Source organism: Micromonospora aridisoli (assembly GCF_056150025.1).
Genome location: NZ_JAXCFK010000007.1, coordinates 284,186 through 341,856 on the forward strand (window position 1 = coordinate 284,186; position 57,671 = coordinate 341,856).

The 57,671-nt window shown below is 69.4% G+C and carries 42 protein-coding genes and 3 pseudogenes (2 of these 45 running past the window's edge); 15 read left to right on the plus strand and 30 right to left on the minus strand.

Translation table 11 applies throughout. The annotated features are described in order from the left end of the window. The 14 genes from SM447_RS17410 to SM447_RS17475 form a co-directional block, all read right to left on the minus strand. Positions 1 to 141 carry the 5' portion of an acyl carrier protein gene (locus SM447_RS17410; RefSeq protein WP_474573859.1) on the minus strand. The gene continues 138 nt to the left of window position 1, outside the view, so the window shows 141 of its 279 coding nt (coding positions 1-141); its start codon is at positions 139 to 141; its stop codon lies off the left edge, out of view. Continuing rightward, positions 138 to 413 carry a lipoyl domain-containing protein gene (locus tag SM447_RS17415; protein WP_474573860.1) on the minus strand — a complete coding sequence of 92 codons (276 nt, stop codon included), beginning with the start codon at positions 411 to 413 and terminating at the stop codon, positions 138 to 140. The genes SM447_RS17410 and SM447_RS17415 overlap by 4 nt, the downstream gene beginning before the upstream one ends. Then, entirely contained in the window at positions 410 to 1,390 is a 981-nt protein-coding gene (locus SM447_RS17420; RefSeq protein WP_474573861.1) for an alpha-ketoacid dehydrogenase subunit beta, read from the minus strand. Before SM447_RS17420 ends, SM447_RS17415 begins: the two co-directional genes overlap by 4 nt. After that, positions 1,387 to 2,283 carry a thiamine pyrophosphate-dependent dehydrogenase E1 component subunit alpha gene (locus SM447_RS17425; protein ID WP_474573862.1) on the minus strand — a complete coding sequence of 299 codons (897 nt, stop codon included), beginning with the start codon at positions 2,281 to 2,283 and terminating at the stop codon, positions 1,387 to 1,389. The genes SM447_RS17420 and SM447_RS17425 overlap by 4 nt, the downstream gene beginning before the upstream one ends. Further along, positions 2,283 to 3,773, minus strand: coding sequence for an MFS transporter (locus tag SM447_RS17430; protein WP_474573863.1), 1,491 nt, complete (start codon positions 3,771 to 3,773; stop codon positions 2,283 to 2,285). The genes SM447_RS17425 and SM447_RS17430 overlap by 1 nt, the downstream gene beginning before the upstream one ends. Then, complete coding sequence (gene fabG / locus SM447_RS17435; RefSeq protein WP_474573864.1) at positions 3,770 to 4,507, minus strand: 3-oxoacyl-ACP reductase FabG; 738 nt, start codon at positions 4,505 to 4,507, stop codon at positions 3,770 to 3,772. Before fabG ends, SM447_RS17430 begins: the two co-directional genes overlap by 4 nt. Beyond that, positions 4,500 to 5,300: a thioesterase II family protein gene (locus tag SM447_RS17440; protein WP_474573865.1), complete on the minus strand. Its 801-nt coding sequence runs from the start codon at positions 5,298 to 5,300 to the stop codon at positions 4,500 to 4,502. Before SM447_RS17440 ends, fabG begins: the two co-directional genes overlap by 8 nt. Further along, complete coding sequence (locus SM447_RS17445) at positions 5,297 to 11,299, minus strand: amino acid adenylation domain-containing protein (protein ID WP_474573866.1); 6,003 nt, start codon at positions 11,297 to 11,299, stop codon at positions 5,297 to 5,299. The genes SM447_RS17440 and SM447_RS17445 overlap by 4 nt, the downstream gene beginning before the upstream one ends. Further along, positions 11,296 to 14,571, minus strand: coding sequence for a non-ribosomal peptide synthetase (locus SM447_RS17450; protein ID WP_474573867.1), 3,276 nt, complete (start codon positions 14,569 to 14,571; stop codon positions 11,296 to 11,298). The genes SM447_RS17445 and SM447_RS17450 overlap by 4 nt, the downstream gene beginning before the upstream one ends. Position 14,572: 1 nt before the next feature. Next, entirely contained in the window at positions 14,573 to 19,981 is a 5,409-nt protein-coding gene (locus SM447_RS17455) for an SDR family NAD(P)-dependent oxidoreductase (RefSeq protein ID WP_474573868.1), read from the minus strand. A gap of 2 nt (positions 19,982 to 19,983) precedes the next feature. Next, complete coding sequence (locus tag SM447_RS17460) at positions 19,984 to 23,331, minus strand: non-ribosomal peptide synthetase (RefSeq protein ID WP_474573869.1); 3,348 nt, start codon at positions 23,329 to 23,331, stop codon at positions 19,984 to 19,986. After that, on the minus strand, positions 23,318 to 26,491 hold the full coding sequence (locus SM447_RS17465) for a type I polyketide synthase (protein WP_474573870.1): 3,174 nt from the start codon (positions 26,489 to 26,491) through the stop codon (positions 23,318 to 23,320). Before SM447_RS17465 ends, SM447_RS17460 begins: the two co-directional genes overlap by 14 nt. Continuing rightward, a complete protein-coding gene (locus SM447_RS17470; RefSeq protein ID WP_474573871.1) occupies positions 26,488 to 26,787 on the minus strand; it encodes an acyl carrier protein in 300 nt (99 codons plus the stop codon). The genes SM447_RS17465 and SM447_RS17470 overlap by 4 nt, the downstream gene beginning before the upstream one ends. Before the next feature lie 707 nt (positions 26,788 to 27,494). Next, on the minus strand, positions 27,495 to 27,881 hold the full coding sequence (locus SM447_RS17475; RefSeq protein WP_474573872.1) for a hypothetical protein: 387 nt from the start codon (positions 27,879 to 27,881) through the stop codon (positions 27,495 to 27,497). A 332-nt stretch (positions 27,882 to 28,213) separates the two neighbouring features. Between SM447_RS17475 and SM447_RS17480 the strand changes: the two genes are divergently transcribed. Further along, positions 28,214 to 29,224, plus strand: a complete 1,011-nt coding sequence (locus SM447_RS17480; RefSeq protein WP_474573873.1) for an Acg family FMN-binding oxidoreductase — start codon at positions 28,214 to 28,216, stop codon at positions 29,222 to 29,224. An 84-nt stretch (positions 29,225 to 29,308) separates the two neighbouring features. Beyond that, positions 29,309 to 29,410: pseudogene (locus SM447_RS17485) on the plus strand (RidA family protein); the annotation flags it as partial. A 66-nt stretch (positions 29,411 to 29,476) separates the two neighbouring features. On the opposite strand, the pseudogene SM447_RS17490 reads toward SM447_RS17485, so the two are convergent. The 7 genes and pseudogenes from SM447_RS17490 to SM447_RS17520 form a co-directional block, all read right to left on the minus strand. After that, positions 29,477 to 29,928: pseudogene (locus SM447_RS17490) on the minus strand (transposase); the annotation flags it as partial. Between the two features lie 49 nt (positions 29,929 to 29,977). Continuing rightward, entirely contained in the window at positions 29,978 to 30,286 is a 309-nt protein-coding gene (locus SM447_RS17495) for a hypothetical protein (RefSeq protein ID WP_474573874.1), read from the minus strand. 295 nt (positions 30,287 to 30,581) lie between these two features. Then, positions 30,582 to 31,028: pseudogene (locus SM447_RS17500) on the minus strand (polymorphic toxin-type HINT domain-containing protein); the annotation flags it as partial. After that, on the minus strand, positions 30,992 to 31,516 hold the full coding sequence (locus SM447_RS17505) for an IS5 family transposase (RefSeq protein WP_474573875.1): 525 nt from the start codon (positions 31,514 to 31,516) through the stop codon (positions 30,992 to 30,994). The pseudogene SM447_RS17500 and the gene SM447_RS17505, both read right to left, overlap by 37 nt. A gap of 311 nt (positions 31,517 to 31,827) precedes the next feature. Next, positions 31,828 to 32,628 (minus strand): alpha/beta fold hydrolase, encoded by an 801-nt coding sequence (locus tag SM447_RS17510; RefSeq protein ID WP_474573876.1) that lies wholly within the window; start codon positions 32,626 to 32,628, stop codon positions 31,828 to 31,830. Between the two features lie 65 nt (positions 32,629 to 32,693). Beyond that, a complete protein-coding gene (locus SM447_RS17515) occupies positions 32,694 to 33,263 on the minus strand; it encodes a DJ-1/PfpI family protein (protein WP_474573877.1) in 570 nt (189 codons plus the stop codon). Between the two features lie 88 nt (positions 33,264 to 33,351). After that, entirely contained in the window at positions 33,352 to 34,089 is a 738-nt protein-coding gene (locus SM447_RS17520) for a GntR family transcriptional regulator (RefSeq protein ID WP_474573878.1), read from the minus strand. A gap of 344 nt (positions 34,090 to 34,433) precedes the next feature. On the opposite strand from SM447_RS17520, the gene SM447_RS17525 reads away from it, so the two are divergent. The 7 genes from SM447_RS17525 (at position 34,434) to SM447_RS17555 (ending at position 42,928) form a co-directional block, all read left to right on the plus strand. Further along, a complete protein-coding gene (locus SM447_RS17525; protein ID WP_474573879.1) occupies positions 34,434 to 35,840 on the plus strand; it encodes a sugar ABC transporter substrate-binding protein in 1,407 nt (468 codons plus the stop codon). A gap of 38 nt (positions 35,841 to 35,878) precedes the next feature. Then, positions 35,879 to 36,787 carry a carbohydrate ABC transporter permease gene (locus SM447_RS17530; protein WP_474573880.1) on the plus strand — a complete coding sequence of 303 codons (909 nt, stop codon included), beginning with the start codon at positions 35,879 to 35,881 and terminating at the stop codon, positions 36,785 to 36,787. After that, on the plus strand, positions 36,787 to 37,701 hold the full coding sequence (locus SM447_RS17535) for a carbohydrate ABC transporter permease (protein WP_474573881.1): 915 nt from the start codon (positions 36,787 to 36,789) through the stop codon (positions 37,699 to 37,701). Before SM447_RS17530 ends, SM447_RS17535 begins: the two co-directional genes overlap by 1 nt. Continuing rightward, on the plus strand, positions 37,701 to 38,768 hold the full coding sequence (locus tag SM447_RS17540) for an ABC transporter ATP-binding protein (protein ID WP_474573882.1): 1,068 nt from the start codon (positions 37,701 to 37,703) through the stop codon (positions 38,766 to 38,768). Before SM447_RS17535 ends, SM447_RS17540 begins: the two co-directional genes overlap by 1 nt. Continuing rightward, the gene (locus SM447_RS17545; protein WP_474573883.1) at positions 38,768 to 39,844 is read left to right on the plus strand and encodes an ABC transporter ATP-binding protein; all 1,077 of its coding nucleotides are present in this window, start codon (positions 38,768 to 38,770) and stop codon (positions 39,842 to 39,844) included. Before SM447_RS17540 ends, SM447_RS17545 begins: the two co-directional genes overlap by 1 nt. Before the next feature lie 270 nt (positions 39,845 to 40,114). Then, positions 40,115 to 41,575, plus strand: a complete 1,461-nt coding sequence (locus tag SM447_RS17550; protein WP_474573884.1) for an NAD-dependent succinate-semialdehyde dehydrogenase — start codon at positions 40,115 to 40,117, stop codon at positions 41,573 to 41,575. A gap of 135 nt (positions 41,576 to 41,710) precedes the next feature. Further along, entirely contained in the window at positions 41,711 to 42,928 is a 1,218-nt protein-coding gene (locus SM447_RS17555) for an iron-containing alcohol dehydrogenase (RefSeq protein ID WP_474573885.1), read from the plus strand. Positions 42,929 to 43,113: 185 nt separating this feature from the next. On the opposite strand, the gene SM447_RS17560 is transcribed toward SM447_RS17555, so the two are convergent. Then, positions 43,114 to 44,199, minus strand: a complete 1,086-nt coding sequence (locus tag SM447_RS17560) for an extracellular catalytic domain type 1 short-chain-length polyhydroxyalkanoate depolymerase (RefSeq protein ID WP_474573886.1) — start codon at positions 44,197 to 44,199, stop codon at positions 43,114 to 43,116. A gap of 790 nt (positions 44,200 to 44,989) precedes the next feature. Here SM447_RS17560 and SM447_RS17565 point away from each other — a divergent pair. Further along, on the plus strand, positions 44,990 to 47,761 hold the full coding sequence (locus SM447_RS17565; RefSeq protein ID WP_474573887.1) for an ATP-binding protein: 2,772 nt from the start codon (positions 44,990 to 44,992) through the stop codon (positions 47,759 to 47,761). Positions 47,762 to 48,051: 290 nt separating this feature from the next. Next, a complete protein-coding gene (locus tag SM447_RS17570) occupies positions 48,052 to 48,480 on the plus strand; it encodes an SRPBCC family protein (protein ID WP_474573888.1) in 429 nt (142 codons plus the stop codon). 423 nt (positions 48,481 to 48,903) lie between these two features. Here the strand turns inward: SM447_RS17570 and SM447_RS17575 are convergent, their stop codons facing one another. The 8 genes from SM447_RS17575 to SM447_RS17610 form a co-directional block, all read right to left on the minus strand. Further along, the gene (locus tag SM447_RS17575) at positions 48,904 to 49,293 is read right to left on the minus strand and encodes a nuclear transport factor 2 family protein (protein WP_474573889.1); all 390 of its coding nucleotides are present in this window, start codon (positions 49,291 to 49,293) and stop codon (positions 48,904 to 48,906) included. Between the two features lie 2 nt (positions 49,294 to 49,295). Then, positions 49,296 to 49,496 (minus strand): MoaF-related domain-containing protein, encoded by a 201-nt coding sequence (locus SM447_RS17580; RefSeq protein ID WP_474573890.1) that lies wholly within the window; start codon positions 49,494 to 49,496, stop codon positions 49,296 to 49,298. 27 nt (positions 49,497 to 49,523) lie between these two features. Further along, positions 49,524 to 49,832 carry a GNAT family N-acetyltransferase gene (locus tag SM447_RS17585; RefSeq protein ID WP_474573891.1) on the minus strand — a complete coding sequence of 103 codons (309 nt, stop codon included), beginning with the start codon at positions 49,830 to 49,832 and terminating at the stop codon, positions 49,524 to 49,526. Between the two features lie 78 nt (positions 49,833 to 49,910). Next, complete coding sequence (locus SM447_RS17590; RefSeq protein ID WP_474573892.1) at positions 49,911 to 50,852, minus strand: DUF5996 family protein; 942 nt, start codon at positions 50,850 to 50,852, stop codon at positions 49,911 to 49,913. Positions 50,853 to 50,969: 117 nt separating this feature from the next. Further along, entirely contained in the window at positions 50,970 to 51,695 is a 726-nt protein-coding gene (locus tag SM447_RS17595) for a flavodoxin family protein (protein ID WP_474573893.1), read from the minus strand. Positions 51,696 to 51,840: 145 nt separating this feature from the next. Continuing rightward, a complete protein-coding gene (locus SM447_RS17600) occupies positions 51,841 to 53,124 on the minus strand; it encodes a glutaminase (protein WP_474573894.1) in 1,284 nt (427 codons plus the stop codon). Between the two features lie 869 nt (positions 53,125 to 53,993). Beyond that, entirely contained in the window at positions 53,994 to 54,575 is a 582-nt protein-coding gene (locus SM447_RS17605; RefSeq protein WP_474573895.1) for a TetR/AcrR family transcriptional regulator, read from the minus strand. Positions 54,576 to 54,779: 204 nt separating this feature from the next. Beyond that, positions 54,780 to 55,565, minus strand: coding sequence for an FGGY-family carbohydrate kinase (locus tag SM447_RS17610; protein WP_474573896.1), 786 nt, complete (start codon positions 55,563 to 55,565; stop codon positions 54,780 to 54,782). Here SM447_RS17610 and SM447_RS17615 point away from each other — a divergent pair. The 4 genes from SM447_RS17615 to SM447_RS17630 all read left to right on the plus strand — a co-directional run. Beyond that, a complete protein-coding gene (locus SM447_RS17615; protein ID WP_474573897.1) occupies positions 55,558 to 55,971 on the plus strand; it encodes a DUF6069 family protein in 414 nt (137 codons plus the stop codon). The genes SM447_RS17610 and SM447_RS17615 overlap by 8 nt on opposite strands. Before the next feature lie 111 nt (positions 55,972 to 56,082). After that, entirely contained in the window at positions 56,083 to 56,364 is a 282-nt protein-coding gene (locus SM447_RS17620; RefSeq protein ID WP_474573898.1) for a YciI family protein, read from the plus strand. Between the two features lie 20 nt (positions 56,365 to 56,384). Beyond that, positions 56,385 to 57,584 (plus strand): RNA polymerase sigma factor, encoded by a 1,200-nt coding sequence (locus SM447_RS17625; protein WP_474573899.1) that lies wholly within the window; start codon positions 56,385 to 56,387, stop codon positions 57,582 to 57,584. Next, positions 57,581 to 57,671: the 5' portion of a dihydrofolate reductase family protein gene (locus tag SM447_RS17630; RefSeq protein ID WP_474573900.1), read on the plus strand. The gene runs 488 nt beyond the window's last position; the window shows 91 of its 579 coding nt (coding positions 1-91); it begins with the start codon at positions 57,581 to 57,583; its stop codon lies off the right edge, out of view. The genes SM447_RS17625 and SM447_RS17630 overlap by 4 nt, the downstream gene beginning before the upstream one ends.

Here is a 57,671-nt window from a genome sequence, read left to right on the forward strand (position 1 = left end):
GTCGAGGCTGTCGAACGGGAGCTGGGCGATGGGCTCGTCCAGGACCGATTCGTCGGCGTGCTCGTCGTACGTGGACAGCTGTTCCGTGACGACGTCGATCACGACCTGGTGGACCTGTTCGGGGGTGACCGCGTTTCTCATGACTTCCCGCTCTCGTCGGTGGTTTCGGTTGGTTGCAGCAGGTAGAGCGGATCGCCGACATTGAGCATCGCGCCGGGCTCCGCGAGCAGTGACTGGATGACTCCCGCACGTTCGGCGACGACCTCCTGGGTGGCCTTGGCCGTCTCGACCTCGACCACCGCGTCGCCGCGGCGGACCTCCTGTCCGGGCTCGACCGTCCACTGGATCAGCAGCACCTCTTCGAGCCCCTGCCCGAAGGGGGGCACACAGATCTCGACCGCTCCGCCACTCATGACGCGACCTCCAGCAGGGCCTGGACGATGTCCTTGCGCTGCACGACGTACTGGTACTCGTCGTTGGCGGGTGGCATCGGCACGTGCGGTGCGCCCATCCGCCGTACCGCGGATCTCAGCGAGCCGAACGCGTGTTCGGCCACGGTCGCCGCCACCTCGGCACCCACGCCGTGGGTGAGGCACGACTCCTGGACGACGAGCAACCGACCGGTTCGCCGCACGGACTCCAGTACGCCGTCGTGGTCGATCGGGGAGATCCAGCGCAGGTCCAGGACCTCGACGTCGACCTCCCCCGCGACCTCCTCGGCGGCGGCGAGCGCCGCCAGGGTCATCGCGCCGTAGGTGGCCAGGGTCACGTCCGTTCCGGGCCGCACGATCCGCACCGCCATCGGGTGCCTCGGTGCCACGGCGGCAGGAGCCGGCGGTACGCGCTTCCAGTACAGCTGGATGGGCTCGTACACCAGGACCGGCCCGGGTGTGGCGAGCGCCGCCTCGAGCACCGCACGATGGTCCTCGCCGGTGCTCGGGCAGGCCACCCGGAGCCCGGGAACCGTGGCGAAGATGCTCTCGTTGGACTCCGAGTGGTGTTCCACGCCCCGGGTTCCGCCACCCGACGGGATCCGGATCACCAGGTGTAGGTCGTCGGTGCCGCCCCATCTGCCGTGCAGACGGGCCGCCTGGGTGACGATCTGGTTCGCGGCCGGGAAGCAGAAGCCGTCGAACTGGATCTCGCAGATGGGCAGCAGGCCGCTCAGGGACATGCCGATGGCCTGTCCGACGATGCTGGACTCGGCCAGCGTCGTGTCCCGTACCCGCTCCGGGCCGAACCTGGCCTGCAGGCCACGGGTCACCCGGAAGACTCCCCCGAGACGGCCGATGTCCTCACCGAGCAGGACGACGCGGTCGTCGGCCTCCATGAGCCGCGCCAGCGAGGCGTTGATGCTGGTCGCCAGGCCCGGGCTGAGCGTTTGGGTCATCGTGCGTACTCCTTCAGCAGGTCTGCGCGCAGGTCACGGATCCTTCGCTCCAGGTCGGCGAGCCAGTCCGGGTCGACGGTCCCGTCCTCCAGCAGGCGCCGGCGGTAGGCGGCCACGGGATCCCGGCTGACCGCCGCCGCGATGTCCGCCTCGTCGCGGTAGACCTCCTGCGAGTCCGAGCTGGTGTGGCTGAGGATCCGGTCGACGGAGAACTCGATCAGACGGGGACCGGGCTGAGCAGCCAGCAGCCTCAGTTCGGTGGTGACGGCGTCGAACACGACCTCGGGATCTCGGCCATCCACCTGCCGGGAGGCGAGGCCGAACCCGGCCGCCCGCTGGGCGATGCTCGTACGCATCTGTTCGGACGCGGGTTTGGAGATCGCCCAGCCGTTGTTCACGTTCAGGAACAGGACGCTGGCCTGCTCGACCGCCGCGAGGTTGAACGCCTCGGAGACGTCGCCCTCACTGCTCGCGCCGTCGCCGAAGAAGACCGCGACCGGCTCCTCACGTCCCTGAATCCGGGTGCCGAGCGTGTAGCCCACCGCGGGCAGCAGCTGGCTTCCGAGCACGAGGGTGAACGGGAACATCCGCAGCGGTCTCGGCTGCCAGCCGCAGAACGAACGTCCGGACCACCCCGAGACGACCTGCTCCGGTGTCGCCCCTCGGGTCAGAGCCACCGCCACCTCCCGGTAGGACGGCACGACGAGCACCCCGTCGAGGGCGTACGCCGCGCCGACCTGCAGGGCCTCCTGGCCGCTGCACGGCGCCCAGAGGTCGATGAGCCCCTGCTTTCGCAGCAGCAGCGCCTCCTCGTCGACCGCCCGGGCCACGAGCATCTGCTCGAGGATCAGCCTCCGCATGTCCGAGGTGAGCTCGGTCGTCGCCTGCGTCATCAGGGTTCCTCCCTAGTCCGGTATGTCGGGTGCGCGGCCACGGCGAGACCGTCCGAGTCAGGCGACCGGCTCGGCGGAGTGGGACCGGCGGGTTCGGTGGGTCGGATGAACACCACGGCGGCGACCGCCGCCAGGACGAGAAGCCCGATGGTGAGTCCCAGGGCGCCGACGAGGCCGGCGATCGTGGTCTCGGACGCCCCGGCACCGGGATGCTCAACCGCCCGGGAGGCCGCGCCCACCGCCGCCGCGCCGTTCAGCACGATGGTGCCGATCGCGGCGCTCACCTGCTGAACCGCCGCGTAGATCGCCGACGCGGCGGCCGCCTGGTGCGGGACGACCCCGTAGGTCGAGATGTTCGTGCACGGGACGAGGACCGTGCCCAGTCCGAGGCCGAGGAGGATCTCGGCCGGCAGCAGAACCGTCAGGTAGGAGCTGGCGGGGCTGAGCCGCTGCATGATCATGACTGCCACGACCGCGAGGGCGAGTCCGGCCAGGATGAGCAGTCTGGGACGGGTGTTGGCGAATCGGCCGGACAGCACCGTCGCCCCCAGGGCCATGCTCGCGACCAGGGGGAGGAACGCGAGTCCCGTCTGCACCGGGGAGTACCCCTTGACCTCCTGGAGGTAGAAGGTCGCGAGGATGAACAGGCCGAACAGCCCCATCAGCACGCACGTCGTGACGAGGTAGGCGCCGATCCGGTTCGGCTGCGCCAGCACCGCCGGCGGCAACAGCGGGGCGCTCGCCCGGCGCTCCACGACGGCCAGGGCCCCGATCGACACCACGCCGGCCGCCAGCAGGGCGACGACCGTCGCGTCGAGCCCGCCGGACTGCGACCGGGCCACGGCAAGGGCGAGGGCGGCCAGGCCGGTGAGCAGCAGCGCGCCGCCCACGAGATCAGTGCGGGACACCCGCACCGGGTGAGTCTCCCGGGGCAGCATCGCCGCGCCGCCCATCGCCGCGACCGCCACGAAGGGAAGAGCGAACCAGAACGCCCAGCGCCAGGTGAGGATCTGGGTGAGCAGTCCCCCGACCACGAGGCCCAGGGCCAGGCCGCTGGCGGCCACCGAGCTGTAGACGGCCATCGCCCTGGCCCGGTCACGCCCCCGGGGGAACGTCGCGGAGACGATGGCGAGCGCCGAAGGCGCCAGTACCGCTCCCGACAGCCCCTGCCACACGCGTCCGACCAGCAGGAGCACCGGCTCCTGGGCACAACCGGCGACGATCGAGGCGAGACCGAACGAGATCAGCCCGGCGACGAAGGTCCTTCGATGCCCGACGGTGTCGGCCAGCCGGCCCCCGGACAGGAGGGCCCCCGCGAACGCCAGTGAGTAGGCCGCGATGACCCAGTGCCGGCCGGCATCCGACAGCCCGACGGCCGCCTGGATCGAGGGCAGTGCGACGTTGGCCACGGTCACGTCGATCGCCACGACGAACTGTCCCAGGGTGGCGAACGCGAGAATGGCCCAACGGCGACGGCCGGGTTGATTCACCACAGGCCGCCGTCGACGGTCAGCACCTGTCCGGTGATGTATGACGCCCGTGGCGAGGCCAGGTAGGCGACCGCGTCCGCCACTTCCTCGGGACGGCCGAAGCGCCGCACCGCGACTCGACGTTTCGCCTCGGTACGCAACGCCTCGGGCAGCTCGGCAACCTGCTCCGTCTCGACGAAACCGGGGGCCACCACGTTGGCGCGGATGCCGAACCTGCCGAGTTCCTGCGCCATCGACAGGGTGAATCCCACGATTCCCGCCTTGGCGGCCGAATAGTTGCTCTGGCCGGGGTTGCCCCGGAGACCGGAGACCGACGACACGGTGACCACGACGCCACGCCGCCGCCCGACCATCTCCTCGACGACTCCTCGGCAGACGTGGTAGACGCCGTCGAGGTCGACGCGCATCACCCGCTCCCAGTCCTCGTCCCGCATCGTCAGCAACGGGGTGTCGCGGACGACCGCGGCCGAGGCGACCAGGCACGTCACCGGACCCAGGGCGTCCCTCGCGCCGTCGAGGAACGTCTCGACCTGCGTCCGGTCGGCGACGTCGGTCCGTCGGGAGTAGACGTCGCGCCCGAGGGCCCGAACCTCGTCCTCCACGTCCCGGGCCGCCTCCGACCGCGAGGCGAAGCAGAAGCCCACGTCGTACCCCTGGCGGGCGAGTTCGAGCACGACCGCCCGTCCGATCCCCCTGCTCCCACCGGTCACGATGGCCACGCCCGGCTCAGTCACGCCGGTACCCCCCGTCTCGTCTGCGCGTACTGGTGTCTGCGGCTGCCCTGGTACCGGCCGGTCCGACGGCGAGCGCCGATGGCGGGCGGAGCAGGTCCTGGCGGAGCTGACGAGCCACGATGTCCAGGACGGCCCGCCGGTGCTCGACGACGTAGAAGTGCCCGCCGGGAAAGATCGTCTGGCTGACCACGCCCGCGGTGGTCGCGTCCCATCGGGACAGCGTCGGGACCGGAACCACGTGGTCGTCCGCCCCGCCCAGGACCGTCACCGGAACGTCGAGGAGCACGGCCGGCTTCAGCGGCAGTTGGCCGAGGATCTCGACACCGGCGCGGAACGCGTCCAGGGTCTTCCCGAGAAGTTCCGGATCACGCAGCAGTGCCGCAGGCGTCGCGCCGATGCGGCGCATCTCGGCCAGGACCGCCTCGTCGTCCCACTCCGTCACCGATTCCGGCCGCCGCCACGTACCCGGTGGTCCGGCCGCCGAGACGATCAGCCGCACCGGCTGCGGTTCCCCGCGCCGGGCCAGTTCCCGGACGACCTCGAAGGCGAGGGCTCCGCCCAGACTGTGGCCGAGCAGCGCGAAGGAATCCGATGCGCGTCGGCGGCAGGACAGGATGACGTCCTCCACCAGCGCGTCGAGCTTCCACAGCAGCGGTTCGTGTCGCCGCGTACCGTGTCCGGGGTAGTCCACGGCGCGGACCGCGATGCCGGGCGGAGCATCGGTCGTCCACGATCTGAACAGCGCGGCGCTGCCGCCCGCGTGGGGCAGGCAGAACAGCTCGACCGCCGTCATCGCTGCTCCCGGGACGGTCGGGCCAGGACGGCGTCACGCAGGGACGCGATGCTCGTTTCGGGATCAGCCACCGCCATCGACACCAACCGGGGGAAGGCGTCGGCCATCGCTCCCATCACGTCCCTGCCGACGACCTCGGGCGAGAAGAGCCAGATTCCGTTGAGGACACCGTCGCGTTCGTGCATGGCAAGGTAGAGGTCCAGGTTGAACGGCTGCATCGCCGTGATCACCTCGGGGATGATCGCCTCGTCGTTGTCCGTGCCGACGTCGGTGAGCGGGCTGGACACCAGCGGCCCCAGATCGAGCGCGAAGGGCTCGTAGTTGACCAGGTTGAACATGGTCCGCATCGGGTCGAGCTGCTGCTGACCGCCGAAGAGCAGCCGCAGCGGTGCCTCCTGGTGGGCCTGCCCCTGCAGGAACGAGTCCCGGACCAGGCCCGCCACCTCGGCGAAGGTGTGTGTCCAGTCGAGGCGGACCCGCACCACGATCTCGTTGATGAAGTACCCGACCATCGCCTGCGTCTCCGGTCGGTCCCTGCCGGCCAGCGGCACCGTCACGCTGAGGTCGGCCGAGCCCGAGTAGCAGGCGTGCAGGGTGTCGAACGCCGCCAGGAGGAACATGAAGGGGGTGACCCCGAGCCGCCTGGACACCTCGTGCACGTCCCGGGTGACCGCCTCGGAAAGGGCGAAGCCCCGGGTGAACCCGTCGACCGGATGATCGAGTTGATGTTCCGGCGCGGTGAAGGTCGGCGGTCCGGGAAGGTCACGCAGCGCCTCGCGCCAGTAGCTGACCTGCTCGTCGAGCTCGCCCGCGGCCAGCCGGTCCTGTTGCCATACCGCGAAGTCCAGGTACGACGTCGGCAGCGGTTCCAGCCGGGGGTCCTGCCCGGCGATGGCCTTCTGGTACGACTCGGCCAGGTCACGCTGGAGCTGGGCGTAGCCCCAGGGGTCGATCACAATGTGGTGGAGCACCATGACCAGGACGTGGCGTCCGTCCCCCAGGTTCACGAGGGCGGAACGCGCCGGACGCCCGTCGGCCATCGCGAATCCGACCCGCTGCTCCTCGGCGATGACACCGGCGACGACGGTCCAAGCGGACTCGGCGGCGGCGTCGACCACGCGCAGCGGCCAGTCCGGCTCATCGACCACCGACTGCCGCCACTCACCGTCGACCTCCAGGATCCGGGTGCGCAGCACCTCGTGCCGGCGCACCACCTCCACCAGCGCGCGACGCAGCGCCGTCACGTCCACGGTGGCCTCGGCAGCTCCGGGCGCAGGCGCCAGGACCGTGGCCACCACCACGTTGTGGTGCGGGTTGTCCAGACCGGCGGGCTGAAGCACGTTGTTGAGCTGGGGGAAGGAGAGCGGCATCGGCCTGCGGCGGGGCACCCGGGTGATGCGTCCACCCGGGCGTCCGGGGGTGACCCGGATGTCGCCCATGCCGCTCTCCGCCACCTCCGCGAGGCGGACCAGCGCCTCCCGCCAGGCCCGGGCCACGGCGTCCACCGTCTCGTCCGGCACCGCACCTGCGGGCCAGGTCCATTCGGCCAGCAGCCGGGGATCGGCGTCCCCCTCGATCCGGGTGTTGAGGTTGAGTGCCCGCGTCAGTCTGGGCGCGAGACCGTGGGCGGGATCGCGAAGGGCCGCCGCCCGAGCGGTGTCGACCTGCCAGTCGCCCTGGCCGGCGCCCTGGCCGACCCGTCCGAGGTGGTTGTAGACGATCTGCGGGTCCGGTGCCCGCAGCACCTGCTGTCCACCGGGGTGGAGATAGCGCAGCACGCCGTAGGTCCAGCCGACGTCCGCCACGGCGCGGGCGGCCTGCACCGTGTCCCGCACGGCGTCGGCCAGCGTGGCCGCCGAACGGGCCGCCGCGGCGCGCACGGGCACGCGGATCGGATGGACCTCGGTCAGCCACCCGACCGTCCGGACGGTGTCCACCGCCGCGACGTCGCGGCCGTGGCCTTCGACCTCGACGAGTACCTCCGCGTCGTCGCAGCCCGGGTCGAGCACCTCGGACAGCGCGATTCCCATCGCGGTCAGGCACAACTCGTCGACACCGACGCCGAACTCCACGACGGCGGTGTCGAGCAGCCGCGCGCTCAGCCGCGGGTCGACCTCCTGGACGAGCTCACGGGTGCGGGCACCGACGTCGGGTACGGGGAGGACGGCCGTCGTTCCGGCCCCGATCCCGCCCCAGAACTCGGTACGGTGGCGGACCTCGTCGCTACCGGTCAGGTCCGCGACGGCCCGTGCCCAGGAGTGCATGGACACGGGTACCGCCGGTAGCTCGGCGGTGCCGCCCTCGGCGATCTGCTGCCACGCTCGGCGCAGGTCGCCGAGGACGATCCCCCACGACACGGCGTCGACGACGACGTGGTGGATGACCACGGCGAGCAGCGGACGCTCGTCGGATCCCCGGTCCAGCAGGACCGCGGCGACGTTACGCCCCGCCCGGGGGTCGAGACCGCCGCTGGCCGCTCCGACGTGCGTGGCGAGCAACCGGTCGAGGGCCTCGTCGCTGACACCGTCGGCGTCGACGAGGACCAGCTCGACGGAGGGCGGTGCGTCGGGGACGATCAGCCGCCACTGCTCACGGTCGGTCTCCAGCCGCGCCGCCAGGATCCGGTGATGCGCGACAACCGCGTCCAGCGCCCGCTGAAGGTCCGCCGGCCGGGGCGTCGCGGGAAGTCGGAGCAGCACCCGGTGCGTGTAGCCGGCCAACCGGGTGCCCGCCGAACGCATCCGCGCCAGCATGGGCCAGGTCGGCACGACTCCGGTTCCCGGATCGTGGACGATGCTCGCCCGGGCGCCTGATCGAGGGCTGGCAGCGGCGAGCGCGGCGACGCTCTGGTGCAGGAAGACGTCGCGGGTCGTCAGCTCGAAACCCGCTTCGCGGGCTGCGGACACCAGATGAATAGCCTTGATCGAATCGCCGCCGAGGTCGAAGAAGGTGGCATGCGCGTCATGGACCGGCCGGCCGAGGACGGCCTGGAACACCTCGGCCATGGCCAGCTCGTCCGGTGCGTCGGGGGCGACCGCCGAGGCGTCGTCGACGGCGGCCTGGACCGGCCAGGGCAGGGCGGCCCGGTCGACCTTGCCGGTGCTCTGGAGTGGCAGCGCGTCGAGCACGACGACATCGGTGGGCATCATGTGATCCGGCAGCCGTTGGGACACCGCGTCCAGGACCTCCCGCCGCGTGACCGCCGCGGCCCCCGGCTCGCCGGTGACGTAGGCGACCAGCCGACCGTCGCCACGGGCGCACACGCAGCAGGCGGTCACCCGGGGGGCGGCGAGCACCGCCATCTCGACCTCGGCCGGCTCGATCCGGTAGCCGCGGATCTTCACCTGGTGGTCGATCCGACCGACGAACCGGATCCGTCCGTCCATGTCCCACCAGACCCGGTCACCCGTGCGGTACATGACCGCGCCCGGCGGGCCGAACGGGTCCGGCACGAAACGCTCGGCGGTCAGGTCCGGCCGATTGACGTAGCCCTCGCACAACTGCGCGCCCGCCAGGTGCAGCTCGCCGATCACTCCGGGCGGGACGAGCCGACCTGCGGCGTCGAGCACGCGCGCACGCATTCCCGGCACGGGCCTGCCGAGGGCGAGGGTGCCGCGCGCGACGTCCGCCTCGCCCACCGCGCCGGTGAGCGCCCCGATCGTCGTCTCCGTCGGCCCGTAGTGGTTGACCAGCCGACGGCCGCGCCGCTCGGTGCAGAGTCTGGCCAGGTCGTCGACCGCGATGCTCTCACCGCCGAGGACGAGTCCGCGGCGCGGCCACACCGTCGCCGCGCCGGTCGCCGAGACGATCGCCATCAGGTGTGACGGGACGAGCTTCGCGTGGTCGACGGCCCGTAGCGTGGCCGCCACCGTGGCCGGATCGGTCGCGTCCGTTCGTCCCAGGATGCGCAGGGTGCCGGCGGTGGTCAGCGAGGTGACGAGCGTCGTCAACGCGAAGTCGGTGTGGGCCTGCTGGAGCAGCGCGTAGCTCTCCCCCGGGCACCCCCACCCGAGCCTGGGCGGCACGTTACGGACGTAGTGCAGGAGGGCCCGCTGGGAAACCGCGACCCCCTTGGGACGCCCGGTGGTGCCCGAGGTGAAGATGACGTAGGCGAGCCGGCCGGTGCCGGTGTCGACGGCCGGCGGCTGCGCGGCGACCTCCCCGGCCGCGTCGGCGGCCAGGAGGACGAACCCGCCGGGTTGACGCTCCCCGACGACGACGGACGCGCCGCAGTCGCGGAGCATGAAGTCGATCCGCTCGTCCGGCCAGCCGGGATCGAGGGGAAGGTAGGCCGCCCCCAGCCGCCAGCACGCGAGCATCGTCGTGAGGAAGCGCTCGTCGGTCTCGTACGCCAGACCCACCACGTCGGCGGAGGTCACCCCGGCGGCGGCGAGCCGCGCCGCCAGCCGATCGGCGTACCCGAGGAGCTGCGCGTAGGTCGTGTCGCCGCTGCGGGTCGCGACGGCGACGGCATCCGGATGTTCCTCCGCCACCCGGGCGACAAGCTGGTAGACGTTGGTCGCCTCCGGCACCAGCGGATCGCCGCCGTCACCCCAGCCGAGGACGCGTCGCCGCCACGCCAGGTCGAGCACGTCGATGCCGCTCAGCGGCCGATCGGGTTCGGTGACGGCGATCCTCAGGACCCGGTTGAGCTGTTCCGCGAAGAACGCGCCGCGGGCCTCGTCGAACAGGTCAGCGCTGTACACGAGCCGACCCCAGAGATCATCGCCCTCCTCGATGAGATCCAACTGGATGTCGAACTTCGCCGTCAGCGCCTCGACGCCGAGCGGACGGATGCGCAGGTCACCGTGGTCCCATCGGGGCAGCGGGGCGTTCTGGAAGGAGAACATCGCCTGGAACACGGGGTTGCGCGCGAGGCTCCGGCCGGGTGCGAGGCTCTGCACGACCTTCTCGAACGGCGTCCGCTCGTGCGCGAACGCCTCCAGGGCCGTGGCCGAGGTACGCGTCACGAGTTCGCGGAAGGTGGGATCGTCGGCGGCGTCCAGGCGCAGGGCGACGGTGTTGACGAAGCACCCGATCAACCCCTCGAGTTCGGGCAGCGGGCGACCCGCGACGGGAGTACCGATCACCACCTCTTCGTGCTGACCGACCCGAACGAGGAACGCCGCGAACGCGGCGGCCAGCACCATGAACCGGGTGCAGCCCAGCTCCTTGGCCAACGTCGTGACAGCGCCGGCCACCGCGGCCGGGACCAGGATCGGTACGGACCGTCCCCGGTACGACTTCTCCGCCGGTCGGGGCCGATCGCCCACCAGCCCGGTCTCCGGGTCGGCGCCCGCGAGCCGGCCCGTCCAGTAGGCGATGTCGGTGGCCTCGTGGTCACCCTCCCGGGCCGCCTGCCAGACCGCGAAGTCCGGGTAGTCGATGGAGAGCGGGGCGAGCGCGGCCGATCCCCGGACGAGCCCGTGGTAGATCTGCATCACCTCGCGCATCAGCACGCCGATCGACCACATGTCCGACACGATGTGGTGCATCCCGAAGATCACGGCGTGGTCGTCGGTCCCGAAACGCAGCACGTGGACGCGGAGCAGCGGACCCTGCGCCAGGTCGAAGGGCTCCAGCGCCATGTCGTCCTGGTGGGAGCGGACCGCCTCGGTGGGGTCGCCCGCGCTCTCCGACACCGTCACGCGTGGGCTCAGGCCGTCCAGAACCACCTGTCGGGGCCCGTCCCCGAGATCACGGAACACCGTCCGCAGCGACTCGTGGCGCCGCGACATCGCGTCACACGCCCGCGTGAAGAGATCCACGTCGAGTGGACCGTCGATCCGCAGCCCGCCGAGGATCACGTACGGCGAGACATCGCCCACGATCTGGTCGAGGATCCACATCTGCCGTTGCTGCGGGGTGAGGGGCACCGGACTCGCCGGCTCGGCGCGCCGTTCGACGGTCAGCCGCGGCCCTCGGTTGACGCCCTCGGCCCGCAGCCGGCTGTCGAGGAGCGCGAGTCGCTCCGGGCTGAGGTTGAGACGAGGACTCATCGTTTCGCCTCGCTGCGCAGCTCGGCGACGACCTCGTCATCGGCGAGGGTCGACATCTCCAGGATCAGCTCCGCCGTACGCTCGACCGCGTCCGGGCTGTCGGCGAGTTCACCGACCGCGGCCGCGAGACCCGCCACCGTCGGATCCCGGAAGATCCGCTGGAGGGGAACATTCACGCCGAACGCGGTGCGGACCCTGACCAGCACCCGCGTGCTGAGCAGCGAGTGCCCGCCGAGCGCGAAGAAGTCGTCACCGAGGCCGACCCGGTCGACCTGCAGGACCTCTTCCCAGATGGCGGCGACGACCTTCTCGGTCGCGGTGCGCGGCGCGACGTACTCACGCTCGATCACCCCCGGCCGGGGAAGAGCCGACCGGTTGACCTTCCCGTTGGCGGTGAGCGGCAGACGTTCCTGCGGCACGATCACCGGCGGGATCATGTATTCGGGCAGCCGGTCGGCGAGACGCCGCTGCAGGGCGGCGCGATCCAATGGCCCGGCACCGTCGACGAGACGCACGTATCCGACCAGCCGCTGGTCGCCGGGGGTGTCCTCGCGTACCACCGCCACCGCTTCGGCGATCGCCTCGTCCGCCATGAGGGCCGCTTCGACCTCGCCGAGTTCGACCCGGTAGCCCCGGAGCTTCACCTGATGGTCGAGCCGCCCGAGGAACTCTAGATCGCCGTTGCCGTCCCGGCGTACCAGGTCACCGGTGCGATACCACGGTCCCTCCCCGTCGGGGCGGGTGACGAACCGCTCGGCGGTCAGCTCGGGGCGCTGCCAGTAGCCGAGGCTCACCCCGCTGCCGCCGATCCACAACTCACCGGCGACGCCGATGGGCGCGGGCAGGCCGCTCGGCTCGACCACCAGGAGGTCGGTGTTGGCGATCGGCTCGCCCAGGCGGACCGGACCGTCACCCACCCGGTCCACCGAGGACCAGATCGTCGTCTCCGTCGGGCCGTACATGTTCCACGTCTCGTCGACGACCGCCGTCAGGTCCGCGGCCAGCGCCGACGGGAGCGCCTCCCCGCCGACGAACGCGCGGAACGGACCCGCCGGACGCCACCCCTGGTCGAGCAGCATCCGCCAGGTGGTGGGCGTGGCCTGCATGACGTCGGCGCCGCTGTCGTCGAGCAGCGCCGCCAGGCGTACGGCGTCGACCACCACGTCCCGGCCGGCCAGCACCACCGTGCCACCGACGCTCAACGGCAGCAGCAGTTCGAGCATGGAGATGTCGAACGAGAACGTGGTCACGGCGACCAGGACGTCGCCCGCCGTCATACCGGGCCGCTCGGCCATCGACCGGAGGAAGTTGTCGAGCGCCCGCTGGGGGACGACGACGCCCTTGGGCACACCGGTGGAACCCGACGTGTAGATGACGTAGGCGATGTCCTCGCCGGATCGTCCTTCGACCGGGCGCGGCGCGGGGCCGCCGGTCGACGTTCCGGGCCCCGGGAGGTCCAGCATCTCGACCGCCGAGGCGCCCACCAGTTCGCCGGTCTCCTCGGCGGCGATGGCCAGGTTCAGCCCGGAGTCCTCGATCATGTGCCGGATCCGCGACTCGGGGAAGGCGGGGTCGATGGGGACGTACGCGGCTCCACAGGTGAGCACCGCGAGTAGCGCGATGACGATCCGCTCGTCCCGGGGCAGACAGATGCCCACCAGACTCCCCCGGCCCACCCCGCGGGCCTGAAGTCGGACCGCCAGCGCGTCCACCTCGGCGAGCAACTCGCGGTACGTCAACCGCCCATGGCCGATCACGGCCAGGTGGTCGGGTCGCGCCGCCGCGCTCTGCCGGACGAGGTCGTCGGCCAGGCCGGAGGTGCCCCAGTCCCGGCGCGGGCCTCGTCCGAGGGCCTGGATTTCTCGCAGGTCACCGGCGTCGAGGAGGCTGACGGTGGACACCGCCCGGTCGGGATCGTCGAGCAGCCCGCGGATCAGCGTGCTGAACTCCCGCCCGAACCGCTCGACGGTCGACTGGTCGAACAGATCGGTGTTGTACTCGAACCAGCCGGTCAGCCCGTCACCCTCGAACACCTGCAGTTCCAGGTCGAATCGCGCCGTACGGCTCGGGATGTCCAGCGGCTCCAGCGACAGTCCACCCGCCGTGAACGTCGGGATGTCGATGTTCTGGTAGATGAAGGACACCTGGAACAGCGGGCTGCGCGCCGCGTCCCGTTCGGGCTGCACGGCGTCGACGATCTGCTCGAAGGAGAGTTCCTGGTGGGCGAAGGCACCCAGCGCCGTCGACCGCACCTGCTGGACGAGGCTCCGGAAGCCGCCGGCCGGGTCGATGCGGACCCGCATCGGCAACATGTTCACGAAGTAGCCGATCAGGTGCTTGATCTCGTCGCGGTCGCGGTTGGCGGTGGGCACACCGACGACCACGTCGTCGGTCCGGCTGAGCCGCGCCAGCAGCGCGGAGAAGGCGGCCAGGGTGGCCATGAACGGGGTCACCCCCGCGTCCTTGCAGAACGCGCGTAACCGGTCGAACATGGCCGGCTCAAGCTCGAACAGGACCGTGGAGCCCCGGATGCCCTGGATCGGGGGACGGGGACGGTCGGCCGGCAGGTCGATGCCGCCCGGGGCGCCGTCCAGCGCCTCCCGCCAGTAGTCGAGGTCGGACGCGGCGGCGCCCTCCGCCACGCGGCGGTGCTGCCATCGCGAGTAGTCGGAGTACTGGATCGGCAGGTGCGGCAGTTCCGCCGTCCGCCCACCGGTGATCTCCCCGTACAGCGCCGCGAGTTCGGTCAGGAACTGCGTCGTGGACCAGAGGTCGGCGGCGATGTGGTGGATGGTGACCAGCAGGATGTGGTCGTCGGCGTGCAGCCGGAGGAACCGCAGCCGCAGCAGCGGGCCGGTTCCGATGTCGAACGCCCGGTTGAACTCCCGTTGGGCGCGCTCCTGGATCGCGTCCCACGCGTCCGGGGCGGCCAGCTCGGGGTGGTCCTCGACCACGAGTTCCGGCTCCAACCAGGGATGGACGACCTGCACCGGGCTGCCGTCCTCGTCGCGGAAGGTGGTCCGCAGCGCCTCGTGGCGTTCGACGATCCGGTTGACCGCCTTCGACCACGCCTCGATGTCCAGTGGGCCGGTGATGCGGACGGCCCGGGGCAGGTTGTTCGACGTGTTTCCGGGCATGAGCTGCTCGAGGAACCACATCCGCTGCTGCGGGAACGAGGCAGGGAACTCCCGCTGCCGGCTGCGGCGCAGTCCTTCGACCAGCAGTGCCCGCTTCTCCTCGACGGTGAGCTGGTCCGGGTCAATCGCGGCCATGTCAGTGCCCTTCCGCGAGCATCGCTCGCAGCTGTCGGTCGATCTCCTCGGGCGTCATGTCGGACACGAGGTCGTCGATCTCGTCGGTGACCCGGACCAGCGGCACCTCGTCCGGCCTGGCTTCCTCGGCGGTGGAGACGAGGGCCGCGAGGTGGGCCACCGTCGGGGTCCCGTAGAAGTCCTTCAGGTCGAACGACACGCCGAGCCGGCTCCGCACCCGCGTACCGATCTGGACGGCCGCGAGGGAGTGACCGCCGAGCGCGAAGAAGTCGTCGAGCACGCCCACCCGGTCGATGCCGAGGGTCTCCTCCCAGATCGCCGCGATGTCCGCCTCGACCGGTGTACGCGGCTCGACCAGTGGCGTGTCGAGCGCGGGCCGTGGATGGCGGCTGCCCGCCTCTGCCGAGCCGTCGGCCACCCCGAACAGCGCCTCGGTGGCCCGGTCCGCCAACGCCACCATCTCCGCCACCGGGCGAGGGGTGACGAGCACGTGGCGGGGCAGGTTCGGGCAGGCGAGCACGGCGTCGAACGCGGCCGTGGCGGTCGACAGGTCCAGGCCGCGTGACAGTTCGTTGAGCACGTCCGGCTCACCGGATCCGTCCACGAGCACACGGGCGGCCTCGACGCTGACGGTGATCTGCTCCATGAGGGTGTCGACGTCCTGCACCCGCTTGACCGCGTAGTCGGTGATCTCGACGAGCAGCCTCCCCTCCTCGTCGAGGATCTCCATGTCGCAGGAGAGGGTCTCCACGGACTCCCGGTTGCGGTCCGCCGCCCACGCGTGGCACCAGATCACCGGCGTCAGGGGGTGGTGCTGGCGGACCGCGCCGTAGCTCAGCGGCAGATAGTTCGGGTCGTCGGCGTCGATCCGGAAGACACCCACCGCCATGTCGAGCAGCGCGGGATGCAGCTGGTAGGTCTGCACGTCGTCCAGGAAGCGCTCGTCGAGGGCCAGCCGTGCCAGCACGTGCCCCTCGCCCAGCTCCAGCGTGTCCAGGACCTCCCACCGGGGTCCGACCTGGAACCGCAGGGGACCGTCGGTCCAGCGCTCCGCGCGCGCCCGGTCGAGGATCTCCTGACGCGACCGGAGAGTCTCCCGGACGCGGCACTGTTCGCGTACGGCGGCAAGGTCGCGGCGGCTGTTCTGGCCGGGGCCGAGCACCCGGGCCCACCCGGTGGCATGCGCCTGCCAGACCCCGCCGCTGGTGTCTCGGCTGCGGACGGTGAACTCGATGGTGCCTTCGCCCACGTCGCGCACCGTGGTGTGGATCGTCCGTTCGGCACCGTCGGGCACCACGACCGGCTGGACGAACATGATGTCGCGCAGTTCGAGCGTGCCACCGTCCACGCGGTCGGCCAGGGCCGCTCGCACGATCTCCAGGTATGCCGTTCCCGGGACGAGCCCGTGGCCCATGAGACGGTGGTCGTCGACGACCCAGTCCTTCTCCGTACGCAGGATCGTCGTGAGGGTCTCCTCGGCCTCGGAGACCGCGACCCGGGAATCGATGAGGGGATGATCCGGCACCGCACCGGACCGGTCGACGGTACGACCGGGCATCGCCGCTGCCATCCCGACGCCTTCCCAGCGTCCCCACTGCACCGACACGACCGGGTGATCGCCCAACCCCTGCGTGGCGAGGGCGTCGAGCGCGGCGTTCGCGGCGGCGTAGTCGCCCTGCCCGAAGCCACCGGTGGTGACCGTGAGGGACGAGCACAGCATGAGGAAGTCCAGGCGATGGTCGGCGAAGGCGGCCGCCACCGCCCGCGCCCCGTCGAGCTTGGGTCGCACGACGTCGTCGACGCTGTCGACGGTCGACCGGGCCAGCACGGCGCCACCGCTGATCCCGGCGGCGTGGATCACTCCGTCGGGCAGGCGACCACGACCGGCGAGGTCGTCCACCAGGCGGGCCACCTCGGCCGGATCGGTCACGTCGCAGGCCCGGGTGACGACGTCTGCCACCGCGTCGAGGGACTTCAACTGGTCGGCGAGTTCACCGGTGGCCTCACCGCGTCGGCTGACCAGGACGAGCGTGGGCCTGGCCACTCGGGAGGCGATGTGCTGCGCCAGCGCCAGGCCGACCCCGCCCAGCCCGCCGGTGATGAGATACGTGCCGCCGTCGCGCAGGCCCGAGTGCCCGGGCGCGGTGACCGCGTCCACGTACTCGCGAACCCAGCAGTGTCGTCCGCGCACCGCGACGACACCGGTGTACGAGGTGAGCGCCGCCACCACCGCCGGGACCCAGGGGTCGTCACCGGGCACGTCGACGATCAGTTGGCGAGCGTGCGGTCGCTCGTGCACCAGCCCGCCGACGAGGCCCTGACCGATGGCGTCGGCGACGACGGTCCGCTCGTCGCCGAGCACGTCGAAGACCCCGCGGGTCAGCGCGGCGACCGTCAGCGGAGTCTCGGCGTCGAGGGCCTCCACCGCCAGGGACAGGTCGATCAGGCGTTGTGCGGCACTGTGTCGTGCCGCCGTCTCGTCGGCCGGCTCGCCGGGCACGACCACGACCACGAGTTCGTCGCCCCCACCGGCGAGCGCGTCGGAGATGTGGCGCGGCAGCGAAGCCGCGTCCAGCTCCGCCGGCCCGAGACGGCGGACCGTCCGGCCAGCCGCGTCGAGAGCCTCGGCGAGCGCACGGCCGAGCGCGGCGGAGTCGTCGAGCAACACCCAGCGCTGTTCGGGACGGGCCTGGCCGGGCGGCTCGACGGTGGCGCGACGCCAGGTCGGGACGACGACCGGACCAACCGCCGCGGCAGCGGCCGGCTTCGCCGCCTCCCGGCCTGCCGGGTCGATCCAGTAACGCTCACGGGTCAGCGAGCGGGTCGGTAGCCGCCGGGCACGCGGCCCGGGGGCCGGGGTTTCGAGACGCCGGTGGTCGCACTCGGCACCGGCCGCCCACAACGCCCCCGCCGCGGCCAGCATGGTCTCCCGGTCGCCGACGCGGTCGTGCGGGTGACGCAACGAGGAGATCACCACGTGGTCGGCGCCCAGGCCGGGGCGTAGGCGCACCAGATCGCCGAGGGTACGACCCGGCCCCACCTCGAGCAGCACCGTCCTGTCGTCGGTCAGCAGATCGGTGATCGCGTCGTGGAAGAGCACCGGTTCCCGCAGGTGTCGGCCCCAGTACCCGGGGTCCTGGGCCTGCGCCGCGGTGATCAGCCGGCCGCTGGTGTTCGAGTAGAAGGGAATCCGCGGCGGACGCAGGGCCGTCGTGGCGACGACGGCCGTCAGCGGGGCCACCGCACCGTCCATGGCCGGGCTGTGGAACCCGTGCGAGGTGTGCAGCCGGCGGTGACCGACCCCGGCGGAGGACAGATGCTTCTCCAACCGGGCGATGGACGCCACCGGTCCGGATACCGCCACCAGTTCCGGCGCGTTGACCGCTGCCACGACGCAGTCCGGCGCCGCCACGGCGAGAACCTCCGCCACGGCGGACGGGGTGAGCGTCACGGCGAGCATGGCTCCGGTCGGCATCGTCTGGACCAGCCGTCCCCGAGCCGCGACCAGGCGGACGGCGTCGGGCAGCTCCATGACGCCGGCCAGACAGGCGGCGACGTACTCGCCGATGCTGTGCCCGACCATCGCCGCCGGTTCGACCCCCGCCGACATCCAGGTGCGGGCGAGCGCATACTCGACGGCGAACAACGCCGGCTGGGTGAACTCGGTCCGGGCCAGGCGCGCGTCGGCCTCCGGTGTGCGTTCGCCGAGGACCAGGTCGGCGACATCGAGACCGGCCCGGTCCTGGAAGGCCGTGACGCACTCGTCGAAGGCACGTGCGAACGTCTGGTCAGCGGCGTAGAGCCCCGCGGCCATGCCGGGATACTGGGCACCCTGCCCCGGGAACATGAAGACCACCCGGCGTCGCGGACGGGCGTTCACCACCTGACCGGTGGCCAGGTCACGCAGCCGCCGGACCGCGTCGTCGACGCCGGTGGCGACCACGGCCGCCCGCCGGTCGAGGTCACGGCGGCGCGCCAGGGCAGCCGCGACCTGCGGCAGGTGGGGACGCCGTTCCTCCAGATGGTCGGCGAGTACGCGGGCGGTCTGCCTGACGGCCTGCGGGCTGCTGGAGGAGACCGTGAGCAGCAGCGGCGTGCCGTCATCCACGGGAGGGTGCGCCGGTTCGGGCTCCGGTGCCTCTTCGAGGACGACGTGGACGTTGGTCCCACCGATACCGAACGAGCTCACCCCGGCGAGGCGGGGTCGGTCCTGCCGGGGCCAGGGCCTCGCCTCGCCCAACACCTCGAAGGGGCTGGCGTCGAGCCCGAGCCGTGGGTTCGGCGAGGCGAAGTGGGCGGTGGGGGCGAGACACTCGTTGGCCAGTGTCAGAACGGTCTTGATGAAGCCGCAGACCCCGGCGGCGGCGTCCAGGTGGCCGACGTTGCCCTTGACGGCTCCGAGTACGCACGTCTTCTCCGCCGTGTCCCCGAACACCTGGCGCAGGGCCGCGACCTCGATCATGTCTCCCAGGTCGGTCGCGGTGCCGTGCGCCTCCAGGTACCCGATCTCCTCCGGGCCGACCCCGGCGACGGCGAGGGCCTCCCGGATCACCGAGGCCTGCCCCTCGATGCTCGGCGCGGTGTAGCCGGCCTTGTGCGCGCCGTCGTTGTTGGCGGCCGTGCCCCGGACCACGGCGAGGATCGTGTCGCCGTCCTCGATCGCGTCCTCCAGGCGTCGCAGGACCACGACGCCGACCCCGTTGCCGGGCACGGTTCCCTTGGCCTCGGCGTCGAACGGTCGGCACGTCCCGTCGGGACTGGCGATACCGCCCTCCTGGAACGGGTAGCCCTGCGCCAGCGGCGAGCCGATACTCACGCCTCCGGCCAGGGCCGCGTCGCACTCACCGGCCAGCAGGCTCTGGCAGGCCAGATGAATAGCGGTCAAGGACGTCGAGCACGCGGTCTGGACCGTGATCGCCGGTCCCGTGAGCCCCAGCTTGTAGGCGACGCGGGTGCACAGGAAGTCCTTGTCGCTGGCCTGCATCACCTGGTACGGACCGAGGGAGGACATCGCCGTCGGGTCCGGCAGCACGTTGTTCAGCAGGTACGTGTTGAGCGAGGACCCGCCGAACACACCGACGCGACCGTCGAAGGACGAGGGGACGATGCCAGCGTCGTCGAGCGCGGCGAACGAGCACTCCAGGAAGACCCGTTGCTGCGGGTCGAGGACCTCGGCCTCTCTGGGGCTGAACCCGAACAGTCCCGCGTCGAACAGATCCGCCCCGTCCAGTACGCCCTGCACCGGGACGTGACCCGGCGCGACGGCGGCGGCCTGATCGGGCTCGAACCTGGTCAGCAGGTCGCGGCCGGCGACGACGCCGCGCCAGAAGTCGTCGACGTCGTCCGCGCCGGGGAACCGACCGGCCATGCCGATGACCGCGACGTATGGAAGATCTGTGTCCTGCGGCATATTCATGAACCTTCTCGTGTGCTGGTGGCGGCGGCTCGTCGCGCCGCGGACGCGCGACGAGAGGCGAGGGACCCTTGGCGTCTCGCGGCCCGGTCCGCCGCGCGATCCGCGACCGTGGCGGGTGCGTCGGCCCCGCCGCCCGCGAGGAGGCGGGCGAGAGAGGCAACGGTCGGGTTCTGGAACAGGTCCACGAGGCCCACCTCGTGACCGAATTCGGCGGCCAGCCGATCTCGCAGCCTGGTGAGGAGCAGCGAATGACCGCCGAGGTCGAAGAAGTTGTCGTCGCGTCCCACCTCGTCGACGCCGAGAACGTCGGTCCAGAGCGTCGCGATCCGCTCCTCCAGGTCATCCGCGGGCGCCACGTAACTGCGGGTCTGTTCGCGGGCGAGGTTCGGGTCGGGCAACGCCTTCCGGTCGGCCTTGCCGCTCCGGTTGAGCGGCATCGCGTCCAGCCAGACGGTGTGCGCGGGAATCATGAAGTCGGGCAGGTGGGCGCGCAGGTGAGCGCGTACCGACTCGGTGTCCCGGTCGGCACCACCGGCGGCCACCAGGTACGCGATGAGACGTTCGTCGCCCGGCCGGACCTCCCGCAGCGCGATGACCGCCGCCGACACCGCCGGGTGCTGCACGGCCACGTACTCGATCTCACCGAGTTCGATCCGCTGGCCGCGCAGCTTCACCTGGTCGTCGAGCCGCCCCAGGTACTCGACTACACCGTCGGCGCGACGTCGGCCGAGGTCCCCGGTCCGGTAGAGCCGCGGACCGCGTGCCGGGTCGACCGTGTTCTCGATGAAGCGCTCGGCGGTCAGTTCGGGACGCCCGAGGTATCCGCGCGCCAGATTGTCGCCCCCGAGACAGATCTCCCCGCGCGCCCCCAGCGGGACGAGCCGGCCCTGTTCGTCGAGCAGGTGAACCTGGGTGTTCGCGATCGGTCTCCCGATCGGAACCACCGGGGTACGCGGTTCCCTGCGACAGTCCCACCAGGTCACGTCGATGGCGGCCTCGGTCGGCCCGTACAGGTTGTAGAGGTCGACGTCGGAGGCGTCGAGTATCCGGTCACGCAGGTCGACGCTCAGGGCCTCTCCGCTGCAGATGATCCGGCGGACCGTGGCGGGCACCTCGCCCACCGAGTCGAGGAAGGCCCGCAGCATCGACGGCACGAAGTGGACCGTCGTCACCCCGGTCCGCCGCATCTCGGACGCGAGATACTCCGGGTCGCGGTGACCGCCGGGCGCCGCCACCACGATCGCGGCACCCGTCATGAGTGGCCACAGGAACTCCCACACCGACACGTCGAAGGTGTACGGGGTCTTCTGCATGACCCGGTCCGCGGCACCGATGGGCATCGCGTGCTGCATCCACCACAGCCGGTTACGCAACCCACGGTGGGTGTTGATCACGCCTTTCGGCCGGCCCGTCGACCCGGAGGTGTAGATGACGTAGGCGGCGTCGTCCGGACCGTGGGTCACCTCCGGGCGGGTGGCCGGCATCCCGGCGAGCCGGTCGCCGAGGTTGTCCAGGGTCCAGACGGGAACGTCGAGACCGGCCAGCCGGGACGTCTCCGCCGACTGGGTGAGCAGGACGACCGGACGCGCCTCGGCCACGATCCCCGCGATGCGTGTCGGCGGAGAATCGAGGTCGAGCGGCAGATATGCGCCGCCCGCCTTGACGGCGGCCAGCACCGCGACGACGAGGTCGATGCCGCGGGGCAGGGCGAGTGCGACGATCCGGTCCCGGTCGACCCCGGCCGCGATCAACGCGTGGGCCAGTTGGTTGGCGCGCTCGTCGAGCTGCGCGTAGGTGAGTTCCTCCGTCCCGAACACGACGGCCGTCCGCCCTGGCTGGTCGGCCACGCGCTCGGCGACGCACTCGTCCACCCACCGGGCATCCTCGGTCCACGGCGCGTCGATGGAGTTGAACTCCGCCACGAGCTGACGGCGTTCCCGCGGGTCGAGCAGATCGACCTCGTCGACCGGTCGGTCGATGTCGGCCACGATCTCGGCACAGACGTTCCGGAAGTGGCGCACGAGCCGCTCCATCGTCGCCCGGTCGAAGAGATCCCGGTCGTACTCCAGCCATCCCGCGAGATCGGCGTCGTGGTGGAACGCCTGGAGTTCGAGGTCGAAGCGGGATCCCTCGCTGGGCGTCTCCAGCCGCCTGAGTCGACCTCCGAAGCCGGTGCCGGGTACCGGCTCGCGTCCATAGGTGAAGCTCGCCTGGAAGAGCGGGGTACGGCTGAGATCGCGCGGGATGTTGAGATCCGCCACCACGAGATCGAACGGCACGTCGTGGTACTCGTAGGCGCCCAGGCACGCCTGCCGCACGGCGGAGATGACGGCCCGGACGCTGTCGTCGTGGCGGATCACGGCCCGGATCGGCAACGCGTTGATGAAGTAGCCCAGCAGGCCGCCGAGCTCGGCCCGGTCGCGGCTCGAAGCCGGCGAGCCGACCACGATGTCGTCCTGTCCGCTCCAGCCACGAAGGACGATCATGAAGGCCGTCAGCAACACCATGTAGGGGGTGGCGCCCGTCTCCCGGGCCCGCCCGGCGATGCCGTCCATCAGCTGTGCCGTCAACGACACCGGGACCTGCTCGCCCCGCATGCCCTGCACCAGCGGACGAGGCCGGTCGACCGGGAGGTCGAGCGACGCGGGCGCCCCCTGGAGTTCCCGGCGCCAGTACCCGAGATCCTTGGCCCACGCGTCACCGGCCCGCTGCTGCTGCTGCCAGGCAGCGAAGTCGCCGTACTGGATCCGCGGCGCGACGACGTCGGCGGACCTGCCGTCGAGCAGCGCCAGGTAGGCCTCGGACAGGATCCCGAGCAGGATCCCGAACGCCTGCCGGTCGAAGAGCAGGTGGTGCGCGGCGGCGGCGAGCACAGACCGCTGCGGGCTGGTGTGGATGACCGCGAAGCGCAGCGGCGGCGCCGCTTGAATGTCGAAACCCTCCGCGGCCACGACCTGCCACGCCCGGGCGGCCACGGCGGAGTCGTCGGCGTCCGGCATGTCGATCTCCGAAATCGACACCTTCGCCGGCGCCGACACCACCTGGACCGGGCGGCCGTCCTGAACGGCGAATCTCGTTCGCGCCACCTCGTGGACCCGCGACACCTGCTCGAAGGCCCGTTCCAGGACGTCCACGTCCAGGCGGTGTCCCACGACCTCCACCGCCGAGACGCCGATGTAGGCGGGGTTTCCCGGCTGCAGTTGTTCGAGGAACCACATGCCCTCCTGCAGGACGGAGAGCGGGAAGCTGACGCTCTGGTCCTGCTGGGCCAGCATCTGGTCGAAGCGCGCACGTTGTTCCGGCGTCAGCCGGGCGAGGCGCTCCTGGAAGTCAGACGTCTCCATGCACGTACCCCGAGTCCTCAGCACCCATCCGGCTGAGCAGCTGCTCCGCCAGGAGCTGACGGCGGTCGACGACGGTGATCGGGGTCTGGGCCGGATCCGGCTCCCCCGTGCTCGCTTCCTCGATCTTGGCGAGGATGGCCGACGCCAGACCGCCGACCGTGGCGTCCCGCAGGAAGTCGGTCATGGTGAGGTCGACCGCCAGCGCGCCCTGGACAGCGTTGTGCAGCTCGATCGCCATCAGCGAATCAACTCCCTGTTCGGTGAGCGTGGCGTCGGGGTCTATCCCGGCGCCGGAGAAGCCCATGGCCGCGGTGAGTGCCGCGGTGAGCTGCTCCACGAGCAGGTCCTTCGCCTCCTTCGGCGAGCGGCTGGACAACTGGTCACGGGTGACCGCGAAGACCGCGGCCGCCGTCACGCCGCCGGGTACGGCTGCGGGACCGTCGTCCGGACGAGGCGCGCCGGTCCGGTCGGCCACGGCGTCGACCGCCGGAGCACGTCGGGCGGAGGAGTCGATCCCGTGCCAGCACCTGACCGGCTCGAACGGGTACGTCGGGGCGGTGACCCCATGGCGGTCGACCCCACGATGGAACTCGGACCAGTCGATGTCCACACCACGCACGTACAGACGGGACAGCGCGCTGCTGATCGCCCCCACGTCCTCCTGGCGCCGACGAAGGCTGGGCACCATGAGGACGTCGTCGCCGGCGGCGAAGTTGCCCAGCGCCATGCCGAGCAGCTCGGCGCCGGGCCCGACCTCGACGAACGTGGAGATCCCCAGGTCGGCCAGGTAGGCCACACCGTCGGCGAAGCGCACCGGCGACCGGGTGTGGTCGCACCAGTACTCCGGCTCCGGCGCCCGGTCCCACGGCAGCGGTCTGCCGGTGACGTTGGAGACCAGCGGAATCACCGGGGCGGCCATCCGCAGTCCTCGGCAGTGGTCGCGCAGCGGTCCGAGGATCGGCTCGACCAGTGGGCTGTGGCCCGACCGGTTCGCGGCGACCTGACGGACCTCGAACCCGGTCCCCCGGAGCAGGCGCGTGGCCTGCTCGATTCCCGCCGGATCCCCGGACAACGTCACCTGCGTGGGGGCGTTGACGGCCGAGATCGCGACGTCGGCGGTTTCCGGATGAGCGCGGAGGATGGCCGCCACCTCGTCCGCCCCGGCGAACACCCCGACCATCACGCCCGGCGTGTCCAGTCCGTCGAGCAGGCGTGACCGTTCCAGCACGAGCCCGAGACCCTGCTCCAGATCCAGGACACCGGCGAACGTGGCGGCGATGTACTCCCCCAGGGAATGGCCGATCAGCGCCGCCGGCTCCACACCCCAGGACCGCCAGGTGGTCGCCAGTCCGTACTCGATGGCGAACAGCCGGAGCGTCTGGTGCTCCGTCCTGGCCTCCGATTCGTCCACCACCGCGGGTCGTTCGAGCGCTTCGAGGACGGACCAACCGGCCAGTTTCCTCGCCACGGCGTCCACCTCCTCCACCGCGGCACGGAACACTCCCACCTGCCGCAGCAGGCCACGGGCAGCGCCGTCGTAGTAGGTGCCGGCGCCGCTGAAGAGAAAGGCGACCTCCGGGTCCTTCGCCGCCTGCCCGACGAGCAGGCGGCTGGACGAGTCACCCCGCACGAACTCGCCCAGCGAGCGGCGTACCTCCTGGGCGTCCCGGCCGGACACGGCCAGGCGGTGCCGGAAGTGCGTGCGCCCGACGGCGGCGGCGGCGCACTGCGCGTCGAGTGGGAGGTCGTCGCGGAGCCAGGCCTGGTGACGCCGGGCGGTCTTGGTCAGCGCACGCACCGTCTTCGCCGACAGCACCAGCGTGGCGACCGGGCGCGGAGTGGCCGGCTCACGGCGGACGCGAGGCGGCGCCGCCCGGACGACGACGTGGGCGTTGGTGCCGTTCAGGCCGAAGCTGTTCACCCCGGCCACCCGGCCGCCGGGCAGGTCCGGCCAGTCCTCGGGCCGGGTGGCGATCCGCAGTGGACTTCCCGCCAGGTTGATCCTCGGGTTCAACTCGGAGAAGTTGCGGGTCGGCGGGATGATCGCCTTCTGCACGGCGAGGATGGCCTTGATGAGGCCGGCCATGCCGGCGGCGGTCTCGAGATGCCCGATGTTCGACTTGACCGACCCCAGGAAGAGTGCCGGCCCGCCGTCGCGCGCGAACACCTCGGCAAGGGCCTGCGCCTCGATGGGGTCACCCAGCTTGGTGCCGGTTCCGTGCGCCTCGATCAGGCCGACCTCGGCGGGCTCCAGACCCGCGTCGTCGAGCGCTCGACGGATGAGGTCTCGGTGCGCGGCTCCGTTGGGGGCGGTGAGCCCGGCGCCCCTGCCGTCCTGGTTGACGGCCGAACCGGCGATGACCGCCCGGATCGGGTCGTCGTCGCGTACGGCGTCCTCCAGCCGCTTCAGCACCAGGACGCCGCAGCCCTCACCCCGGACGAAGCCGTCGGCGTCCTTGTCGAACGCCTTGATCCGCCCGTCCCCCACGAACGACTCGTTGAGCTGGGACAGGGCGATACTCGCCTCGGGGCCGAGCAGCAGGTTGACGCTGCCGCAGACCATCATGTCCGCATCGCCGGTCTGCAGGTCGCGGCAGGCCCGGTGGACCGCCACCAACGCCGAGGAACACGCGGCGTCCACGACCGTGGCGGGTCCGTGCAGATCGAGCAGGTAGGCCAACCGGCCGACCGCCATGCTGGGCAGCGTCCCCAGGGCCGAGTACGCGGAGATCCGACCGAGGTCGCTGAAGACCTGGGCGGCGTACTCGATGCCGGTCATCGCGAGCACGATCCCGGTCCGGGTGCCGGCCAGACGCGTCGGATCGACCGACGCGTCCTGAAACGCCTCCCACGCTGATTCGAGGAAGATCCTGTGCTGCGGATCCATCAGCTGGGCTTCCCGCTCCGAGATGGAGAAGAACTCGTGGTCGAAGACGTCGACGCGGTCCAGGAAGCCGCCCCAACGGCTGCTGATCCGGCCCGGGACCTGAGGCTCCGGAGAGTAGAACTCGTCGACGTCCCAGCGGTCCGGTGGAACCTCACTGATGCCGTCCCCCGCGGTCCGCAGGAACTCCCAGAACTGTTCGGGACCTCGGACGTTGCCCGGGAACCTGCAACCCACACCGACGACCGCGACATCGGTTCGCTGGTCCCCGCTCACTTCTGCCCGACGCTCTCGGACGCGCGATCCAGCTGGACACCCATCAGCTCCGCCACGTGGTCGCTGAGCGCAGCGATGGACGGGTACCGCCAACCGACGGTCGCCGACAGCTCCGCCCCCGTCGCCACTCGCAGGCGTTCCGCGAGCTCGGCGATCGCCTGCGAGGTCAGGCCGAGTTCCACGAAGGGCCGCGTCTCGTCGATCTCGGTGGCGGCGACACCGGCGATCCGTGCGACCTGCTCGACCAGAAACGCCGTCATCAGCTTCCGCCGCTGCCGACCCGGTTGCGTGCTCACCAGCCTGTCGTATAGCTCGCCGGCGGCACGGGCCGGTTCAGCGGCGTTCGGGAGTGCCGAGGAAGGGGTTCCTTTCGGGGCCTCTGCCGGCACGTCGGGGACGGGTACGCGCGAGGCGCGCGCAGCGGCATCATGCATGCGCTTTACCTATTCGCTAAGTGTTCATAAGGGTAGGGAGTGGCCGGCTACGGTCGATTCAGCCAGCGTCGGACTATGCGTTTTTCACGACTTGGGCAGCCGCTCCGATACAGGTCAATACGGACATGCTAATGGGCCATCTCCACGCGTCTCTGGTTGCGTAAAATGGCCCGTGAGCAGGGAAAACATGCAGATCGAATAAACGATCAAGGGCCTTTAGGTACGACAGGAGCGTACAAGGCCATCGAGCGAGAAATACAGGGTTGAAAGAGCGAGAGATCCTGTTACCATGGGCCCGCGCTAGATCGGTTCGGGTATATACGCGCACACCCGACCGAGTCCATGAAACCGCTTAGACCCCAGCAATGTCCGCCACCACGCCGTTCTCTGTAACGGCGCGGTTAACCCCCAGCGCGCTTTAGCGTGATTTTTTGACGGCCGGCGCAGATCCGGGGCGGCATCCTGCGATGATTAGCGCCAAAGCTCATACCGGCAGGTATGAGTTATTCATTGCCTGACCCGTTCGTGCGTTCGCGACGGACGCGTCCGGGACCACCGCTCGCGGGCTTTCACCCAGCCCAACTCGTCCTCAGCCTGCGGTGCGCCACGACGACGTAGGCCGCGGTAGGGCCGAGCACAGTGCCCGCGCCGGCCAGGCAGGCCGACAGTGTGCCAGCCATCGTCGGTCCGTCGGTCAACGCTGCGATGCCAGCCACGTAGATCGCGGCCAGCACCGCGGCAACGGCGAGCGCGACCAGCAACTTCACGTAGAGCCGTCCGCTCTTCGCGGAGATCTCGCCGACCCAGCCCGCCGGCACGACCAGCAACGGCACCACCACGGCGCCCAAGAACAACAGCGAACAGCAGAGCGCCGGAAGAGCGAATGGGCCACCCGGATCCCCACTGGTGTTCCACGCGTACACGAGCAGTCCGGCGTAGACGACGGGTGCCTGCACGACGAACACTCCCCAAGCGACACACGCACCCGCGATGTGGCGATCAACCGTTCTGTTCATGATGCCTCCCGTACGACGGCTCCAGGAGGCTACGCCACTGCGCCATGTTGCCGTGAGGCGATGAATCGGCGGTCGCCACCGGCGGGACCGCCCTCGGTTCGGTCGACCCCCGACCGCGGGGATGTGGGGACCCCACCAAGGCCGAAAGTCCCTTCCCACCGCACAACCGTTCCCCGATGCTGACGGTGAGCGGCCGTTGACGATGACGCGGACGACGGCACGCCGACAGGGGCGTTCACAGATGCGGACGCCACTCGGTGCCGGGAGGGGCCATGACGAACGGCAACAGTACGCGACAGGACACCTCCCGGCACGACTCCGTGCCCATGAGGGCGACGCTGGAGCAATGCGTGCACATGGCCACCGCCGCGCCGTCGCTGCACAACAGCCAGCCGTGGCTGTTTCGCATCGGCGACGGCACGGTGGACGTGTACGCCGACCGGCGTCGGCAACTGGACGTCCTCGATCCGAACGGCCGGGAACTGTTGATCAGCGTCGGCGCGGCCAGCTTCACGCTCGGCCTCGCGCTGCGCGGAGCCGGCTACCTGCCGGCCGTCAGCGCCTTCCCCGATGATCGGCAGCCTGACCTGGTGGCGCGGGTGACCGCCGAGCATCGCTCGGCACCCAGCACCGCCGACGAAGCGCTCATCGCGGCGATCCCCCACCGGCACACCAACCGGTATCCGTTCGCCTCGTCCGCCGTCCCCGCCGACGCACTGGAGCATCTCGTCGACGCCGCCCGCCGCGAGCGTGCCGTACTCACGGTGGCGAATCCGGCCAGCCGCAACGCGATCATCGGCCTGTCCCAGGACGCCGACCGCCGGCAACGTGCCGCCGGTGGGTACCGCGCGGAGCTCGCCCGCTGGACCACCCACCGCACCCCGCACCGTGACGGCATACCACCATCCGCGATCGGACCCTGGGATGCCCTTGAGATCATGCCGATCCGGGACTTCGGTCTGCTGCAACCCCAACTGACCAGGGCCGCCGAGGCATTCGAGCCGTATCCCACGCTCATGGTGCTGGCCACCGCAGGCGACGACCGGGCAAGCTGGCTCCGCGCCGGGCAGGCACTGCAGCGGGTCCTGCTGACCGCCACGTGGCTGAACCTGGCCACCACACCGATCAGCCAGCCGGTGGAGATCCCCGCCATCCGCAAGCTCCTGAGTGACACCACCAAGGGCATCTGGGCGCAGATCATCCTGCGCGTCGGTTACGGCCGTCCTGCTGCCGCCACGCCCCGCCGCCCACTGACCGACGTACTCCTGCCAGCCGAGGACTGACCTGCGTCGGATACGAAGGGCCGGTAACTGCCAGGGCGAGCGAGTACGCGATCGTGCTTGAGCGGCACCAGACTGACCTCAGTACTCGAAGTCACTCCGGTCCCGCCGTTCACCGGGCGGGGCGTCAGCGCTCTCGCCGGCCCCGACTACCTCGTCGAGGTCGAGGCCACCGCCGTCATGGACTGAGAGCGCGTTTCACATTGCTGTCAGTCGGGTGTGTTGAAGGTGCGGCATTGTTGGCGTGTGGCGGGTTCACCTCGTGTGAGACGGCGGAGCATGCCGCCGAGGGCGACCCATTCGGATCATAGTCTCGGACGTGCTGGGGTAGGTCTCGTAGTCGCGGGCCAGGCGGCGGTGGGCGGTGATCCAGGCCAGGGTTCGCTCCACGACCCAGCGGCGGGGGTGTACGACGAAGCCGCGCTGGTCGGCGGGTTTGCGGACGATCTCGACGGTGGTGCGCAGCAGGTCGCGGGCCCAGTCGACGAGGCGGCCGGCGAAGCCGGTGTCGGCGAAGACATGCCGGATGGGGGTCGCTGCGTAGGTGCAAGTAGGGCGCCTTTGGCGCCGTCGCGGTCCTGCCAGGACGCGGCGAGGACCCAGACGGTGACCAGGAGGCCGAGAGTGTCGGTGACGATGAACCGTTTCCGGCCATTGATCTTCTTGCCGGCATCGTAGCCGCGGGAATCGCGGGGCACGGTGTCGGCACTTTACGTTCTCGACCACCTCACACCCAGCATTCTCGAAGACGAGAGGTTAATCGCCTTCTACGAAAAGATAGCCACTCAAGCTCCTAGCCTCTCGTGCCGCATTGTATACTTTCAATGCAATAGTTCTCTCCGCCGGCGCCATCGCCTCATGCATTGCCTTTTCAATCTCCCTGATCATCCAGTCCAACTGGATGTAATTGAACATGGCGTCGGCGTAGGGATCAATTATGTCGAATACCCGGCTACCACGCGAAGCCAGCCTTCGAGCAAAACCCAGAAACGAGTTCTCAGGGTCGTCCGAGAATGTTGTTCGACGATTGTGCAGCTGGTCCTCAACATGGAATGCGAGAGCCATCCCCATACCTCAATTCGGCAGCCCAGGATGCATTGTCACAACGGCCATTCTCTTCGGTCACAACGGCATATACATTGGTTGGCAAGCCATTCTGGTCCTTGCCGATGATGCGGTTGTCAGGCAGCGAACATACTCGGTTGCAGCGACCGTTCGTTTGCTGCTGCGGCTTGAATTTCGCAGCCTCGTCTGCGAGCTCATCGCAGTCGACACCCTGGTCGAACTTTCCCTTTCCTGCGACTTTCGCATCTGGCCCATGATACTTGTCGACATGGATATAGCTTTCCGGAGCCATCCATGGATCATCGCAGTTGTGGACGAGGACCGGTGTGGTGCCGGCGAGCACATAGTAGGTGTGGATCTGGTTGACGGTGAGGTCGTGCATGACCTCCTGGCCGAGGTAGGACTTTACCGTGGCCACGGTGACCGGTGAACCGTCGCTGGTCATCATCGACTCGCCGGCACGCAACTCGGACGCGTCAACCCGGGCCGAACGGTCCCGACTCCAGAACGGGTGGTTCGCCGTGGTCTCGACCAACACCTCGCCGCCGCTCGGAGTCGCCAGCGTGAGGTCGGTCAACTCGACGTCCACGTTGATGTGGGTGGCCACGACCTCCTCGACCGTGCTCTTCCCGGTCTCGGGATCGGTCGCGACGACCCTGTCTCCCGGCTTCAGCGTCTCGATCGGCCGCACCGAACCGTCCGCCATCAACACCAACGTGCCTGGCGCGAAAGCATCATGGCCAGCGGCCGGCTGCCCTGCTCACAGGCCAGATGCAGCTTCGTGCTCAACCCGCCGTGCGAACGACCGATCGCATGATCGGCGGGCTCGATCTGCACCCCACCCGGCGGCTCAACCTGAGCCTTGCCGTCGCGGCGGGCACCCGCGGCGTGCTGATGCGCCCGCGTCACCGTGGTGTCCACCGACACGTCCCACCCGATACGCCCCGCAGCATCCTCCCGAGCCAGCACCGCGGTGAACACGGCCTGCCACACCCCGGCCCGCTGCCACCGGCGGAACAACCCATACACCGTCTGCCACGGCCCATACACCGCGGGAACATCACGCCACGGCGAACCGACCCGCATCCGCCACCGGATCCCATCGATCAACTGCCGCCTACTCCACTTCGGCGCACGCCCCAACCGACGCCGCCTGGGCAACAACGGCTCCAGCACCGCCCACTGCTCATCGGTCAGGTCGTGTCGCCTCGTCACCGCTAAGGTGGCCACGAGGTCTCCGGTACTGGGTTCTTCTTGGTCGTTGAACCACCTACCGGAGACCTCGCCCCTTATCGATCACCGACACGCCGACATCGGACCAGACGATCTCCACTTCTGAAACACGCCCTAAGCCGAGAGCACAAGAGCGGTCACATCCTGTCAGGGCAGATCGCACCTAAGTGGATATCTCACACACAGCCATCACGTAGAGCAACTGCCTAGCCTGCTAGCCGTGTCTCAGCGTCCCGGGCGATCGCGTCGTCGGTCGGCGGCGCCCCTCCACATGCCCGGCGGCCCGTACCGCCCGTACCGCCCGGAACCTATGGCGCGGCTGCCCGCATGCCGGTTGAGTCACAGCGGTCCCGGCGGAGAAAGTTCGCCAGCAGGTGCCTGAACTCGTGCGGGTGCTCGATCGCCGGCACGTGCCCGCATCGGCCGAGCACGTGCAGACGGACATCGGCCAGGTGTTCGAGTAAGGGCTGGACTGCCGTCCCGAGCGGGGTGACCCGGTCGTTGGCACCGTGCACGAGCAGCACGGGCGCGCGAACCGCTGCCAGCGTTCGTGCCGAGAGGGTGAGTTCGTCGACCCATCGTGCCCTGGGCGGAGGGAACAACGACGCGAATGCCGCCGCCCCCGCTCGCATCGCGGCGGCACGGGCGTCGACGGCCGAATCGGTCACGAGCGTCTGGTCGAGGACGAGGCGACTCAGCATGTCCCGTGCCCCGACCGGGCTGGCGGGCGCGGCCCAGATCGCGTCGAGTTCGGCGGACAGCGGTGCCCCGGGGGCGCCCATCGTCGAGACCGCCACGACACGGGTCACCTGCTGGGGGCGCGCGGCCGCCAGCGCCAGCGCCACGGCACCGCCCATGGAGTGCCCCACCACGGCGTAGTACCCGATACCGAGAGCATCCATCAGGCCCGCGGCCTGCTCCGTCCACAGCCGGAGCCCACCCCTGGCTCCCGCCGGGACAGGTGTACGGCCGAACCCCGCCTGGTCAGGCGCCACCAGGTGCCAGGACGTGCCCAGCGCCTGCGCCGTCCCTGCCCAGGCTCCGGATCCGGTAGTGCCGGGCCCGGAGCCGTGCAGCATCAGCACCGCGGGGCCGGTGCCACTCTCCAAGAAGTGGACGGGAGAGCCGTCGACTGTAACGGTCCGAAGTGCCGTCACCGGGGCACGCCAGGTGTTCAGGCCGATGCGGGGTTGACGGACTTCGAGAAGAGCTCCATCATCGCCCTGCCGAACTGCGGCATGTCGGGCCACCCCCGGCAGGAGACGAGGTTGCCGTCCACGACGTCGGGAGCGTCGATGACCGTCGCGCCCGCGTTCTCTATGTCACCGGTGATGGGTGGGAAGCACGCCGTCTTTCGACCCTTCAGCAGCCCGTACACCGCTGGTACCTGCGCGCCGTGGCACACCAGTGCGATGGGGAGGTTGCGCGCGAAGAAGTGCTCGGTGATACGCCGGACGTCGGCGTCGACCCGGATCCACTCGGGGGCCCGACCCCCGGGGATGATGAGGGCGTCGTAGCGCTCGACGTCGACCTCGGCCCAGGGCACGTCGACCGGCAGTTTCCGACCGTTCTTCTCCACGTAGGCGTCGGAGTTGGGGTCGAACTCGTGGATGACCAGTTGCACGTCGCGCCTCGTCCGTGACGAGACGTCGACGTCCCAGCCGCCCTCCTGCACGCGGTAGTAGGGATACATGGTGTCGAGTTCCTCGGCGGCGTCGCCGGTCAGGAGCAGCGCTCTGGGCACCTGCTTCTCCTCGCGTCTGGGGGCGGGTGAGGTAGATCCAATCCGATCCGATCCGATTTGGTTAGCATTCCCCGGCCCAGACCGCCCGTCAAGCCTCCGCCGCCACCGCGTCCTTGGCCTCGTCGAACAATCGCCGGAAACGCTCGCCGGACCGCAGAATGTGGCGGCGCATCGCGTACGCGGCGGCGTCGGGATCGCGCGCGGCGATCGCGGCCACAATCTCCTCGTGCTCGGCCATGGCCAGGTGGGTGACCTGGGCGTCGTGGTGCAACCGGAAGAGATGCACGTGGCTGTGCAGGCGCGCGAGCGCCTCCCGGATGACCTGGTTCTCCGCGCTCAGCGCGACGAGATCGTGAAAAGCGGCGTCGCGTAGACCGAAGGCGCCGTAGGCCGTCGGGCCGTTGCCCCCCTCCAGCTCCGCCATCTCCGCCAGCATCCCGCGCAGACCGGCAACCTGCTCCACGGAGGCGCGTTCGGCGGATCTGCGCGCCGCCGCCGGCTCGAGGAGCAGGCGAACCTCGAGCATGTCCTCAAACCGCTGACGGGTGATCTGGGGTGGAATGCGGTAGCCGGCATGGGGCACCCGCACGACCAGACCCTCGGCCTCCATGCGGTTCAGGGCGTCCCGGATCGGCGTCTGCGAGACCCCCAGTTCTCGCGCCAGGACGTCGATCGTGACGCGGGAGCCGGGCTCGATCCGCAGCGACATGAGCTGTCCGAGCAGCGTGTCGTACACCTCGTCGGCGAGCCTGCCGCCGGCTCTTCCCGGCGACGTACCGCCCGTCACGGCCCGACGGCCCCGCGCGATCGTTCCTTCGTCGTCCATCGTGACGTGAGGCCCTTCTTTGCGTCTTCCGGAACCTGTTGACATCAGTCACAACTCTGCGACATGCTGACGCCCCAGCCGGATCGTATAGGAAAAGTGGCGTACAACCGCCATCCTGCTCGGTTCACCCCCGGTCCGCGGACGGGCCGAAGGACTCCTCGACGGCGTGAAGATCCAGTAAATCGCGGCGTGCTCGTGACGCCGGCCTGCGGGGCGACACCGCGCCAACCCGGCAGCACGCCTGAACAACCCAGCAACTGGTCGGCGCAGCACATAGCGAGGTTCTAGAAGTCCCCACCCAGAAAGCAGGCGAGAAGATGCGGCATCCACAGCGAATGGGGCGAATGTCCGTTCCCGGGCGGAAGGTGCAGCTGGCAACGGCGGCCATGCTGCTGGTGGCCACGACCGTGGCGGCTTGCGGCGATGGCCAGGACGGCGGTGGGACGGCGAGCGCCCCGAAGGCGCCGGCGACCATCCCGGAGCTCACCACGGACCCGCTGACCCTCAGCTTCATCTGGTTCGACTGGCCCCCCGCCCAGGCGCTGGAAGCCTTCGCGAACGCGGAGTACAAGAAGGAGCGGCCGAACGCGACCATCAAGGTCAACACCGTGCCGAACGCGAACTGGCACGACGCGATGTTCACCCAGTTCGCCGCGCGCAAGACCGACTTCGACATCGCGATCCTGGACTCGCAACACATCGGTGAGGCCGTGACGAACGGCAACATCCTCGACATCACCGACTTCGTCAAGAACAACATCGAGGTCGAGGCGTACAACCCGTACCTCCTGGCGGCGTACGGCCAGTTCCCGCAGGCGGAGACCGGCCAGCGCGACGAGAACGCCAGCCTGTACGGACTGCCGCTGCTCGGCGACACCTGGACGATGATCTACCGCAAGGACCTGATCGGCGACCAGCCGCCGCAGACCTGGGATGAGATGATCTCAGTCGCCGAGAAGTGCCAGGCGGACAACCCGGGCGTCAGCGGGCTGGCCTTCCACCAGGCCAACGGCTCCGACGCCGCGGCCGTAACCTACAACACGGTCAACGGCGTCTACGGCGGCAACCTCTGGGACGCCAAGACGCGCAAGATCGAGGGCGTCCTCAACGACGCTGCCGGCCAGGAAGCGATGGACGTCCTGGTCAACAAGATGAAGCCGCTTACCGCCAAGGGCTCCGGCAACTGGTTCATCGACGAGGTGAACGCGGCGGTCGCCCAGGGCAAGGCATGCATCGCGTTCAACTGGATCGCCGCGAGCGGCGGCCTGCTCGATCCGAAGCAGTCGACGCTCGGCAGCACCCGGGAGCAGATTCTCGACAAGCTGGGTTTCGCCACCCTGCCGAGCCAGAAGACCAACCTGGTCCCGCTCGGCGGTATGGGGATGCACATATCGGCCTACTCCCCCACGGCGAACCAGGCTGAGGCGCTGAACTTCATGAAGTGGTTCGAGCGGGCCGACATCCAGAAGAAGTGGGCCGCGGCCGGTGGCGTGCCAGCGCGTACGGACGCCCTGGAGTCGCCGGAGTTCCTCAACGCCGGGCCGTTCAACCAGGTGTACGCCGACTCGGTGCCACGGATGCGGGACATGTGGAACGTGCCCGAGTACGCGCGTCTCGTCGACATTGAGAACACCAACGTGAACGCGGCTCTCAACGGCGCGAAGAGTCCGAAGGATGCGCTCGACGACATCGCCAAGGAGCAGCAGGCGGTGCTCGACTCCAGCAACCGCAGGGGCGGCGGCGGACTGTGAGTGACCCCGTACCTCTGACGACCGACCACCCCGGGCAGGTGGCGTCCGCGACGCCACCTGCACCGGGTCGGTCCCGCCGGCTCAGCGACCGCGGGCTCGCCGTGGCCTTCATCTCCCCCGCGCTGCTGCTGTTGCTCGCCATGTCGGTGTTCCCGTTGCTGTGGGCGTTGTACCTGTCCTTCACCGACTACTCGGCCACCCGCGGAGGGTCCCCCCGATTCGTCGGGTTCGGGAACTACACCGCCATCCTGACCTCGGCGCAGGTCCACCAGCGGGCCCTGACGACGTTGATCTACGTGGTCGGCGCGGTCACCCTGCAGACCGTGCTCGGTTTCGCCATCGCCTACCTGATCTCCCGGCGCACGCACGGGCGAGGACTGCTGACCACGCTGTTCCTGGTGCCCATGATGCTGTCGCCGGTCGTGGTCGGGTTGTTCTGGCGATTCATGCTCGACGCGCAGTTCGGCGTGATCAACAGCTTGCTCGGCTCGATCGGCCTCGGGCAGGTGGAGTGGCTCACCCGGCAGCGCACGGCATTGATTTCCCTGATCGTGGTCGACACCTGGCAGTGGACGCCGTTCATCATGCTCATCGCGCTCGCCGGCCTCACCGCGGTGCCCAAGTACCTGTACGAGGCCGCCTCGATCGACCGGGCGTCCGAGTGGTTCCGGTTCCGCACCATCACTCTTCCGCTGGTGTGGCCGCTACTCCTCATCGCCGTGTTGTTCCGGGCCATCGAGGCCTTCCGGCTGTTCGACCTGGTCTACATCCTCACCAACGGAGGCCCGGGGGTCTCCACCGAGACGCTGTCGTTCCACGTTTACAAGGTCGCGTTCCTGGGCTTCAACACCGGAACCGCCTCGGCGTACGGGGTCCTCATGGTCCTCGTCGTCATCGTCCTCACGCAGCTCTACCTGCGCTACCTGAACAAGCTCAAGGAGGGCTGATGGCCGTCTCCGTCGACGAGGCCGTGTCCGCAGGTCGTCCTGCCCGGAATCGCACGCCCCCCGCGCGCCGCCTGGGCGGCCGGGGCCGCTCCGTGCTGGAGGTCGCGCTGCTGACCGCGCTGGCCGTCGTGATGCTCTTTCCGGTGCTGTGGATGATCGAGACGTCCATCAAGGAGAACCGGGACGTCTACGCCGTTCCGGCTCAGTTCTTCGGCTTCACGGTCACCATGGACCACTTCAAGGACGTGTTCGTCGCCCCCGGCGGCGGTCGTTCGGACCTGTCCGTCGCGTTTCTCAACTCCGCCGTGGTCGCCGGGGTCTCCACGCTGCTGGCCACCGTGCTGGGGGTCCCGGCGGCCTGGGCCTACTCGCGCTTCGCGGTGAAGGCCAAGAAGGACCAGCTGTTCTTCATCCTGTCCACCCGCTTCATGCCACCCGTGGTGGTCGTGATCCCGATCTTCCTCATGTACCGCCAGGTCGGACTCATCGACAGCAAGCTCGGCCTGATCCTCATCTACACCGCGTTCAACGTCCCGTTCACGATCTGGATGATGAAGGGGTTCGTCGACGAGGTGCCCGCGGAGTACGAGGATGCCGCCATGCTCGACGGCTACACCCGGTTGCAGGCCTTCCGGCGATTCACCCTTCCCCTGCTCGTGCCCGGCATCGCCGCGACGGCGGTCTTCGCGCTCATCTTCTCGTGGAACGAGTTCGTCTTCGCCATCTTCCTCACCTCCAGCGACAACGTGCGGACCGCCCCACCCGCCATCGCCGGTCTCATCGGTGGCACCACCACGGACTGGGGTCTCGTGGCCGCCGCCTCCGTGGTGTTCGCCCTACCGGTGCTCGTCTTCGCCTACCTGGTGCGCAAGCACCTCGTCGCCGGTGTGACGCTCGGGGCGGTGCGACGCTGATGGCGGGCATCGAGGTGACCGCCCTGCACAAGCGCTACCCGGACGGCACGGTCGCGGTTGATCACGTGGACCTGTCCATCGGCGACGGCGAGCTGTTCGTGATGCTCGGCCCGTCGGGTTGCGGCAAAACGACCACGCTGCGGGCCATAGCCGGCCTGGAGAGGCAGACGACGGGCGACATCCGCATCGGCGACACACTGGTCAACGACCTGCCGCCCGCCGAACGCGACATCGCCATGGTGTTCCAGTTCTACGCCCTCTACCCGCATCTGAGAACCCGGGACAACCTGGCGTTCCCCCTGCGGGCCGAGGGACTACCCAAGGCGGAGGTGCACAAGCGGGTCGACGAGGCCGCCCGGCTGATGCGGCTCGGTCCGCTGCTGGACCGACGACCGCGCCAGTTGTCCGGCGGGGAGCAGCAACGCGTCGCACTTGCTCGCGCCCTGGTGCGACGACCGCGCGCATTCCTCATGGACGAGCCACTCACGAATCTGGACGCGGAGCTGAGGGCGGACATGCGCACGGAGATCAAGCATCTGCAGGGGGAACTGGGGGCGACGATGGTCTACGTCACCCACGACCAGGTCGAGGCGATGTCGCTCGGTCACCGGATCGCCATCCTCAACAAGGGCCGTGTCGAGCAGATCGGCACGCCGCTGGAAGTCTACGACCGGCCGGCGAGTCTCTTCTGCGCCGCATTCATCGGTTCCCCGCCGATGAACCTGATCGAAGTGGAGGTGGCCGACGGGAAGCTGCGCAGTCAGGGCGGACTGGTCCTCACACCACCGCCAGGTCTGCCGCGCGACCGTCGCCTGGTCGCCGGTGTCCGGCCGGAGGCGCTGGAAGTCACCGAACCGGGGGCGGACGGTTCGGTCCCGGCCCGCGTGGTCTCGGTGGAGTGGCTGGGTGACGAGATCATCTACGTGGTTGACCACGGCGGCCGGCGCGACGTACGGGTCCGGATGCCAACGGCTGTCCGTTTCGCCGCTGACGCACCGGTCGGGCTACGGCACACCGGCAGGACCCCGGCGGTCTACGACGTGAGCACGGAAGAACGGGTGGCCTGATGGGAACCGTGGCAGTGCACGGGCTGTGCAAGTCCTTCGGCAGGGTCCAGGCCCTGGACGGAGTGACGCTGGATGTGCCGGACGGTTCGTTCTTCGTCGTACTCGGGCCCTCCGGGGCTGGCAAGACGACGACCCTGCGAGCGATCGCCGGTCTTGAAAAGCTTGACGCCGGGTCGGTGCATCTGGACGGGAGGGACGCGACCGGTGACTCCCCGGCCGCGCGCGACCTGTCCATGGTCTTCCAGAACTACGCCCTCTACCCGCGACACACGGCGTACGAGAACATCGCTTCGCCGCTGCGGGCACGCCGCTGTTCTTCCCGTGAGATCGCCGCCGCCGTCGAGCGGATGTCGAACCTGCTGCACATCGAACGGCTGCTGCAGCGTCGTCCGGCGCAGTTGTCGGGCGGTGAGATGCAGCGTGTCGCCCTGGCCCGGGCGCTGGTCCGTCACCCGCGCGCATTTCTCATGGACGAGCCGCTGACGAACCTCGACCTCAAGCTCCGCGTCGAGATGCGCACCGAGCTCACCCGCATTCACCGCAGCCTCGGAGCAACCTTCGTCTACGTGACCAACGACCAGGTCGAGGCCCTGTCCATGGCCGACCAGGTCGCGGTTCTCAAGGAGGGGAAGGTGCAACAGGTCGGGACGCCGACCGAGGTGTACGAGCGCCCCGCCAACCAGTGGGTCGCCGGATTCGTCGGGAGTCCGCCCATCAGCCTGCTCGCCTGCCGCGCCGAGGGAGATCGTCTGGTCGGTGCGGAAGGCTGGACGCTGCCGCGGCCCCGCTGGACCACGGCTGAGGACGGTCAGGCGCTGCTGCTGGGCCTGCGCGCAGAGGACCTGTCCGTCGAGCAGCGTGGGAACGCGTCGTTGTCGGGGGAACTCTACGGGCTTGAGCCGCTCGGTGACCGAACGGTGGTCGACGTCCGAGTGGGGACGACGATCCTCAAGGTCAAGGCACGACCCACCGTCACCGGTACGCCGGGCGAGCGGCTGCTTGTCACGGTCGACCTGGACCGTGCGCACCTGTTCGATGCGGGCACCGGGCTGTCGCTGGCCGAGGCTGGGCGGTAACCACGCCAGGCGGCGACGGCACCATGCGCCCGCGCGCGGCAATCGAAACTCGGCGGACCGTCACCACTGAGCACGCCCTGACGACGCTGAGCCGGCCGTGGCCGAGGGGCAATTCGGTGGCGCGGGGTGTCGCCCGGCAGACCGGGGCCACTGCCACATTCGACCCGCTCGGCGCCCTCGCCCCCCACGAGGGCGGGTGACCCGCCCGGCTATGCGCACAGCGCGATCGCATAGACACGCCAGACCAAGAAGATCGCAGGAGGCGACGCAATGAGTGACCCGATGAACGTCCTGGCCCCCGAGCACCGGCGGCTCCGGATCGGCGACTCCTGGCGCGACGCCGCAAGCGCAGCCACCTTCGCCGTCGAGGACCCAGCCACCGAAAAGACCATCGCCGAGGTGGCGGACGCCGGCGTCGTCGACGGGCTCGCCGCTCTGGACGCGGCGAGCAGGGCAATGGCGCAGTGGGCGGCGACCCCGCCGCGGAAGCGGTCAGAGTTGTTGGCCGCGACGTACCGGGCACTGACCGGCCGATCCGAGGAGATCGCCCGGCTGATAACGCTCGAGATGGGCAAGCCGCTCGCCGAGGCGCGGGCAGAGGTGGCCTACGGCGCCGAGTTCTTCCGCTGGTTCGCCGAGGAGGCGGTGCGCGTCGAGGGGCGCTACAGCACCGCTCCCGCAGGGGGATACCGCATCCTCACCGTGCCGAAGCCGGTCGGACCATGCGTCTTCGTGACGCCCTGGAACTTTCCGTTGGCCATGGGTGCCCGCAAGATCGCTCCTGCGCTGGCCGCAGGTTGCACGACGATCACCAAGCCAGCAGCCCAGACGCCACTGACCATGCTGCTCCTGGCTCGCATCATGGAGGAGGTCGGCGTTCCCCCGGGCGTCGTCAACGTGGTGACCACCAAGCGTGCCGGCGAAATGGTCTCCGCACTGCTAGCCGACAGTCGAACCCGCAAGCTTTCGTTCACCGGGTCGACCGAGGTCGGACGCGTGCTGCTACGACAGGCTGCGGACAACGTGCTGCGCACCTCCATGGAACTGGGCGGCAACGCGGCCTTGATCGTGTGTGCCGACGCTGACCTGGACGTCGCGCTCGACGGCGCCATGGTGGCCAAGATGCGCAACACCGGGCAGTCCTGCGTCGCGGCCAACCGGATCTACGTCGAGGAGCCGGTGCGCGACGAGTTCACGGCGCGCTTCGCCGAGCGGATGAGCGCGCTTTCGGTGGGCCAGGGTCTCGACGATGGCGTGGACGTCGGGGCGTTGATCGACGAGGCCTCGGTGACCACGATCCACGAGCTCGTCACCGACGCGGTCGATCGCGGCGCCCGGGTCTTGGTGGGCGGCGCCCGTCCGGATGGGCCGGGTCACTTCTACCCACCTACGGTCCTCGTCGACGTGCCCGCAGATGCGCGGATGCTGGAGACCGAAATCTTCGGCCCGGTGGCGCCGATCATCTCGTTCACGTCCGACGACGAGGTGATGGCGAAGGCCAACGACACCGAGCACGGCCTGGTCGGATACATCTTCACCCGTGACCTGCAGCGGGCGCTCCGGTTCACCGAGGGGCTGGATACGGGGATGCTCGGGATCAACCGTGGTCTGATATCGGACCCGTCAGCTCCCTTCGGAGGCGTGAAGCAGTCCGGGATCGGCAGGGAGGGGTCGCACGAGGGCATCCTTGAGTACCTCGACCTCACCTACGCAGCAATCGACCTACCGTGACAGGTCTGCTGCTCCGGGCGCCCAGCGCACGCCCGCACCACCCGGACGGCCAACCTCGCCGACGCCGTCCCGGTCTCGCAGGTGACCTTACGTCCGCCCAGCAAATCGCCGTCGAGGTTCCGGAGAGGCACCGACATGCTTGAGACCGTCCGCGGACCACGCCAGCTGATAGTGGGCGAAGGGGTCGCGCAGAACATCCCACGAGTGGTGGCCGAGAGTGGCTCGCGAGTCCTCATCGTGACCGACCAGGTGCTTCTGGGGCAGCCGGGCGTGGCCGGGATCGTGGCCGCCGTGCGGGAGAAGGTCGAGGTCGTCGAGGTGTTCTCCGACGCGACTCCAGACGTGCCACTCGGCGATGTCGCCCTGGCCGTCTCGGTCGCCGCCGAGGTGGACGCCGACGTGATCCTCGCCATCGGCGGTGGCACGGTGATCGACCTCGCCAAGATCGTCGGCGTCATCCGGCGCCACGGTGGGACGCCGCGCGACTTCTACGGCGAATCGAGGGTGCCGGGGCCGACGATTCCCCTCGTCGCGGTCCCGACGACGTCAGGCACCGGCTCCGAACTCACCCCCGTCTCGGTGTTGACCGACCCGGACCGCGAGCTGAAGGTGGGGGTTTCCAGCGTCCACATCGTGCCCGACTTCGCCATCGTCGACCCCGAACTCACCTACACCTGCCCGGCGACCGTCACCGCTCACTCCGGCATCGACGCGTTCTGTCACGCGGTGGAGAGCTACACCGCGCGACCCCGGGCCCACGGACCGCGCGACCCGGTGGAGCAGGTGTTCCTCGGCCGCAACCCGACCACCGACCACTATGCGCTCCTGGCCGCGGAGCGGATCGCCCGTAGCTTGCGTCGTGCCGTCAGGGACGGCGGCGACAAGGACGCGCGCGCGGACATGTCCTATGGGTCCATGCTCGCCGGGCTCGCCTTTTCCCACGCGGGCAACGCGGCCCCACACGCTCTCCAGTACCCCATCGGCGCAGCCACGCACACGCCGCACGGACTGGGCGTCGGACTGCTGCTGCCCTACGCGCTGGACGCGGCCAGGGACGCCATCGGCGACCGGCTGGCCATCCTCGCCGAGGTGTGCGGGCTCGACGTGACCGACGCCTCGGAGACCGAGTCCGCAGACACGTTCCTCACCTGGCTCGACGGGCTCCTTGCCGACATCGGTATCCCTCCCACCTTGGCCGACATCGGCGTGGCACGCGCCGACCTCCCGCGCTTCGCGGAGATGGCCAGTGGCATCACCCGATTGATCCGGAACCATCCAGGCCCGACCGACACCGCCAGCCTGACCGCGATCCTCGAAGCGGCCTGGACCGGCGATCGGACCCGACGGTCCTGACTCCGAGCAGAGTGGATCGCGACCGACCGCCCCTTGCGGCCATTGGCAGCCACCTCCGCGAGCCGCTCACCCTCGGGAATCGGCAACTCACTCACCACAGCGCACCGTCATCAACCTGCGACGGGTACGGCCTTCACGCTCGGTCACGCGGACTCCGAGCCTGCTTACGCCGCGCCGGCCAGGCATCACCGCCCAGTGCCCGGTGAACCTTTCGGGTGGCGTCGGGCGAAGTCCCAGACGATGGCGCTGGCGTCCGGGCCGGCGCGATCTGTGAAGAGGCCGTCACCGGCAGGGCCTGGCCAGACGTGCCCCATGTCATGGACGAGGTACGACTCGACGACAGACCTGCCGTCCGGCGTGGTGATGGTGGTGTGCGTGTACGCATGCCTGCCCGGTTCCGCGGGCACCGTCGTCGTCGCTGCGACCAGGTCCAAACTCTCGTTGAGCAGACCGTCGTCGACAAGGTCACTCACCGCGGTCCAGTGCTCGACGAGGCGAGTGGCGACGATCGGTGGGACGACGTCATCCTCCTCGCCCTGGATGACGAGCAGCGGCACCTGCCGCGCCCGGTCGCCCATCTGGGACCACGCCTGACGTGCGGTGTAGTTCGGCGGGGTGGTGCCGGGGTCGTCCGCGTCCACCTGGTTCAGCCCATACTCGCCACCGGCGACCGACGTCACGGTCGCGAAGACGTCGGGGTAGGTCGCCGCGAGGATGACGGCGGCCCCCGCCCCGGACGACGCGCCGGCGACGTGCACGTGCTCCGGGTCCGCGTTGTAATCCTCGACCACCTTCCGGGCCACGCCTGCGAGCAGCGCGGGTTCTCCGTCGTAGCGGTGCTGTTCCCGCGGGTCACTCGAGTTCCAGCAGTTGATCGCGCTGCGGAACATGCGCTGCGTCGGATAGACAACGATGAAGCCCTCACGGTCGGCCAGATCGTTGAACTGCGTCGTGAACTTCATCGAGTTCCACCCGTACCCGGACATCCCGCACCCGTGGATCGCCATGATCACCGGCAACCGGGTCGTGCCGTCGTGCTGTGGCGGCAGGTGAACCTGGTAGCGCTGGGAGCCCACATCGCTTTCGTACTTGTGATTGCGGTCCCCCTCCCCCATCCACCATGGCAGGCCAGACTGGAAGACCGCAGCACCGACACCGATCGCGGCCACGAGCACCAGCACGACGCCGGAGGCGATCCAGGGCCATCGCCGCCGACGAGGCCGGTCGGGCCGCGGCTGATCGGACTCGAGCGCCCGGTTCGGTGCCGTCATTGAGTGTTCCTTTCGCCGGTCGACGCTCACCTGCTGGTAGTGGCCACGCTGGCGGTGCTGGCGGTGCTGGCGGCAACGATCGCCGCTGCGGTGCGAGTCACCGCGGCGGCGACCGCCTCGGGTCCCCAATGGCCCCGTGCGATCTCGCTGGTCCGGGTCACCGTCGTCGACCTCCAGGGCAACGGGGGCCGCAGCGAGGGCATGGCGCCGCTGGCGAAGAGCAACCTGATCAGAGGTCGGGTGGACTGTCGCTTCAGCTTACAGTCCAGCCGGTCGGTTCCACCACATGCTCGTTCTGTTGTGCGGCATGGCCGTTCGGTTGACTCAAGGGTACTTGCCCTGACGCGCCCCATCAGCCGCGCCTCACCGCCCACGAACTCCACATCGCGCGGCTCGTCGCCACCGGGGCGACCTCCGGGGAAGTCGGCACACAGCACCCTCGGTTGTGATCATCACATTGGCCGGATTGATGTCGCGACGGACAATTCCTGCTCCTTACTTTGACTTCTTCTTCTCCAGTGTCATGAATGGCAACAATTGCGGGATGGCTGAGGCGCGCCAACAGCCTGTTGTCAGGCTGGCAGCGGTGGAGGCGCCTTCGCGTCTGTGGGAGCCCCTGATATCTTCGCCGGTCGTCACCGTGCCGCGAGCTGGATGGTCGCTGCCCGTGGCGTGTCAGGACCAGCAACGGCGTCGGCAGGCGCGCCGGGCACCCGTCCACGGTTAGGGCCCTGCTCGGGCGGCCGCGGTTCGCGTCGGTGATAATTACCTAAGTTCTAGAGTTCCTTGTATGGTGCCGACGGACTCAGGTGAGAACGAACTGTTGAACCTTCTGGGCCGGCGCGCGGAGCGCGTCGCCGTCGAACACCTACTCGCCCAGGCACAAACCGGACGCAGCGGGGCACTCGTGGTGCGCGGGGAAGCGGGCATCGGGAAGACCGCGATCCTGGAACACGCCCGCGACACCGCGGCTCCATCGGGTTTCCGGGTCGAGCAGTCGATCGGAGCGGAGTCCGAGACCCAGTTCGCGTTCGCCGGTCTGCACCAGCTGTGCGCGCCACTGCTTGACCACACGGATGCGCTACCCGAACCGCAGCAGGCCGCCCTCGGTGTGGCGCTCGGCTTGCGCGCCGGGGCGGCACCGGACCGGTTCCTGGTCGGGCTGGCCACCCTCAACCTGCTGGCCGAGGTCGCCGAGGAACAGCCGCTGCTGTGCCTCGTCGACGATGCGCAGTGGCTGGACGAGGCTTCCGCGCAGGTCCTGGCGTTCGTGGCACGCCGGGTCGCGGCCGAGCGGATCGCCTTGCTGTTCGCGCTGCGCGATGTCGGCGATGGCGCTGTCGCCACGTTCGCCGGGCTGCCGGAGCTGCGGCTGGACGGCCTCGGCGACACCGACGCGGAAGCGCTGCTGGCCTCCGCCGTCCGCGCACCGCTCGACGCCGGAGTACGCGCCCGGATCATCGCCGAGGCACGCGGCAACCCGCTGGCGCTGCTGGAACTCCCCCGCAGCACGCCGCCCACCCGGCTGGCCGGCGGGTTCGAGCTGCCCGACACCCTCAGCGTCCCGAGCCGCGTCGAGGACGAATTCCGCCGCCGCTCCGGCAATCTTCCCCCCGACACCCAGCTGCTACTGCTGGTCGCCGCCGCCGAGCCGACCGGCGACGTGGTGCTGCTGTGGCGCGCCGCCGCCGAGCTGAGAATCGCCCGCGAGGCCGCCGCACCCGCGGAAGCCGCCGGACTGCTTGAGATCGATATCCGGGTGCGGTTCTGTCATCCGTTGGCGCGTTCGGCGGTCTACCGGGCCGCCACCCCACCCGATCACCGCCGCGCCCACGGCGCCCTGGCCGCCGCCACCGACCCGCAGACCGACCCGGACCGGCGCGCCTGGCATCGCGCACAAGCGGTCCTGGGCACCGACGAGGAAGCCGCCGCGGAGCTGGAACGCTCGGCGGACCGGGCACGGGCCCGTGGCGGACTGGCCGCCGCGGCCGCGTTCCTGCAGCGCGCGGCAACCCTAACCCCCGATCCCGCCACTCGCGCCCGTCGGACGCTGGAAGCCGCCCGCGCCAAGCACGAGGCCGGCGCGTCCGAAAGCGCGCTGGAACTGCTCACGGCGGCGCCGCTCGGGCCGCTGGATCCCCTGCAACGCGCGCACCTCGACCTGTTGCGAGCCCAGATCGCCTTCCACCTGACCCGAGGCACCGAGGTGCCGGGCATGTTGATGGATGCCGCCAAGGCACTTGCCCCGTTGGACGCCGCGCTGTCCCGCGAGACCTACCTACATGCGCTGGATGCGGCGATCATCAACGGAGGGGGCGATGCGGTGCGCATCGCCGAAGCGGCCCTGGCCGCCCCCGCACCCGGGGCGCCGCCGCGACCGGTGGACCTGCTCCTCGACGGGCTCGCGACGACCTTGACGAGGGGCTATGCGGCGGGAGCGCCGGGGCTACGGCTCGCGCTGGAAGCGTTCCGCGACGGCCCGCAGGCGGAATCTGCGCAGTGCAGCCAGAGCGACCGGTGGCTGTGGCTGGCCGGTCGCAACGCCGTGGCGGTCCTCGACGACGAGCTCCTCTATGTGCTGGCCAGCCGCAACGTCCAGCTCGCTCGTGAGGCCGGCGCGCTGGCAACGCTCCCCGCCGCACTGAACTTCCTGTCCATCACGTCGGCCCTGATGGGCGATCTCGCCCACGCCGACGAGTTGGCCACCGAGGCCACGGTGATCACGCAGGCGACCGGGGGCGTGCCGCTGCACCATGCTCGCGTCATCCTCCACGGCTGGCGCGGTGACCAGGCCGAGACCACCGCGCTCAATGCCGTCATTGTCCAAGAGGACATCTACCCCGACGGCGGTACGGATGCCTCCCTGGCTCAGTACGCGATGGCGGTGCTCCACAATGGGTCGGGCAACTACTCGGCCGCGCAGGAAGCGGCGACGAGGGCGTGCAGGTCCGACGAACAGTCGATCAGCAGCGCCGGTCTACCCGAGCTCATCGAGGCTTCCGTCCGTGCCGGCGACCCGGCACGAGCGGCGCTCGCACTGGAGCAGTTCACCTCACTCGCAGATGCGTCCGGCACCTCATGGGCGCTCGGCCTGGCCGCGCGCTCACGAGCGCTGACCAGCACGGGACCCGAGGCCGAGGAGCACTACGGCGAGGCGATCGAACGGCTCGGAAAGTCCCGAATGGCCAGCGACGCGGCTCGTGCTCAGCTCGTCTATGGCGAGTGGCTGCGCCGCGAAGGCCGCCGCCAGGACGCGCGCAAGAGCCTCCGCACCGCCCACCAACTGCTGTCGGACATAGGCGTAGCAGCCTTCGCCGGACGGGCCGCCCGCGAGCTGCGCGCCACCGGTGAACACCCACGCAAACGCAGCACCCAGCCGGCCCACACCCTCACCACCCACGAGCTGCACATCGCCCGATTGGTCGCCACCGGGGCGACCTCCCGGGAGATCGCCGCACAGTTGTTCCTGAGCCCACGCACCATCGAAGCGCACCTGCGCAGCATCTTCCGCAAACTCGGCATCACCTCGCGCCGACAGCTCAAGGATCTGCCGCTTCCCTGACCAGACATGCACACGGCCGGAAGGCCCCGGGGAGCGAACGTCAGCGCGGGCGGGCCCGGCCAGCGTCGGCCGTGCTCAGACAACTTGCCAGCACGGTGCGACCGGTCGGCACCTCAGTAGCTTCCACTGACGCGAACTCTCGCCACGGGTGCGAGTCTGGCGATCCGACGACCGACGGCGATTCGGATCGCAAGACCTTATGCCGGAAATAACCTGAAACTATGCGACACGCTGTCGCACAACCGATTGGCCACCGAGTCGCCCTCAGGCCAGACCACGAGAGGACGATCATGCCTACCCTCAGTCACACGATCGACATCGCCGCGCCCGCAGATCGCGTGTGGGCGATCCTCACCGACACCGCTGCGTACCCGGAATGGAACCCATTCATCACGAACCTTGATGGCAGCCTGACCCGTGGATCTCGGCTGGCGGTGACCATCGCTCTTCCCGGGGCTAAGCCGCGCCGCTTCACTCCTACCGTCACCGCCGTCGAGCCCGAGCGGCGGCTCGCCTGGCTCGGCCGTTTGCTCATCCCAGGCATCTTCGACGGCGCGCACTCCTTCGACATCGAACCGCTCACCACCGAGTCGACCCGGTTCACCCAGTCAGAACGCTTCTCCGGACTGCTCGTGATGATGCTGCCCGGCTTGTTGCGCTCAACCGAGTCAGGCTTCGCGGCAATGAACACTGCCCTCGCCGCGCGGGCAGAGGCGTGACGGCCCGTGCGTGGTCCAGCGTCCGCGGTGACTTCCGGCAGCGGCTCGCCGACGGCGATGAGCCCATCATCTGGGGCACTTTCTGATAGCTAGTCGCGGCGTTCCTCGAAGCACGGCCCGCTGTTCACCGGCGGCAACGGAAGCCACCAGAAGAAGGCCGCCTGCCACTCGGTCCCCTGCCACAACGGGTCAGACGTCGGCAGAGCCCACGGGCCGCCTTGATCAACCTCAGGATGCTCCTGGCGGTCGGGCGATGCGGGCGCCCCGGCGCGGGGCCAGTCGCCGGCCGTTCGTCTCCGCCGCTGGACCAGTGGCTTCGTCGCCTCCTTGAGGGTCACCGCCGGGGACCACCGTCACCAGTGGACACCCTGAGACTGGATGTTGGTCCAGAGGAAGGGGGCGCTTTCTCCCACCTACGGAGTGTCAGATCATCGGGTTGCCGTTGACAGTCGCCTCGGGGGAGGTGAGGTCCTGAATGACATCCCAGTGTTCGACGATACGGCCATTATCGAGCCGGAAGATGTCAACGATGACGACCGGATTCGGTGCCCACCCATGGACGACACTGTGGGTGAAAACAAGATCACCCTGCGCGGCGATCCGCTTCGGCTCCCACGAGAAGCCCTCCAGACCCGGCACCACAGCGCGTAGCGTGTCCAGACCGTTGGCCAGCTGAGGACTGTGCTGGACGTAGGGCTCGGCCCAGTACCGGTCGAGCGCCGTGATGTCCTTCTCTGCGAAGAGTTCTCGCATGGCGGTCAGTACGATTTCGGTGTTGCGTTGAGCCTGGTCAGTCGCCGTGTTCGCGGCCATGGTCAGGCCTCCTCGATAGTCCCGACGAAGTTGTAGAGAGTGCCGCCGACGGTCACGTTGGAATACAGCGTCGCGTTGGCGAAGCCCTCGACGTGGGTGACGGTGGCACCGCTGGCCTCAGCGGCGTGTAGGCAACGCCTGGCCTCAAAGGTCACGATGATCGACTGGCCTTCGTACGCCTTCTTCGCGGTTCCGCTGCTCATACCGACTCTCCATCATTGCCGTGCCGTTCAGTCGCTGACCCTGCTGCGGGACTGGTAAACCAGGTCCTCGTACTCGGGGTGCCGGGCGATCCACCCCGCGAAGAATGGACACGTGGGCAGGACCAGCAGGTTCGCGGCGCGGGCCTCGTCGAGGGCGGCGCGGGCCAGGGCCGCCCCAACTCCCCTGCCCTCGTACTCCGGCGAGACCTCGGTGTGCACGAACGCGATGAGTTCCGTGGTGCGGATGTACTGCGCGAAGCCCGCGACCTTGGACTCTCCCTCGACCAGCGCCTCGTACCGTTTGGCTTCGGGGACGTCTTTCACATTCACTACCATGTGTCCTCCATCAGATCTCATCTCCGATACGGGTTGGCCGGCGGTAACGCGACGATCGTGCGGTCGCATTTCTGGTCTTCACCGACCAGTGGTTTGGTGCCACCGCAGCGGATCGTCCTCCAGCGCGGACCGGTCCCAGTGCCCCCGGACCGCAGCGGCTTCGTAGGTGGTCTGGAGAAACTCGGCGACCGCGCGGTCGGGGTCCGGTGCGGTGCGGGCGACCTCGTAGGGCAGCAGGAACTGCTTGAACTCGGAACTGAAGTACGCGCCTTCGGGGCGGACCTGCTGCTCGGCGAACCCGTCAGGTTCGGGATAGGCGTAGGAGTAGAAGGCGCCCTCCTCGCCGCCGCCGGGCCAGAACCCGCAGCTGGACAGTTCCCGGGAGTAGCCCTCGACCATGACCCAGTCCCCGCAGTTGGGCACGCCCCCAGGGTGCGGTGGGGCCGACCGGCCGGAGAAGCGGGTGCAAGCGAGGTCCATCCCGCCCCAGAAGAAGTGCACCGGACTGACCTTGCCCACGAAGTGCGACCGGAACTCGCCGATCACCCGGTTCGCCTGCAACAGCTGTCGCCAGAACAGGCCGGCCGCCTCACCTTCATAGGAGGCGTGGTGGTGGTCCTCGGCGAACGGGATCGCCGGGTCGACCTCGTTGGGGTGCGGCCGGATCGGTGCCTCGATCCCGAGCTCGTCGAGCATGGCCATGACCCGCGAGTAGAACTCGGCGACCGGCATCGGCCGGAGCGGGAGGCTCCGGGCGCCGCCGTTGCTGGTGCGCACGTCGAGCCGATGGCCGATGAAGTCGAACTCGATCTCGAAAGCCCCCATGCGGTGCGGGATGGCGGACGTCGTCAACCCGCGCGGGCTCAGGTACAGGGTCACCTGCCACCAGTGGTTGAGCAGCGGGGCGTGGGCCATGCGGATCTTGCCAACGATCTGGGTCCACATGTGCAGAGTGTCGCGGGTGGGGGTCCAGTCCGAGACCCGCAGGCTCGGCCAGCTCATCGTTGCCGGGCTTGTCATCGCTACTCACATCCTTCGCTGTAACGAGAGGGTGGCGGTGGCCGGGATCGCGTCCCGCAGCGGGTACCTACGCGTACCACCGGTTCGCTGATCGGCGATCTTGTCCCTTCCTGACGGTCAGCGGTACTCGGGATTGGCGGCGTCCGGATGAACTCCTGCGTCCCAGGCAGTGCGCTGGTTGCCGTAGGCCGGGAACCCGCCGGCACTACGGATCATCGACGCGAGGTGGAGCAGGTTGTAGGTCATGAACGCGGTATTGCGGTTGGTGAAGTCGTTCTCCGGCCCGCCGGAACCCTCGTCGAGGTAGGACGGCCCGGGGCCAACCTCACCGAGCCAACCCGCATCCGCCTGCGGCGGAACAGTGAAGCCGATGTGCTGCAGGCTGTAGAGGATGTTCATCGAGCAGTGCTTCAGGCCGTCTTCGTTGCCGGTTAGCAGGCAGCCACCGACCCGGCCGTAGTAGGCGTACTGGCCCCGTTCGTTGAGTACGCCGGAGTATCCGTAGAGCCGCTCGATCACCCGACGGGTCACCGAACTGTTGTCGCCGAGCCAGATCGGTCCCGCGATGACCAGGATGTCGGCTGCCAGCACCCGGGTCAGCAGCGCGGGCCATTCGTCGGTGTCCACTCCGTACTCGGTCATATCGGGTCGGACGCCGGTGGCGATGTCGTGGTCGACGGCGCGAATCTGGTCCACGCTCACCCCGTTCGCCTCCATGATCGCCACACTGCGGTCGATAAGCCCCTGGGTGTGGCTACGGCCGGGGGAACGGTTGAGAGTGCAGTTGATGTACATCGCGCGCAGCCCGGTGAAGTCGGGCTTCTCGATCGCGGTCGCGGTCATGGGGTCCTTCCTGGTGATCGGGCGTGCCGTCGGTCTGTCGGTCGGATGGGTGCACGTAACGAGTGTCGGAGGCTGCGGCCTGCGCCGGATCGGTCGGTCAGTCGGCCGGTCGTGCTCGGGGTAGCGCGCCCGATGCTGCCGGCACTCACGTGGCAGGCGATCGCGCGTGATCAATGACATCGATGACCGCGAGTCGGCCACCATCGCCGGGATCCGGGTCCGGGATCATCGTCTCCGGATCTACGAGATAGACCTCGTGACCGTCCAGCGTGAGCCGACGCGCGACCTCCAGGAGCATTCGTCGGGCCACGTCGTCGATGGAATGCACCAGAGAGACGTCGAGGACCACTCGGGGCTCCGCCGGCGCACTCTCCACGAGCTCGCGGACGATTCGCTCGGCTCCCGCGAAGCGGATCCCGCCCTGCAGCCGGAGAACCCGGGTCGCGTCCGCTCCGTCGCCTCGTACTCGGTTGGAACGCACGACCGCGCGCGCCGCGGGCGGGACCTCCATCACATGCAGCCCCATGTCGGTGGAGAACCGCTCGAACAGCGACACTCCGCGGACGCTGTTGCCGTGCCGGTCCAGTCGAGGCGAGAAGGTGGCAATGCCGAGCTGACCGGGGAGTGCACCGATCAGTCCCCCGGCCACACCGCTCTTGGCCGGAATGCCGACCTGCGTGGCCCAGTCGCCGGCGGCGTCATACATCCCGCAGGTGGCCATGACGCTCAGGACCTGGCGCACCACTGCCCCGTCCACCACCTGCTCGTTCGAGAGGGGATTGACTCCGCGGTTCGCCAACGTCGCCGCCATCATCGCCAGATCCCGGGTGGTGACGAGCACCGAGCACTGACGGATGTAGCCATCGACAACGGCCCTCGGGTCCTCGGTGAGGATGCCGTGGCTGCGGAGCATGTGCGCGATGGCGAGGTTGCGGTGCGCGCTCTCCATCTCCGATGCGCACACCGTCTCATCGACCGTCAGCTGACGGCCCGCGAACGCCGAAAGCCCATGAACGACGCGGTCCACCCGCTCGACGGGCTTCAGGTTCTCCTGTCCGGCCAGTGAGTGAGTGGTGATCGCGCCGGCGTTGATCATCGGATTCCGGGGACGTCCTGTTTCGCTTTCGAGGGAGATCTCGTTGAACGCCTCCCCAGATGGCTCGACCCCGACCTTGGCGAGCACCCGATCGAAGCCGCGATCGGAGAGCGCCATCGCGTACACAAAGGGCTTCGAGATCGACTGGATCGTGAACGCGGCATCGGCGTCTCCGGCACCGTAAACCGTACCGTCGACCGTGGCGAAGACGGCTGCGAGACGTTCAGGATCAGCTGTCGCGAGCTCGGGAATATAGCCCGCCGGCTCCCCGGAGGTGTCCGATTCGACGTCTCCGAGCACCTCGTTCAGATAGTCGGGAACGACTGACCGCATCCGTCCTCCTCAGGGCCTCGCGGGGGCTGTGCGCGGAGATCTTGCCGAAACGCGCACCGTGCCCGACGACGCCGTCCGGCGGCCCCGATGACATCGAGAGTCGAGGTCATGCCCGCTCCGTTGGTGCCGGGGAGTGCGTAGGGCTCCCGGCGCGCGACCTGGAACGAGAGTTCCTCGACGGGGTGAAACTCGCTGTAGGTAGCGCTCAGTTGGGCGACTTCGATGACTGGACTGACGGGCATCGGGATCCTTTCGTCTCGGCACAAGACTTCCGTCATTGGCGGCACCTTCGCGTCGGTACAAGCCCCTTAGCTCTCATCCTCAGCGCACTGCGCCGCAGGCGAGGTGGTCGCTGTCGCTGCGGGTAGCGGTCGGTACGCGGTTGACCAGCGATGAGAGCCGCAGGCCCGGGCCTGTCTCGACCTGCGGCATCCGTTTGATCGACCGCTTCGCGTGGAGGTCACGGCCTTGCCATGGCGGCCTGGATCAGGAACAACTGCAATCCCCATCGCCCAGGCCGGACGCGGCGGGGTACTCGTAATGCGTGGGGAAGCGGGCATCGGGAAAACCGCGATCCTGGGGTACACCCGCGACGTCGCGGCCGCTTCGGGATTCCGGGTGGGGTACTCGGTCGGAGGTGAAGCCTGAGAAGCGGCTCGCGTTCGCCGGCCTGCACCAGCTGTGCGGGCCGCTGCTGAACCACGCAGATCCGCTGCCGTGAGCCGCAGCAGGTTGCCCTGCGCGTGGCGTTCGGCTTACGCCGGCAGGCCCGCACCGGGACCGGTTCCTGGTCGGGCTGCCCACCCGAAACCGCGCCGGCACCCGCCAGCGCAGTCTGCTGTGATTCGGAGGATCCGATCGCCAGCGCGTCAGATGGGCGTGGGAAAGGTGCCGTCAGTGGCGAGCTCGAGCAGCAGGCGACGAGCGGCCGCGATGCTCGCTTCGTCCTCTTCCCCGTATATGGTGGCCACGACGACACCCTCGGCGGCTCGTCGCACGATCTGGATGCGCTCGTTGCTCAACCCATCGACGGCGAACTGCTCGCTCCACCACGCACTGTGCTCTTTCGCTACCTCAGCAACCGCAGGGATCGCGTGCAGACCGATCCAGATCGCCGCTGACGTGACGTCGTACGCAGCTCCGGCATCCGAACGTCCCGCGCAGAGCGCCCGAACGTAGGCACGGAGCATCTTGCCGGGGTGGTTCTCCGACAGGTCGAGATGGCTGAGGACCGTCTCCCGGAAACGTTCCTGAACGTCTTCCACCACAGCGATCACCAACTGGTCCCGACTGCCGAAGTGGTGAACCAAGCCGCTCTTCGACACACCGGCGACCGAGGCGACCTGATCCAGGGTGACCGCGGCGCCTCTGGCCAGAATCACCTGGGTCGCCGCATCAAGCACGGCCCGCCGCGTGCGCTCGGTGTTTCGCGTCCGTCGCTCCTCAGCCACCGGACCACCCGCCATGAATCGAGACCAATACCGACCAACTGGTCTACAGTACTGTACAAGCGTACCGTCGCTTGGTGGCTGGTGAGCCCTCCGGGTCAGTGGATGAATCCGGCCAAGGCGTCGTGGATCATGTTGGTCACCACATTTTGAAGATCTAGCAGCGGCATGACAACCTGCCCGAGTCAGGGAGTCCAACAGCGGCATCTAGACCAGACATCCATGCCGAGCATGAAAAGAGGGCTCCTGCAAGTCTCTGACCTGCGGAAACCCTCTCGCTGTCGGGACGGCCGGATTCGAACCGACGACCCCTTGACCCCCAGTAGTCCGGTGGCCCAGCGGAATGCTCACGCATTTGTCCAGGTCGTTGGAAGCATAAACCAGCCGAGTAAAGGAGTCGTCGCGCCGCTCCCCCGCCACCATCGACGTCCCCGCAGTCAGCCAGACGAGCAGGTCCCACAGCACGTCGTCACGACCGGCGTCGGCGAGGACCGCACCGTGGCCTTCGCCGCCTCCGAGAACAGGGTGTCCGCCAGACACGTCACGAACAACGGTCCGCACATCACACCTCCACCCACCGCTCGCCGACCCGCGCCACGGACCCACCACCGGGCTGGTAGCGCACGATCCGCTGAGCTTGCCGCACCAGCCGCCGCAGCGCAGCAAGGCCACCGCCGACCACGCCGGCCGCCCACGCTGCACCAGCACGTTGCCGATCGCGGTGGCCTCCACCGGCCCGACCAGCACCGGCAGGCCGCAGGCGTCGGCGGTGAGCTGACAGAGCAGAGGCCGAGCCTCGGCCCTCACCGCGATCGACACATTCGTCGTCGGATTCGTCCGCTCTGTCCGGTTGGTTGACTCGCCGTACAACGAAGCCAGATGTCTCGAAAAGATCTGGGCGGGCTTGTCGATTCGGGTCGTTCGTTTTCGTAGCTGTGGTGAGAGCCCGGCACCGAGCCGGACCATACGCCTCCCGGAGGACACGATGAGCACCACCGCGAACACTACCCGCCCCACCACCTTGACCACCGGTGCACTGATCCGGACCGGCATCACCGCCACGGTTGCCGCGAGCGCCGCCACGATGGCCGTGGCCGCCGCCGGCCACGCGGCAGGCATCAGCCTCGACGTCGGCGACGCACCGATCCCGGTCACCGGGTTCGGCGTACTGACCGCTGTCTTCTCACTCTTCGGCGTGGTCCTCGCCGCGCTGTTGTCCCGCTTCGCCCGCCGTCCGCGGCGTACCTTCGTCCGAACGACGGCGGTGCTGACCGTGCTGTCGCTGGTGCCGGACGTGATCGTCGACGCCGGCCCGGCCACCAAGGCGCTGCTGATGCTCACCCACCTGATCGCGGCCGCGATCGTGATCCCCGCTGTCGCGCGCCACCTGGCCGACTGACCTGTCACCATCCCACCATCGAACGACCGGAGGACCATCATGAGGCAGTACCTGCTTTCCGTGCATTTCGTCGAGGGTGCGCCTGAGCCGTCTGACGATGAGATGCAGACCATGTTCAGGGAGACCGATCGGATCAACACCGAGATGCAGGCCACCGGTGTCTGGGTCTTCGGCGGCGGGCTCCGGGCACCGGACAGCGCTACCGTCGTCCGGATCGAAAACGGCAGCACCACCATGAGCGACGGGCCGTTCGCCGAGACGAAGGAGCACATCGCCGGCTTCTGGGTCATCAAGTGCGCGGACCTGGACGAGGCGCTGGCCTGGGCCGAGAAGTGCGCGGCAGCCTGCGGACCGATCGAGGTTCGCCCCTTCGACGACCTGTCCCAGGCCTGAACCTCAGCCGGTCACCCAACATGGACCTGGCGAGCATCTACCGCGCAGAGTACGGCCGCTGCGTCGCCACCCTGACCCGCCTTCTCGGCGACATCCACCTCGCCGAGGAGGCGGTCCAGGACGCCTTCACCACGGCGCTGCAGAAATGGCAGATCCCACCGCCGAACCCGGGCGCCTGGATCGTGACCACCGCCCGCAACCGGGCCGTCGACCGGCTCCGCCGGGAGACGACCCGCGAGGCCCGGCACGCCGAGGCCCTGCTACTGCACCAACAGGGTGATCCCCAGGAGGTGGGACCGGTGAAGGACGACCAGCTGCGACTCATCTTCACCTGCTGCCATCCGGCGCTTGCTCCCGACGCGCGTACCGCCCTCACGCTCCGCCTCCTCGGCGGTCTCGACGTGCCAGAGATCGCCCGGGCCTATCTGCTGCAGGAGGCGACCGTCGCCCAGCGGATCGTGCGCGCCAAGAAGAAGATCCGCGACGCCGGCATCCCGTACCGGGTACCCGCCGAACATGAGCTGCCGGATCGGCTGCCGCCGGTGCTCACCGTGCTCTACCTGATGTTCAACGAGGGCTACACGTCGACCGCAGGGCCGCTGATCAGAACGGACCTGTGCACCGAGGCGATCCGGCTCGCCCGCGAGCTCGCCGCGTTGATGCCCGACGAGCCCGAGGTGCTCGGCCTGCTCGCCCTGCTGCTGCTGACCGAGGCGCGTCGCCCGGCCCGGATCGACGCGACCGGCGAACTGGTGCTGCTGGCCGACCAGGACCGGTCGCTGTGGAACCGGACCCTCATCGCCGAGGGCCACGACCTGGTCCGCCGTTGCCTGCGGCGCAACCGGCCCGGGCCGTACCAGATCCAGGCCGCGATCAGCGCGGTGCACACCGACGGCACCGCCACCGACTGGCGACAGGTCCTGGCACTGTACGACCAACTGCTCGCGCTCGCGCCGACCCCGATCGTCGCGCTCAACCGTGCGGTCGCGATAGCCGAGGTACACGGACCGGCGGCGGCCCTCGCCACGTTGGAGGACATCGACCTCCCCGGCTACCACCGGCTGCCCGCCACCCGTGCCGAACTGCTGGCCCGACTCGGCCGCGACACAGCGGCCGGAGCCGCCTACGACCAGGCCATCGCCCTCGCCACCAACGAGACCGAACGCGCCTACCTACAGACCCGCCGCACCGAACTCACCCGTACAAGGAGAACCTCATGACCGCCACCTACACCTTCGATGTCTTCTCCAGCCTCGACGGCTTCGGCACCACCAGAGGCAACTGGGGCGGCTACTGGGGCAAGCAGG

Excerpts from the sequence above, each read along its gene's own strand:
- SM447_RS17415 (WP_474573860.1), bottom strand. The coding sequence starts at position 413 with ATGAGTGGCGGAGCGGTCGAGATCTGTGTGCCCCCCTTCGGGCAGGGG.
- SM447_RS17420 (WP_474573861.1), bottom strand. The coding sequence starts at position 1,390 with ATGACCCAAACGCTCAGCCCGGGCCTGGCGACCAGCATCAACGCCTCG.
- SM447_RS17425 (WP_474573862.1), bottom strand. The coding sequence starts at position 2,283 with ATGACGCAGGCGACGACCGAGCTCACCTCGGACATGCGGAGGCTGATC.
- SM447_RS17440 (WP_474573865.1), bottom strand. The coding sequence starts at position 5,300 with ATGACGGCGGTCGAGCTGTTCTGCCTGCCCCACGCGGGCGGCAGCGCC.
- SM447_RS17445 (WP_474573866.1), bottom strand. The coding sequence starts at position 11,299 with ATGAGTCCTCGTCTCAACCTCAGCCCGGAGCGACTCGCGCTCCTCGAC.
- SM447_RS17450 (WP_474573867.1), bottom strand. The coding sequence starts at position 14,571 with ATGGCCGCGATTGACCCGGACCAGCTCACCGTCGAGGAGAAGCGGGCA.
- SM447_RS17455 (WP_474573868.1), bottom strand. The coding sequence starts at position 19,981 with ATGCCGCAGGACACAGATCTTCCATACGTCGCGGTCATCGGCATGGCC.
- SM447_RS17460 (WP_474573869.1), bottom strand. The coding sequence starts at position 23,331 with ATGGAGACGTCTGACTTCCAGGAGCGCCTCGCCCGGCTGACGCCGGAA.
- SM447_RS17480 (WP_474573873.1), top strand. The coding sequence starts at position 28,214 with ATGACGAACGGCAACAGTACGCGACAGGACACCTCCCGGCACGACTCC.
- SM447_RS17495 (WP_474573874.1), bottom strand. The coding sequence starts at position 30,286 with ATGGCTCTCGCATTCCATGTTGAGGACCAGCTGCACAATCGTCGAACA.
- SM447_RS17520 (WP_474573878.1), bottom strand. The coding sequence starts at position 34,089 with ATGGACGACGAAGGAACGATCGCGCGGGGCCGTCGGGCCGTGACGGGC.
- SM447_RS17525 (WP_474573879.1), top strand. The coding sequence starts at position 34,434 with ATGTCCGTTCCCGGGCGGAAGGTGCAGCTGGCAACGGCGGCCATGCTG.
- SM447_RS17535 (WP_474573881.1), top strand. The coding sequence starts at position 36,787 with ATGGCCGTCTCCGTCGACGAGGCCGTGTCCGCAGGTCGTCCTGCCCGG.
- SM447_RS17540 (WP_474573882.1), top strand. The coding sequence starts at position 37,701 with ATGGCGGGCATCGAGGTGACCGCCCTGCACAAGCGCTACCCGGACGGC.
- SM447_RS17545 (WP_474573883.1), top strand. The coding sequence starts at position 38,768 with ATGGGAACCGTGGCAGTGCACGGGCTGTGCAAGTCCTTCGGCAGGGTC.
- SM447_RS17550 (WP_474573884.1), top strand. The coding sequence starts at position 40,115 with ATGAGTGACCCGATGAACGTCCTGGCCCCCGAGCACCGGCGGCTCCGG.
- SM447_RS17555 (WP_474573885.1), top strand. The coding sequence starts at position 41,711 with ATGCTTGAGACCGTCCGCGGACCACGCCAGCTGATAGTGGGCGAAGGG.
- SM447_RS17560 (WP_474573886.1), bottom strand. The coding sequence starts at position 44,199 with ATGACGGCACCGAACCGGGCGCTCGAGTCCGATCAGCCGCGGCCCGAC.
- SM447_RS17565 (WP_474573887.1), top strand. The coding sequence starts at position 44,990 with ATGGTGCCGACGGACTCAGGTGAGAACGAACTGTTGAACCTTCTGGGC.
- SM447_RS17570 (WP_474573888.1), top strand. The coding sequence starts at position 48,052 with ATGCCTACCCTCAGTCACACGATCGACATCGCCGCGCCCGCAGATCGC.
- SM447_RS17575 (WP_474573889.1), bottom strand. The coding sequence starts at position 49,293 with ATGGCCGCGAACACGGCGACTGACCAGGCTCAACGCAACACCGAAATC.
- SM447_RS17580 (WP_474573890.1), bottom strand. The coding sequence starts at position 49,496 with ATGAGCAGCGGAACCGCGAAGAAGGCGTACGAAGGCCAGTCGATCATC.
- SM447_RS17585 (WP_474573891.1), bottom strand. The coding sequence starts at position 49,832 with ATGGTAGTGAATGTGAAAGACGTCCCCGAAGCCAAACGGTACGAGGCG.
- SM447_RS17590 (WP_474573892.1), bottom strand. The coding sequence starts at position 50,852 with ATGACAAGCCCGGCAACGATGAGCTGGCCGAGCCTGCGGGTCTCGGAC.
- SM447_RS17595 (WP_474573893.1), bottom strand. The coding sequence starts at position 51,695 with ATGACCGCGACCGCGATCGAGAAGCCCGACTTCACCGGGCTGCGCGCG.
- SM447_RS17600 (WP_474573894.1), bottom strand. The coding sequence starts at position 53,124 with ATGCGGTCAGTCGTTCCCGACTATCTGAACGAGGTGCTCGGAGACGTC.
- SM447_RS17615 (WP_474573897.1), top strand. The coding sequence starts at position 55,558 with ATGAGCACCACCGCGAACACTACCCGCCCCACCACCTTGACCACCGGT.
- SM447_RS17620 (WP_474573898.1), top strand. The coding sequence starts at position 56,083 with ATGTTCAGGGAGACCGATCGGATCAACACCGAGATGCAGGCCACCGGT.
- SM447_RS17625 (WP_474573899.1), top strand. The coding sequence starts at position 56,385 with ATGGACCTGGCGAGCATCTACCGCGCAGAGTACGGCCGCTGCGTCGCC.